This is a genomic window from Micromonospora trifolii, from assembly GCF_022229005.1.
Lineage (GTDB): Bacteria > Actinomycetota > Actinomycetes > Mycobacteriales > Micromonosporaceae > Micromonospora > Micromonospora trifolii.
The window spans coordinates 55,810-113,357 of record NZ_JAKKFD010000041.1 but is presented as its reverse complement, the minus strand read 5'-3'; the positions used below and the strand labels follow the sequence as shown (position 1 = coordinate 113,357).

The 57,548-nt window shown below is 70.1% G+C and carries 48 protein-coding genes (2 of these 48 only partly in view); 24 read left to right on the top strand and 24 right to left on the bottom strand.

The features are described from left to right. Positions 1-209: the 3' portion of a hypothetical protein gene (locus tag NIE79_RS24295; RefSeq protein ID WP_238680763.1), read on the top strand. The gene continues 76 nt to the left of window position 1, outside the view; 209 of the gene's 285 nt are visible here — the last part of the coding sequence; its start codon lies off the left edge, out of view; the stop codon is at positions 207-209. Positions 210-266: 57 nt separating this feature from the next. On the opposite strand, the gene murQ is transcribed toward NIE79_RS24295, so the two are convergent. Beyond that, complete coding sequence (murQ, locus tag NIE79_RS24290) at positions 267-1,160, bottom strand: N-acetylmuramic acid 6-phosphate etherase (protein ID WP_238680762.1); 894 nt, start codon at positions 1,158-1,160, stop codon at positions 267-269. A gap of 252 nt (positions 1,161-1,412) precedes the next feature. On the opposite strand from murQ, the gene NIE79_RS24285 reads away from it, so the two are divergent. Genes NIE79_RS24285 through NIE79_RS24275 form a run of 3 tightly spaced genes read left to right on the top strand, consistent with a single transcriptional unit; the run spans position 1,413 to position 7,084 of the window. Continuing rightward, positions 1,413-2,978 (top strand): sodium:solute symporter, encoded by a 1,566-nt coding sequence (locus NIE79_RS24285; RefSeq protein ID WP_238680761.1) that lies wholly within the window; start codon positions 1,413-1,415, stop codon positions 2,976-2,978. 11 nt (positions 2,979-2,989) lie between these two features. Continuing rightward, complete coding sequence (locus NIE79_RS24280; RefSeq protein WP_238680760.1) at positions 2,990-4,186, top strand: anhydro-N-acetylmuramic acid kinase; 1,197 nt, start codon at positions 2,990-2,992, stop codon at positions 4,184-4,186. Between the two features lie 24 nt (positions 4,187-4,210). Then, positions 4,211-7,084 (top strand): FAD-binding and (Fe-S)-binding domain-containing protein, encoded by a 2,874-nt coding sequence (locus tag NIE79_RS24275; RefSeq protein ID WP_238680759.1) that lies wholly within the window; start codon positions 4,211-4,213, stop codon positions 7,082-7,084. Between the two features lie 69 nt (positions 7,085-7,153). On the opposite strand, the gene NIE79_RS24270 is transcribed toward NIE79_RS24275, so the two are convergent. From NIE79_RS24270 to NIE79_RS24250, 5 genes are all read right to left on the bottom strand, one after another. Then, positions 7,154-8,077: a peptidase inhibitor family I36 protein gene (locus tag NIE79_RS24270; RefSeq protein WP_238680758.1), complete on the bottom strand. Its 924-nt coding sequence runs from the start codon at positions 8,075-8,077 to the stop codon at positions 7,154-7,156. A gap of 6 nt (positions 8,078-8,083) precedes the next feature. Continuing rightward, on the bottom strand, positions 8,084-8,968 hold the full coding sequence (locus NIE79_RS24265; RefSeq protein WP_238680757.1) for a peptidase inhibitor family I36 protein: 885 nt from the start codon (positions 8,966-8,968) through the stop codon (positions 8,084-8,086). A gap of 34 nt (positions 8,969-9,002) precedes the next feature. Next, positions 9,003-9,824: a peptidoglycan-binding domain-containing protein gene (locus NIE79_RS24260; RefSeq protein ID WP_238680756.1), complete on the bottom strand. Its 822-nt coding sequence runs from the start codon at positions 9,822-9,824 to the stop codon at positions 9,003-9,005. A gap of 207 nt (positions 9,825-10,031) precedes the next feature. Then, complete coding sequence (locus tag NIE79_RS24255; RefSeq protein WP_238680755.1) at positions 10,032-11,057, bottom strand: NBR1-Ig-like domain-containing protein; 1,026 nt, start codon at positions 11,055-11,057, stop codon at positions 10,032-10,034. Positions 11,058-11,233: 176 nt separating this feature from the next. Further along, positions 11,234-11,815, bottom strand: a complete 582-nt coding sequence (locus tag NIE79_RS24250) for a serine hydrolase (protein ID WP_238680794.1) — start codon at positions 11,813-11,815, stop codon at positions 11,234-11,236. Positions 11,816-11,871: 56 nt separating this feature from the next. On the opposite strand from NIE79_RS24250, the gene NIE79_RS24245 reads away from it, so the two are divergent. Further along, positions 11,872-12,111 carry a TetR-like C-terminal domain-containing protein gene (locus NIE79_RS24245; protein ID WP_372471781.1) on the top strand — a complete coding sequence of 80 codons (240 nt, stop codon included), beginning with the start codon at positions 11,872-11,874 and terminating at the stop codon, positions 12,109-12,111. A 43-nt stretch (positions 12,112-12,154) separates the two neighbouring features. On the opposite strand, the gene NIE79_RS24240 is transcribed toward NIE79_RS24245, so the two are convergent. The 8 genes from NIE79_RS24240 to NIE79_RS24205 all read right to left on the bottom strand — a co-directional run bounded on the left by NIE79_RS24240 (position 12,155) and on the right by NIE79_RS24205 (position 20,462). Then, positions 12,155-14,194 (bottom strand): hypothetical protein, encoded by a 2,040-nt coding sequence (locus NIE79_RS24240; RefSeq protein ID WP_238680754.1) that lies wholly within the window; start codon positions 14,192-14,194, stop codon positions 12,155-12,157. 151 nt (positions 14,195-14,345) lie between these two features. Next, positions 14,346-14,492 carry a hypothetical protein gene (locus NIE79_RS24235; protein ID WP_167337290.1) on the bottom strand — a complete coding sequence of 49 codons (147 nt, stop codon included), beginning with the start codon at positions 14,490-14,492 and terminating at the stop codon, positions 14,346-14,348. Between the two features lie 131 nt (positions 14,493-14,623). Continuing rightward, complete coding sequence (locus tag NIE79_RS24230; RefSeq protein WP_372471780.1) at positions 14,624-15,271, bottom strand: GNAT family N-acetyltransferase; 648 nt, start codon at positions 15,269-15,271, stop codon at positions 14,624-14,626. 88 nt (positions 15,272-15,359) lie between these two features. Next, positions 15,360-16,214 carry an ABC transporter ATP-binding protein gene (locus tag NIE79_RS24225; protein ID WP_238680752.1) on the bottom strand — a complete coding sequence of 285 codons (855 nt, stop codon included), beginning with the start codon at positions 16,212-16,214 and terminating at the stop codon, positions 15,360-15,362. Next, the gene (locus tag NIE79_RS24220; RefSeq protein ID WP_238680751.1) at positions 16,211-17,299 is read right to left on the bottom strand and encodes a FecCD family ABC transporter permease; all 1,089 of its coding nucleotides are present in this window, start codon (positions 17,297-17,299) and stop codon (positions 16,211-16,213) included. The genes NIE79_RS24225 and NIE79_RS24220 overlap by 4 nt, the downstream gene beginning before the upstream one ends. Next, positions 17,296-18,084 carry a class I SAM-dependent methyltransferase gene (locus NIE79_RS24215; RefSeq protein ID WP_238680750.1) on the bottom strand — a complete coding sequence of 263 codons (789 nt, stop codon included), beginning with the start codon at positions 18,082-18,084 and terminating at the stop codon, positions 17,296-17,298. The genes NIE79_RS24220 and NIE79_RS24215 overlap by 4 nt, the downstream gene beginning before the upstream one ends. Continuing rightward, complete coding sequence (locus tag NIE79_RS24210; protein ID WP_238680749.1) at positions 18,081-19,073, bottom strand: ABC transporter substrate-binding protein; 993 nt, start codon at positions 19,071-19,073, stop codon at positions 18,081-18,083. Before NIE79_RS24210 ends, NIE79_RS24215 begins: the two co-directional genes overlap by 4 nt. Before the next feature lie 174 nt (positions 19,074-19,247). After that, the gene (locus NIE79_RS24205) at positions 19,248-20,462 is read right to left on the bottom strand and encodes a cellulose-binding domain-containing protein (protein ID WP_238680748.1); all 1,215 of its coding nucleotides are present in this window, start codon (positions 20,460-20,462) and stop codon (positions 19,248-19,250) included. 431 nt (positions 20,463-20,893) lie between these two features. Here NIE79_RS24205 and NIE79_RS24200 point away from each other — a divergent pair, with 431 nt between their 5' ends. After that, positions 20,894-21,280 carry a YciI family protein gene (locus NIE79_RS24200; RefSeq protein ID WP_238680747.1) on the top strand — a complete coding sequence of 129 codons (387 nt, stop codon included), beginning with the start codon at positions 20,894-20,896 and terminating at the stop codon, positions 21,278-21,280. After that, positions 21,280-22,494 (top strand): RNA polymerase sigma factor, encoded by a 1,215-nt coding sequence (locus tag NIE79_RS24195; protein ID WP_238680746.1) that lies wholly within the window; start codon positions 21,280-21,282, stop codon positions 22,492-22,494. The genes NIE79_RS24200 and NIE79_RS24195 overlap by 1 nt, the downstream gene beginning before the upstream one ends. 58 nt (positions 22,495-22,552) lie before the next feature. Here NIE79_RS24195 and NIE79_RS24190 read toward each other — a convergent pair whose 3' ends face one another. Then, complete coding sequence (locus NIE79_RS24190; protein ID WP_238680745.1) at positions 22,553-23,218, bottom strand: tetratricopeptide repeat protein; 666 nt, start codon at positions 23,216-23,218, stop codon at positions 22,553-22,555. Between the two features lie 236 nt (positions 23,219-23,454). Between NIE79_RS24190 and NIE79_RS24185 the strand changes: the two genes are divergently transcribed. The 5 genes from NIE79_RS24185 to NIE79_RS24165 all read left to right on the top strand — a co-directional run bounded on the left by NIE79_RS24185 (position 23,455) and on the right by NIE79_RS24165 (position 30,755). Then, on the top strand, positions 23,455-23,946 hold the full coding sequence (locus NIE79_RS24185; protein ID WP_238680744.1) for a sigma-70 family RNA polymerase sigma factor: 492 nt from the start codon (positions 23,455-23,457) through the stop codon (positions 23,944-23,946). A 14-nt stretch (positions 23,947-23,960) separates the two neighbouring features. Next, the gene (locus NIE79_RS24180; RefSeq protein WP_238680743.1) at positions 23,961-24,776 is read left to right on the top strand and encodes a hypothetical protein; all 816 of its coding nucleotides are present in this window, start codon (positions 23,961-23,963) and stop codon (positions 24,774-24,776) included. Positions 24,777-24,823: 47 nt separating this feature from the next. Continuing rightward, complete coding sequence (locus NIE79_RS24175) at positions 24,824-25,177, top strand: VOC family protein (protein WP_238680742.1); 354 nt, start codon at positions 24,824-24,826, stop codon at positions 25,175-25,177. Between the two features lie 221 nt (positions 25,178-25,398). Then, on the top strand, positions 25,399-28,539 hold the full coding sequence (locus NIE79_RS24170; RefSeq protein WP_238680741.1) for a glycosyl hydrolase family 95 catalytic domain-containing protein: 3,141 nt from the start codon (positions 25,399-25,401) through the stop codon (positions 28,537-28,539). An 86-nt stretch (positions 28,540-28,625) separates the two neighbouring features. After that, complete coding sequence (locus NIE79_RS24165) at positions 28,626-30,755, top strand: ThuA domain-containing protein (RefSeq protein ID WP_308193219.1); 2,130 nt, start codon at positions 28,626-28,628, stop codon at positions 30,753-30,755. A gap of 137 nt (positions 30,756-30,892) precedes the next feature. Here the strand turns inward: NIE79_RS24165 and NIE79_RS24155 are convergent, their stop codons facing one another. Beyond that, complete coding sequence (locus NIE79_RS24155) at positions 30,893-33,583, bottom strand: RICIN domain-containing protein (protein WP_238680740.1); 2,691 nt, start codon at positions 33,581-33,583, stop codon at positions 30,893-30,895. 611 nt (positions 33,584-34,194) lie between these two features. Between NIE79_RS24155 and NIE79_RS24150 the strand changes: the two genes are divergently transcribed. Next, the gene (locus tag NIE79_RS24150) at positions 34,195-35,238 is read left to right on the top strand and encodes a LacI family DNA-binding transcriptional regulator (protein ID WP_238680739.1); all 1,044 of its coding nucleotides are present in this window, start codon (positions 34,195-34,197) and stop codon (positions 35,236-35,238) included. Between the two features lie 8 nt (positions 35,239-35,246). Here NIE79_RS24150 and NIE79_RS24145 read toward each other — a convergent pair whose 3' ends face one another. Next, positions 35,247-35,723 carry an RrF2 family transcriptional regulator gene (locus NIE79_RS24145; RefSeq protein WP_238680738.1) on the bottom strand — a complete coding sequence of 159 codons (477 nt, stop codon included), beginning with the start codon at positions 35,721-35,723 and terminating at the stop codon, positions 35,247-35,249. A gap of 110 nt (positions 35,724-35,833) precedes the next feature. Here NIE79_RS24145 and NIE79_RS24140 point away from each other — a divergent pair, with 110 nt between their 5' ends. Beyond that, complete coding sequence (locus NIE79_RS24140) at positions 35,834-36,301, top strand: cupin domain-containing protein (RefSeq protein WP_238680737.1); 468 nt, start codon at positions 35,834-35,836, stop codon at positions 36,299-36,301. A 79-nt stretch (positions 36,302-36,380) separates the two neighbouring features. Here the strand turns inward: NIE79_RS24140 and NIE79_RS24135 are convergent, their stop codons facing one another. Next, positions 36,381-38,861, bottom strand: coding sequence for a M14 family zinc carboxypeptidase (locus tag NIE79_RS24135; RefSeq protein WP_238680736.1), 2,481 nt, complete (start codon positions 38,859-38,861; stop codon positions 36,381-36,383). Positions 38,862-39,094: 233 nt separating this feature from the next. On the opposite strand from NIE79_RS24135, the gene NIE79_RS24130 reads away from it, so the two are divergent. The 3 genes from NIE79_RS24130 (at position 39,095) to NIE79_RS24120 (ending at position 41,682) form a co-directional block, all read left to right on the top strand. Next, on the top strand, positions 39,095-40,123 hold the full coding sequence (locus NIE79_RS24130) for a hypothetical protein (protein ID WP_238680735.1): 1,029 nt from the start codon (positions 39,095-39,097) through the stop codon (positions 40,121-40,123). Then, entirely contained in the window at positions 40,110-40,637 is a 528-nt protein-coding gene (locus NIE79_RS24125) for a hypothetical protein (RefSeq protein WP_238680734.1), read from the top strand. Before NIE79_RS24130 ends, NIE79_RS24125 begins: the two co-directional genes overlap by 14 nt. A gap of 73 nt (positions 40,638-40,710) precedes the next feature. Beyond that, on the top strand, positions 40,711-41,682 hold the full coding sequence (locus NIE79_RS24120; protein ID WP_238680733.1) for a hypothetical protein: 972 nt from the start codon (positions 40,711-40,713) through the stop codon (positions 41,680-41,682). Between the two features lie 24 nt (positions 41,683-41,706). Here the strand turns inward: NIE79_RS24120 and NIE79_RS24115 are convergent, their stop codons facing one another. From NIE79_RS24115 to NIE79_RS24105, 3 genes are all read right to left on the bottom strand, one after another. Then, on the bottom strand, positions 41,707-42,660 hold the full coding sequence (locus NIE79_RS24115; protein WP_238680732.1) for a cyclase family protein: 954 nt from the start codon (positions 42,658-42,660) through the stop codon (positions 41,707-41,709). Between the two features lie 111 nt (positions 42,661-42,771). Next, positions 42,772-43,653 carry a DUF1963 domain-containing protein gene (locus NIE79_RS24110; RefSeq protein WP_238680731.1) on the bottom strand — a complete coding sequence of 294 codons (882 nt, stop codon included), beginning with the start codon at positions 43,651-43,653 and terminating at the stop codon, positions 42,772-42,774. Positions 43,654-43,742: 89 nt separating this feature from the next. Next, entirely contained in the window at positions 43,743-44,162 is a 420-nt protein-coding gene (locus NIE79_RS24105) for a VOC family protein (protein ID WP_238680730.1), read from the bottom strand. Positions 44,163-44,396: 234 nt separating this feature from the next. On the opposite strand from NIE79_RS24105, the gene NIE79_RS24100 reads away from it, so the two are divergent. Continuing rightward, positions 44,397-45,584 (top strand): metal-dependent hydrolase family protein, encoded by a 1,188-nt coding sequence (locus NIE79_RS24100; protein ID WP_238680729.1) that lies wholly within the window; start codon positions 44,397-44,399, stop codon positions 45,582-45,584. A 13-nt stretch (positions 45,585-45,597) separates the two neighbouring features. Here the strand turns inward: NIE79_RS24100 and NIE79_RS24095 are convergent, their stop codons facing one another. Further along, entirely contained in the window at positions 45,598-46,032 is a 435-nt protein-coding gene (locus tag NIE79_RS24095) for a glutaredoxin domain-containing protein (RefSeq protein ID WP_238680728.1), read from the bottom strand. Positions 46,033-46,289: 257 nt separating this feature from the next. Between NIE79_RS24095 and NIE79_RS24090 the strand changes: the two genes are divergently transcribed. The 4 genes from NIE79_RS24090 (at position 46,290) to xynC (ending at position 52,036) form a co-directional block, all read left to right on the top strand. After that, positions 46,290-47,804, top strand: coding sequence for a family 43 glycosylhydrolase (locus NIE79_RS24090; protein WP_238680727.1), 1,515 nt, complete (start codon positions 46,290-46,292; stop codon positions 47,802-47,804). A gap of 8 nt (positions 47,805-47,812) precedes the next feature. Continuing rightward, positions 47,813-49,471, top strand: coding sequence for an RICIN domain-containing protein (locus NIE79_RS24085; RefSeq protein ID WP_238680726.1), 1,659 nt, complete (start codon positions 47,813-47,815; stop codon positions 49,469-49,471). Between the two features lie 120 nt (positions 49,472-49,591). Then, a complete protein-coding gene (locus NIE79_RS24080) occupies positions 49,592-50,116 on the top strand; it encodes a hypothetical protein (protein ID WP_238680725.1) in 525 nt (174 codons plus the stop codon). A 180-nt stretch (positions 50,117-50,296) separates the two neighbouring features. Then, on the top strand, positions 50,297-52,036 hold the full coding sequence (gene xynC, locus NIE79_RS24075; RefSeq protein WP_274524576.1) for a glucuronoarabinoxylan endo-1,4-beta-xylanase XynC: 1,740 nt from the start codon (positions 50,297-50,299) through the stop codon (positions 52,034-52,036). 71 nt (positions 52,037-52,107) lie between these two features. Here the strand turns inward: xynC and NIE79_RS24065 are convergent, their stop codons facing one another. Continuing rightward, positions 52,108-53,373, bottom strand: coding sequence for a prolyl oligopeptidase family serine peptidase (locus tag NIE79_RS24065; RefSeq protein WP_238680724.1), 1,266 nt, complete (start codon positions 53,371-53,373; stop codon positions 52,108-52,110). Positions 53,374-53,540: 167 nt separating this feature from the next. Next, the gene (locus tag NIE79_RS24060; protein ID WP_238680723.1) at positions 53,541-54,140 is read right to left on the bottom strand and encodes a hypothetical protein; all 600 of its coding nucleotides are present in this window, start codon (positions 54,138-54,140) and stop codon (positions 53,541-53,543) included. Positions 54,141-54,256: 116 nt separating this feature from the next. Here NIE79_RS24060 and NIE79_RS24055 point away from each other — a divergent pair, with 116 nt between their 5' ends. Together NIE79_RS24055 and NIE79_RS24050 are read left to right on the top strand one after the other, a co-directional pair. Further along, positions 54,257-56,572: an ATP-binding protein gene (locus NIE79_RS24055; protein ID WP_238680722.1), complete on the top strand. Its 2,316-nt coding sequence runs from the start codon at positions 54,257-54,259 to the stop codon at positions 56,570-56,572. A 74-nt stretch (positions 56,573-56,646) separates the two neighbouring features. Further along, positions 56,647-57,548, top strand: the 5' portion of a protein-coding gene (locus tag NIE79_RS24050) for a sensor histidine kinase (protein ID WP_238680721.1). Its footprint extends 247 nt past the window's final position; only the first 902 of its 1,149 coding nucleotides appear in the window; the start codon lies at positions 56,647-56,649; the stop codon falls past the right edge of the window.

Below are 57,548 nucleotides of genomic sequence, written 5' to 3'. Positions count from 1 at the left end.
TTCGCGAACACTCCTACCGATTCGCAGGAATCATGCGGGCCCCCTGGGAGACCGTCGAACAGACGATGATCGACGGTGAGGTGGATGTCGTCGTCATCGCCGACTTCGCCCACCTCCCGCCGGACCGGTCCCCCCGGATCGAGCTGGCCAGCTCCCCCGACGGCGACACGGACGAGGACCGAACGGTTCCGGACACACAGCTCGACTGACACCACGAAGCGCCCCGTCCGCCGCAATGGACGGGGCGCTTCGTCGAGCTGATGGGGTCAGGCCGCGACGGCCGCCCGGACGTCGTCGTCAGCGGCGCGCAGCCGGGCCGCGGCCTCCTCGGCGGTGCAGTTCGCCAACAGCAGCACGATGGCCGTCTTGGCATGCCCGTGCGCCGCCGCGAGCGCCCGCGCGGCCGTGTCGAGGTCGGTGTCGGCGGCCTCGGCGACGATCCGGCGCGCCCGGTCGACGAGCTTCTCGTTTGTGGCGTTCATGTCCACCATCAGGTTGCCGTAGACCTTGCCGAGCCGGGCCATCGTGGCGGTGGAGAGCATGTTGCAGACCAGCTTCTCGGCGGTGCCTGCCTTGAGCCGGGTGGAGCCGGTGAGCACCTCGGGGCCGGTGGGCACCTCGATGGCGACGTCGGCGTGGCGGCTGGTCACCGCGTCGGTGTTGCAGGCCACCGAGACTGTCGCCGCGCCGAGCGCGCGGGCGTGATCCAAGCCACCGACCACGTACGGGGTACGACCGCTGGCGGCGAGCCCGACCACCGTGTCGCGGGCGGTCAGGCCGACGCCGTCGAGGTCGGCGACGGCGCGGGTCGGGTCGTCCTCAGCGCCCTCGACGGCGACACCGAAGGCTCGTGCCCCGCCGGCGAGCAGACCGATGACCCGCTCGGGCGTCGTACCGAAGGTGGGTGGGATCTCGACGGCGTCGAGCATGCCGATCCGGCCGCTGGTGCCCGCGCCGAGGTAGATCAACCGTCCGCCCTGCCGGAGCGATGCCACTATGACGTCGACGGCGGCGGCGATGTCCGGCACGGCCCGGCGGACGGCGTCGGCGACGGTCTGGTCCTCGTCGTTCATCGCGAGAAGCAACTCGGTGGGAGACATCCGGTCGAGGTCGCCGGTCTTGTCGTTGCGGGTCTCGGTGCCGAGGGTGCTGAGGTCCACGGGGTGCTCGTTCCTCTCGCTGGTGTGCAGTCGCCGGCCGGCGGGGAGAGGTCCTCCGGTCGCCCGGCGGCTCGCCGTCGAGTGCGTCCTCGCGACCCGCCGTCGCGGCCAGGCCGAGGGCGCAGCTGCGAGCAGTCCCCGTATCAGCAGGCTGAAACCACAGCGTAACCAGCCCGGACGGGCGGTGGCAAAAAGTTTCGCGCTAGGCTCAGTCAACGTCACTTATTGACAACCGCTGGTTGGGAGCGAGCCGTGCGTCAACTCGACCTCGTCGTGATCGTGCTGTACCTCGTGGTGATCGCCTACGTCGGCCTACGTCTGTCCGGTAAACAGAAGTCCGCCAAGGACTACTTCGTGGGCGAGGGCCGCCTGCCGTGGTGGACCGTCTCGTTCTCCGTGGTCGCCACTGAGACCAGCGTCCTGACCGTGATCAGTGTTCCCGGAGGCGCCTACAGCGGTCAGGGCTTCGGCAACGTCGAGCTGGCCCTGGGCTACGTCATCGGTCGGGTCGTCGTGGCCGCTGTGCTCATCCCGCTCTACAAGCGGGGTGGGTTCGTCAGCGCCTACCAGTACCTCGGTGAGCGGTTCGGCCTGAAACTTCAGGGCCTGGCGTCGGTGACGTTCGTCTTCACCCGCCTACTCGCCGAGGGTGTACGGCTGTTCGCCTCGGCCATCCCCATCAAGCTTCTTCTCGACGAGTTCGGGCTGAATGTCGGCTACCAGGCCATCATCGTCGTCCTGACGCTCATCACAGTGGTCTACACCTACCTCGGTGGCATCAAGGCGGTCATCTGGACCGACGCCATCCAGATGGGGCTGTACCTGGGCGGGGCGATCCTGGCCATCGCGGTGCTCAGCCACGCCGTCGGCTTCGACGGCTACTCGCAGGCGCTGGACGCCGGCAAGTTCCAGCTCTTCGACACCAACTTCGCGCTCTCGCACGTGCTCACCAGCCCGTTCGCCCTGCCGACAGCGATCATCGGTGGCGCGATCTTCGCGATGGCCAGCCACGGGTCGGACCAGCTGATCGTGCAGCGCATCCTGTCCACCCGCACGCTGCGCGAGGGGCAGAAGGCGATGATCTCCTCGGGCATCTTCGTGGTGATCCAGTTCGCGGCGTTCTCCCTGGTCGGCGCGCTGCTGTGGTCGTACAACAAGGGTCAGACCTTCAAGGAACTCGGCCTGGCGAGCAGCGACAACCTCTACCCGAGCTTCATCCTGCACGCCCTGCCGGTGGGCATCTCGGGTCTGCTGGTGGCCGGCATCCTCGGCGCCGCGATGGGCTCGCTGTCCTCCGCGCTGAACTCGATGTCGAACTCCACGGTCGCCGACTTCATCCACAGCTTCTTCCGCAAGGTCCCGTCCGACGACGCGATGCTCCGCCTCGCCCGGGTGATGACCCTGGTCTGGGCGGTGCTGATGGCGATCTTCGCCTGCGCGTTCAGCTCCAGCACCGGAAACGTCTACCTGACCGGTCTGACCATCGCCGGCTACACCTACGGGGCCCTGCTCGGTGCGTTCCTGCTCGGCCGCCTCGTCAAGCGGGCCAACCAGGTCGACGCGGTGATCGCCTTCCTGGTCACCGTGGCGGTGATGACCTACATCGTCCGCTACGTCAAGATCGATGTGACGACGGCCGGGACGACCACCGCCACCGCCATCGCCGCGCAGTGGCTGGTCCCGATCGGCGTCCTGATCACCCTGGTCGTCGGCGCGGTGTCCAGCCGGTTCCACCCGGCCCCGGAGACGCCGTACGACCATGGGCGTCGCGACGAGGTCGACGACGACGCAGCGGCAGCGCCCGCCGGCCGGGCGTAAAGGAGGACGTGATGCGCGTGATCGGCCTGATGTCCGGAACCTCCTACGACGGCATCGAAGCCGCCGCGGCCGAGTTAGAGCTGAGCGGCGACACGGTGCGGATGCGGCCGCTGGGCCGGCTCAGCCACCCGTACTCCGACGAGTTGCGCACGCAGATCGCCGCCGCCCTGCCGCCCGCGGCGACCACCACCGAGGCGATCTGCGTGCTGGACACCGGCATCGGGCAGGCCTTCGCCGAGGCCGGCGTGCGGGCCCTCGCCGAGCTGTGCGACGGCGATGCCGACCTGGTCGTCTCGCACGGGCAGACCATGCACCACTGGGTGGAGGACGGCACGGTTCGGGGCACTCTCCAACTGGGCCAGCCGGCCTGGATAGCGGAGGCCACCGGTCTCCCGGTCGTGGCCGACCTGCGCAGCCGCGACGTGGCCGCCGGCGGCCAGGGCGCTCCCCTGGTCGCCCTCTTCGACGCACTGCTGCTGGGTGGTCTGCCCGGTGTTCCGGCCGCGCTGAACCTGGGTGGCATCGCCAACATCACAGTCGTCGCGCCGGGGGTGGACCCGCTCGCCTTCGACACCGGTCCGGCGAACGCGCTCCTCGACGCCGCCGCCCGCCACTTCAGCGGGGGCGCCGAGGAGTACGACCGGGACGGGCGCGGGGCGGCCGCCGGGCAGGTGAACCCGGAGCTGTTGCGGCGGCTGCTCGACGAGCCGTACTACCGGCTGCCCGGCCCGAAGAGCACCGGGAAAGAGCTGTTCCATCTGCCCTACCTGCTCGCCGCCCTCGCCGACGCGCCCACGCCGGACCCACAGGACGTGTTGGCCACGCTCACCCGGCTGACGGCGGTCACTGTGGCCGGCGCCTGCCGCGACCACGGCGTCACCCGCCTCGTCGTCTCCGGCGGCGGCGCACACAACCCGACGCTGATGCGCATGATCGCCGACGAGCTACCCGGTGTCGAGCTGTCGTCCAGCGACGACCTGGGCATCGCGTCGGACGCCAAGGAGGCGCTGGCCTTCGCGCTGCTGGGCTACCTGACAGTGCACGCGCTGCCGGGCACCCTGCGCTCGGGCACCGGCGCGCGGCACGCCTCGGTGCTCGGCAGCATCACCCCCGGCCGGCAGCCGCTGCGGCTGCCGGCCCCGGCCAGCACCGCTCCCCGCCGACTGCTGATCGCCGGCCGTCCCGCCGTGCCGCCGGTGGCCGGCTGACCACACTCCCGGGAGGATCCGCCGATGAGACCCCTCGTACCCGTGCCGCCGCCGACAGCGGCCGGCGCTCGCGCCCGCGCGGTCGCCGAGCTGCTGCGCTCGCGCCTCGATGATCCGAGCCGGGCCAGCGCCGAGCTGCCCCGGAGGCTGGCGGCGGCGCACGACGCCTCGCCGTACCTGTTCGAGCCGCAGGCAGTGGTTCGCGCCGCCTCGGCCGCCGAGGTGGGGGCGTTGATGGCCGGCGCCCGGGAGGCCGGCGTGCCGCTGACCCTGCGCGGCGGCGGCACCAGCCTCGCCGGGCAGGCCGGCGGCGCGGGCGTGCTGGTCGACGTCCGCACCGACTGGCGGCACGCCGAGGTCCTCGACGACGGCCGGCGCATCCGGCTCCAGCCGGGCCTGACGATCCGGCAGGCCAACGCCCGGCTGGCCCGCTACCGACGCCGGCTCGGCCCGGACCCGGCCAGCGAGGCCGCCTGCACCGTGGGCGGCATGGTGGCAAACAATTCCAGCGGAATGACCTGCGGCACCACCGACAACGCGTACCGCACCATGGAGTCGCTGCGCTTCGTGCTTCCGTCCGGCACCGTCGTCGACTCCGGCGCCCGCGACGCCGACGACCGGCTGCGGGCCGACGAGCCCGAACTGCACGCCGGGCTGCTGCGCCTGCGCGACCGGGTGCGCGCGACGCCGGGGTCGCGCGCCACCATCGAGCGGCTGTTCGCGATGAAGAACACCATGGGGTACGGGCTGAACTCGCTGCTCGACCACAGCACACCGGTCGAGATGCTCGCCCACCTGATGATCGGCAGCGAGGGCACGCTCGGCTTCGTGGCCGAGGCCGTCTTCCGTACCGTCGAGATCCACGACCACGCCGCCACCGGCCTGCTGATCCTGCCCGGTCTCACCGACGCCACCGACGCACTGCCGGCCCTGCTCGCCGCCGGCGCCCGCACCGCCGAACTGCTCGACGCGGCCGCGCTGCGGGTCAGCAAGCGCGACCCGGGTGCTAGCCCGGCCCTGCGCGGGTTGACGGTCACCGGCCACGCCGCGCTGCTTGTGGAGTTCGCCGAGGACAGCGCGGAGGAGTTGGCCGCGACGCTGGCCGACGCCCGGCCCGTGCTCGACCGGCTGCCAGCCGTCACCGGCACCGAGTTGACCCGCGACCCGCGCGAACGGGCCAACCTCTGGCACCTGCGCAAGGGCCTCTACACCGCCGTCGCCGGGGCCCGCCCGCCCGGCACCACGGCCCTGCTGGAGGACGTCGCGGTGCCGATGCCACGCCTGACCGGCACCTGCGACGGGCTGATCCGCCTGTTCGACAGGCACGGCTACCCGGACGCGGTGATCTTCGGACACGCCCGCGACGGCAACCTGCACTTCATGCTGACCCAGTCCTTCGACACACCAGCCGAGATCGACCGCTACGCCCGGTTCACCGACGACATGGTCGACCTGGTGCTGGCCGAGGGGGGAACTCTCAAGGCGGAGCACGGCACCGGCCGGGCCATGGCCCCCTTCGTCCGCCGGCAGTACGGCGACGAGCTGTACGACGTGATGCGCGAACTCAAGCGGTTGTGCGACCCGAGCGGCCTGCTCAACCCCGGTGTGCTGCTCAACGACGACCCGACAGTGCACCTGCGGCAGCTCAAGGCCGTCCCGACTGTCGACCCCGAGCTGGACGCCTGCGTCGAGTGTGGCTACTGCGAGCCGGTCTGCCCCACCGCCGACGTCACCACCACCCCCCGGCAGCGCATCGTCCTGCAACGGCAGATCGCCCTCGCCACCGCCGCCGGCGACGAGGAGCGCCGCCGGGAGCTGACCGCCGACTACGAGTACGCCGCTGTGGACAGCTGCGCCGCCGACAGCCTCTGCGTCACCGCCTGCCCCGTCGGCATCGACACCGGGGCGGCGATGAAACGGCTACGCGCCGAGCGGCACACCCCTCGCGCCCAGCGCACCGCCCGCACTGCGGCGCGACACTGGCAGGCCGCCGTGACCGGCGTCCGGGTCGGACTGACCGCCGCACACGCCGTACCGACGCCGGTGACCCGCGCCGCCACCACGGCGATCCGTGGGCTCGGCGCCACCGAACTCGTGCCGCTGTGGAGTGACGACATGCCGCGCGCCGGTGCGCCCCGGCCCACCCCCCGCAGCGCACCGGACGCCCAGGCGGTGTTCTTCGCGGCCTGCGTCGGCAGCCTCTTCGCACCCGAGGACGGCTCGTCCGGCGGTTCGGCGGCGGCGTTCCTACGTCTGTGCGACCTGGCGGGGGTGCCGCTCGTCGTACCGAACCGCACGGCCGGTCTGTGCTGCGGAACCCCGTGGCAGTCCAAGGGCTACCCCGCCGGTCACCGGGAGATGGCCGAACGGACCCTGGCCGCGCTCTGGGCGGCCAGCGACGAGGGCCGCCTGCCCGTCGTGTGCGACGCGTCGTCCTGCACCCACGGCCTGACGCAGCTGACCGCCGCGCTGGCCGAGGAGGACCGGGCACGGTACGGCGCGCTGCGCTTCGTCGACAGCGTGACCTTCACCGCCGAGCACCTCCTGCCGGCGCTGCCGCAGCCCCGGCGACTGGGCTCGCTGGCCCTGCACCCCACCTGCTCCACGGTGCACCTCGGCGGCATCGACGACCTGCGCGCGGTGGCCGGGGCGGTCGCCGACACCGTCACCGTGCCGGACAGCTGGGGGTGCTGCGCCTTCGCCGGTGACCGGGGGCTGCTGCACCCCGAGGTCACTGCCGGCGCCACAGCGGCGCAGGCCACCGAGATCAATGAGCGCGACCACGACGCGTACGCCTCCTGCAACCGCACCTGCGAGATGGGCATGAGTCGGGCCACCGGCCAGCCGTACCGGCATGTGCTCGAGGTGCTCGTCGAGGCGGTCGAGCCGCCGGCGTAACCGGCGCCGTACCCGTGAGCGCGCCGCCCGCCGCAGATCTGCGGCGGGCGGCGCTGTTGGTGCCCTACCTCAGGAGAGCGCGATGTCGCGGTAGTAGTAGCGCAGAATCGCCTGGTAGTTCTTGCCCTCATTGGCGAGATCACGCGAGCCGTACTGCGACAGCCAGTCCCCGTCCACCCATCCACCGCACGCGGTCGTGGTCGCGCAGTAGTGCGCCCGCAGGATGTTGCCGCTGCGGGTCATCCGGGCCGACCAGGTCCGGTCCACCGCCGCGGACGTCGACGAGACTGCCGACGACGGCCGGTAGACCTGGTCGCCGGTGTCGTCCCGGACGTCGTAGCACTGTCCGCCGGACGTCTTGCGGGTCGAGTGCAGCGCCCAGTACCAGGCGTAGCTCTTGACGGCCATCGCACCCGAGTCCAGCGAGGCGGCCGGCCAGCTCGTCACCCACTCGTTCGGGAGGACGTTCTTGACGTACGTCTTGAAGTCGACCCGATCGACCCGGCCGAGACTGACCCGGTAGACGAGGATGGTGCTCGGCAGTTTGCTGTTGGTGCCGTCGGTGCTACAGCCCGTCGGCCCACTCAGCACCTCGTGCGAGGCGTTGTTGTTCTTCAGCGTGGCGTTGAGGTTACCCTTCGCGCCGGACGCGAAGTCCTGGGTCGCACCGGCGAAGTTGCTGTTGAAGTAGACCCGCACCGTCTTGCCGGTGCGGTTCCACACCGACGCGGCGTTGTTCTTAACGCACAGGCCCTTGCCGCTGCCCGAGCCCTTGAAGTCGTAGCAGGTCGGTTGGGTCGTACCGTAGTCGTCCAGTGAGTCGGTGAAGTCGGAGACCGAGCCCGCCTGGTTGCTGTTGTAGTAGTAGCAGAACTCGCCGCTGTCGCAGGTGCCGTCCCGCGTGGCCGCCGCTGCCGGCGAGGCGACACTCAGGATCGAGGTGGACATGGCGAGGACGGCGCCGACGATGGCGAGGCCCTTGCGGATACTCATGGCGTCCTACTTCTCGTTGTAGCCCTGGGAGTTCCAGAACGCGGTCGGGTCGGCGTTGTCCAGGGTGGAGTCACCGACGCTGACGGCCGCGTGGGTCTGCCGGCCGGCCCGAACCTCGACGTGGGTGTGCGCGCCCGAGCTGGACGACACCCCGTGCCACGACTCGTCGGCGATGATCTCGCCCTTGCTGATGGCGTCACCCACGCTCACCCCGGACCTCGGCGCGGTGTGCAGGTAGATCACCGACTTGTTGAGCGAGGAGTTGTAGACGGAGATCGTGGAAAGGCCGCCGCTGCCGGTGGTGCCCCGCGCGACGTAGATGACCGTTCCGGAGACCAGGGCACGCACGTCCGAGCCGACGCTGCGGGCGATGTCGATGCCCTCGTGCCGGCCGGGCGTCGTGGTGTAACCGTCGAAGCCGCACGTGACAGTGCCGCCGCTGGCCTGGTACAGGGCGTACGACAGGTTCGTGCGCGTCGACGGCGAGAACTGGTGCGAGGCGTTGTTGTTCTTCAGCGTGGCGTTGAGGTTGCCTTTCGCGCCGGCGGCGAAGTCCTGGTAAGAGCCGGCGTAGCCGCTGTTGTAGTAGACGCGCACGGTCTTGGTGCTGCGGTTCCAGACCGAGGCGGCCTCGTTCTTGATGCACAGGCCCTTGCCAGCGCCAGTGCCCTTGAAGTCGTAGCACGAGGGCTGCTCGGTGCCGTAGTCGTCGAGCGAACCGGTGAAGTCCGAGATCGATCCCGCGTTGTCGCTGTTGTAGTAGTAGCAGAATTCGCCGCTGTCGCAGACCCCGTCCCGGGCCGCCGCCGACGCGGGCGATGCGGCGCTGAGGATCGAGGTGGTAGCGGCCAGCGCGACGCCGACGGCGGCGAGGCTCTTACGGATGTTCATGGTGTCCTTTCAGAAACGGTGAGGTGGGTGCGGGTCACTGCCCGCGCTGGTACTGCTCCCAGGTCCTGATCGGGACCCGGGGGCCGTCGTCCGGTCCCTGGTTGGCCAGGCCGTTCATGCCGAGGTGGTAGTCGCCGACCTGGTGCTGCGCCTGGCTGGACAGGTCCGTGTCGTTGATCGCGGTGGCGTGGATGTGCCACGGCCAGTCGCCCTGATTGGGGTTGCGGACCCAGGCCGCGAAGCCGACCTGGCGCAGGGCCCGGGCGACGGCGGTGCGCTTGGCAGCGGTCATGCCGGTGACCGCGATGTCCACCACACCCCCGCCGTCGTGCGTACCGGCCGAGGTGGGGTCACCCCCGGGGTTGTACGAGCCCTGGTCGAGCACCAGGGGGTGGCCGAGCAGACGTTGCGCCTCGGCCAACATCGCCTGTGTACGGGCGTTGACGACGTACCCGTCACGCGGGACCTTCGCGCCCGGGCCGATGGTGTTGCCGACGGTGTAGCGGTTCTGCCCGAGCTTCGTCAGCGACGTCGTACCGGGCAGCCCGTTCGCGGCCAGCCCGGTGTAGCCGAGTGAGCGCTGGTACGCCGCGTACGCCGAGACGGTCTGGGTGCCGAAGTAACCGTCGACCCACTGAGCGTTGAGCAGGTTCTGCGCCTGGAGCGCCTGTTCGACGGCGAGTACTGAGTTCTTCGCACCCGGCGTCAGTGTGTTGTCGGCCCGGCGGGGGTCGATCTGAGCGGCCAGGACGGTGGCCTCCATGTCCACGACTGGCCGCGCGGCCCACGCGTGGGCCGGAACACCGACGGCCACGCAGAGCGCGGCGAGCCCGACGGACAACCAGGGACGGCGCACTGTCGATCCTCCTCGCAGTTGGTGTGTCGATCGGAACGGACATCACCATGCGTGAATCGACCTGCTGTTCGGTACCCCTGCTGTCCTGTCAGATCCGTCAGGCCGTTGCCGACCTCGATGGATGTGGTGTTGTCAGCTTCGGCGGCACCCGGGACTGACATCGAGGGTTCGCACTCTGACACCGGTCGGGGTGACCGGGAAGCGCACTCAGGCGGTGACGGTGACCATGAAGTACACCGGCCGGCGGGTGGGAAAGTACTCCTGCCCGTTCTCGTCGACCATCTTCCAGCTCACCCAGCACTTTCCGGGACGACTCGGCGCGGTGACCTCGACACTGATCATCACCTGCTCGTCGGGCGGTGTGTCACCGATCGCCACCCGGTCCGGCACCTGACAGCCGTCGGCGTCGGCGGCCGGGTTGGTCCGCTGGAGGAAACGGTTGTGCCAGGCCACCTTCCCCACGTTCTTGAGGGCCCACACCTTGACGAACTGGGAGTTGACCCGCACCCGGGTGCCGTCGGGGATGGTGACGTCGGAGATGAACTTGCTGGAGTCGCCGGGGATCAGCGAGTCCGAGAACGCTGAGGCCGACGGCGACACCGAGGGTGCTGACGACGCCGCCACCGCGCCGGAGTCGTTCCGCGACGACCGGCCGCGGACGACGATGCCCAGGACGGCGACCACCGCCACCACCACTACCACCGCGGCGGCGGCGAGCCACGGCAGCCGGAGCCGCCGTGCACCAGCGACGTCCTCGTCGGTCGGCGGATAGTCCGTGCCGCGCAGCGCGTTCTGCTCCTTCGGGGGCGAGGCGGGGACGACGGACACGACAGGCCTGTGGGTCTCCGAGGCGTTGGTCCCGGTGTCGGGCTTCTCGCCCGTGGTGATCGGGGTTTCAGCGCCGGTCGGGGACTCGGTACTGACCGGCGCGGCATCGCCGTCTTCGGTGCCCTGCGCAGACGCGGGACGCTGCGCCTCCTCCCAGCGACGCCGCCACTGGACTTCGTCGGCCTCGCATGCTCTGACGAACTCCCGCACGGTCTCCCAGGAGGGGAACCTGGTCCCGGCCGCGGCCTCGTGCAGTGTGGTGTGCGAGATCCGGCCCGACAGCCCCGCCATCTTGCGAAACGACGGGTCGCCGGCGCCGGTCCGCAGGGCCCGTAGCTGTTCGGCGAACCTCTCGACGGCCTGTCTGTCCTGAATTGACTGGGCGGCGGCACGCTGGTCCTTCATCACTCCCCCATGTCAGACGACGTCGTCAGGCGTTGTCAGAGCGTGTCAGAGGGTATCGAACGGGACAAGGCCGCCATCGATGTGGTGCATCGACGACACCGGGCGCGACGGTCCCGGTGCTGGCGTTCGCCGGGACCGGGACCGCCGGGATCAACCCGCGTTGCGCCGCCGCGTTTTCAGGCGACCTTGGGCGTGGCGCGCATGCCCACGTAGCAGACCCGAGTGCCGTTGCTGAGTGTGGAGAAGACCACCGGCATGTAGTCCTCGCTGAACGACGGTCCCGCGCCGGAGGCGGCGAAGACCGTTGCGGTGACCGGTTCGAGGTCCATCTCCAGGGGCGGCGACACGCCTGCCATGTCGTCGACGAACTCGTACCGCAGGTGCGGTGTGCCGTCGTCGGTGCGGGAGACGGTCAGGACGACACCCTCACGCCGGTACGCGCCGAGCAGCGGTTCGAGGTCGATCGAGGGTGGCACGGGGGCCGGGGCGAACGGCGCGGGCATCGTGACGTCGGCGAGTTCGGAGAGCAGATCGCGGAACAGGTCGGCATAGAGCAGTCGGGCCGCGCCGCCGTTTGTCATCAGGACCACCGCGAGGTTCGCGTGCGGGACGACGCGCAGGTAGGCGAACTGGCCGATGGCCGCGCCGTCGTGGCCGTAGCCGGGGACGCCGTCCCAGTCGTAGAGCGTCCAACCCAGACCCCACCCGTCGGCGCTCACCGTCCACCTGTCGGGCACGTCGACGGCGCGGTGTCGCATGGCCTCCACTGGGCCCCCTCTACCGGGCCCTGGTCGGCGAGGCCCAGCACGATCCGATGGTCGCCGCCGCGCTCACCGAACGCTTCATCCGCCCGCAGGCCGACCGGACCGTCGCCCGGCTGCGGAGCGCACAGCAGCAGGGGCAGATCTCACCCGACTTCGACCTGGACGTGGCCATGGCGATCCTGTCCGGCCCGCTCTACTTCCAGTTCCTCATCACCCAGGAGCCGCTGACCCACGAGTACGTCGATCGCGTACTCGAGGCTCTGCTCGTGGGGTTGACGCCGCGGTCGTAGGACGCGCCGGCCCGCCGGGATGGTGGTCCCGGCGGGCCCGGCGTCACGGACAGGGTGTCCGCCCGCAGACGTCGACGACCTTGCCGGTCAGCAGGAAGACCGCCTTCTGTTTCTGGGCTGCGGCCTGGGCGCGGGGGAACTCGTGCGGGTCGTCGCCGAACTCCGGCCCGGCCGGAGCGAGGTTGGTCGGTGGTGGCGCGTACGCCGCACCGCTGTTCCAGATCACGATCGCCGAGCCGGTGTACGGGTATCGGCGGATCGGCGCGATACCCCAGTACGGCCGCACGTCCAGCGACCAGCCGTCGGCGAGCGCCGGGGTGTGCAGGCGCGCGCCGATGGTGCGCGCCTGCACCTCCGCCGCGGCCGGCGAGACCTGCTGGTCGCCGAAGGCCACGTGCATCAGCACCTGGTGCGCCGGGGTGCGCGGTAGTGGCCGGTCGGTCATGTGCTGGGCGTACCCGTTGGCCTCGGACCGGTCCCACAACATCTGCAGCAGCGCGAGCACCAGTTGTTGGTCGACAGTGTCCGGGTAGTAGCCGTCCAGCACGGTCTGGAACGGCGCGAAGTCCACGCTGCGTTGCAGCAGCGTGGAGTAGTTCATCGCCGGTACGCCGAGCACCGAGCGGGTCCAGTCCTGGGCGATGGCGGTGAGCGCACCTCCGTTGATGCCGCCCTGGCTGTTGCCGTCGTAGTGCAGCCCGCCGACACGGTTGATCAGCGGCCGGGCGGTCACGTCCCGGAACGCCGGGTCGGCGGCGAACCCAGCCGGGTGGATCATCGCGCGACCCAGGAAGAGGAAGTTCAGGAAGCTCTGCTGCAACCGGTCCGCCACCGCGGGGAAGACACTGAGGTCGGTGAAGGCGCCGGCCACATAGGGGACGTCGGCGGCGGCCATGCCGATCCAACTGGTCGCGCAGAAGGTGAAGTTGTGGGTGTTCGACATCGTCCTGACGTTGCCGGCGTTGATCTCGGTTGGCCTGCCGAGCAGTCCGTGACCGTAGAGCGAGAGGTGCGCCGGCCTCGCGGCCGAGGCACTGCGCGGGATGTTGCACACGAAGTCCGCCGCCAGCGTCACGCCGGACGGTGTGGGCAGGGCGTTCGGCGTGGGCGGCGTCCCGGCGCCGCCGGGCGGCCCGTAGTGCAGCCGGGAGCCGGGCCCGCCGTCGCCGGTCAGATAGGACGGTACGCCGATGGTGCCGGACACCTGACGGGCGATCAGCGGATCCTGCTCCGGTGAATAGTCGGTCACCTGGGTGACGGTGACCGGCGGCGCGGTCCGACCGAGGTCGGCGAACGCGTCGTCCCGGACGGCCACCATCCGCCCGGTCAGCCCGTGCCGGCTGGCCACAGTGAAGTCCCAGGCCAGGTAGAGGCTGTGCCGCGTGACGCCGGTCCGGGTCAGCTCGGTGACGATCCGCCTCACCTGCGGCCCCCGAGCGTCCCGCGGCTTGAGACCGGCACCGGTCAGGTACGCCGTGAACGCCTTCGGCGCCGGAATCACCGCCCCGTTGCCGTCGCGCAGGCCGCGCAGCCCGACGACGTAGCGGGTGCCCTCGGTCAGCGCCACCGCCGGCCGGATGATCAGCAGCTGCCGCTCGGGCTGGCCGGCGGCGTGCGCGTCCAGCTCGGCCCAGTACGGCGTGCGCTCACCGGTTCGGGTGTTGAGCAGCACGATCGGCGCGTCCGGCGCCAGCGAGCGACCGATGTCGGTGACCGGCGCGATTCCGCTCGCCGCGGCGTCGAGGCCGGGGACGCGCACCAGGATCGGTGAGCCGGGACTGAACCCGTCCTGCCGGTTCCACTCCGTCGGGTCGATCGGGGTTCCCTGCACGTTGGCGGGCATCGCGGCGGCGGTGAACCGCACCCGCTTGCCGGTGGGGCTGCTCCGGTCCGGCACTGTGAAGTAGTCGTTCGGGAACGGCAGCAGGCAGGCGGTCGGGTCGATCGGGTCGCAGGACGGGTGGCCGGCCGGTGCGGGAGCCGATGACGGTGCCGCAGGGGCCGCCGTGCCGAGCAGGACGGCGCCCGCTGTCACCAGCACGGACACGGCGAGGCGGAGCCCTCTGGAGGTGGTCACACGCATCTCCTTCGACGCTGGACGGCGGATCGATGGGTGGTGTTCTTCCTACGCGTGTGAAAGAGACTCAGCAAGCGGACAGACTCGCGGCCGGTGGCTGGCAGCCCGATCACGCTCTGGCTGCCGTCCACCGGCCGCATCGACGACCCACGGAAGATCAGTCGGTGATCACCGGCCAGGCGTAGGCGAGCAGGGCGCAGGCGGCACCCAGAAGCGCGAGCGAGACACCCCTCGTGGGCAGCGGCAGAGCAGCGAGCACGATCAGGATGACGGCGACAACGTAGAGAAATGCCTGGACCGACATGGTGCTCTCCTCGATCAGGGGTAACGAGCGGCTGACTTCATCCGCGGGATGCCCCCGGGCGTGATCTCAGAAACCTCCTGCTGATCACAGTTCGGCCCACAGTGGTACGTGCGGCGCGTTCGGTGCGGTGCCTACGTCTGGAGAAGGAGCGCTTCGGCGCCCACCGGCCGAAAACCCGCCGCCTGGAAGGCGCGCACGCTGCGTGCGTTGCCGGCGGCCTGCTGGGCCCAGACCGGCTGGCCGTCGGGCACCAGATGTCGGGCGGCCGTCGCCAGCGCCCGCCCCAGACCCCGGTGGCGACGCTCGTCGTCGACCTCGACCGCCGCCTCCCAACGGCCAGCCACCCCACGGCCGAGCAATACCACTCCGCCCTCGGCGGCCCAGACGCGGATGTCGTCACGGCGTCGACGCGACCTGACCTCGCGGGGGTGATCGGCGTCCGCAAGCTCACTCAGCTGCAACGGAGGTGGCCCGGCAAGGCAACTCGCGACGGTCAGCAGGTCGATCGTGTCCATGCGGCGCCGGGTGCGGTCGAGCAGCGCACCCAGGAAACGCGGATTCATGGTGGCCGCCAGGGAGTCGCAGTCGAGGGTGGCCAGCGTCCGACGTACCCACTGGGGGTCTTCGTCGGTGAACACCACCGAGTGTCCGGTGAAGGCGATGACTCCGGCGTCGCGGCGGCTCGGCTGCGGCACCACTGTGGTCCCGCCGTCCGGTGGCGGAAAGTGCCCGTGCGCCGCCTCGTGCAGGATGTCGGTCAATGTGCGGTCCATGGTCATCTTCTCCCCCGGTATACGGACCAAGCAGTGCTCGGACATCCTCCCGCTTGGAGTACGGCACCGTGTGCCGCGGATATCGGCCCGGCGCCTACGTCGCGTGGTCGCGGTACCAGATCCGGGGCCGGCCGTCATCGGTAACGTCGATGTCCGTGCGCACCTGGTAGACCTGCTCGATCCGGCTGGTGGTGAGAACCTCGGCGGGCGTACCCGCCGCGACCACCCGCCCGCAGTGCAGAAGGACCAACCGGTCGCAGTACTGCGCGGCCAGGTTGAGGTCGTGCAGGGTCACCACGACCGTGCTGGCCGACTCGGCGAGGGACCGCAACAGCTCCAGCTGATGCCGGATGTCCAGGTGGTTTGTCGGCTCGTCGAGCAGCAGCAGATCCGGTTCCTGCACCAGAGCGCGGGCCAGGTCCACCCGCTGCCGCTCACCACCGGAGAGGCTCGACCAGCGCCGCTGCTCGAACCCGGCCAGGCCGGCCTCGGCGAGCGCACGCCGCGCCAGGTCCAGATCCGCGGCGCCGACCCCGGCGAGACGAGGCCGGTACGGTGTCCGGCCCAGCAGGACCACCTCCAGTGCGGACATCTCCACGTCGGTGGCCACCTGCTGGGTGACCACCGCGATCCGTTGAGCCAGCGCACGCCGGGGTATCGCGCCCACCGCGACATCGTCGAGCAGCACCCGACCGGACTCCGGCCGCGCCAGCCCGGCCAGCAGTCGCAGCAGGCTCGACTTGCCGGAGCCGTTCGGCCCGAGCAGCCCGACAGTGGCGCCCGGTTCGGCGGTGAGCGCCACCCCGACCAGGATCCGTACGCCGGCCACGCCCCACCCGATCCCGTCCGCGTGCAGCCGCGCCGGCAACGCTCCCACCGGGTACGGGTCACCGCCGGTCGCCCGACCACCGCCGCCCGCTCCCCCGCCCGCGGCGCCCGGCGCGATCACGGCGCACCCGTTCGGCGTCGCATGACCAACGCGAACACCGGCACCCCGAGCAGCGCGGTGAGCACACCCACCGGCAGTTCCTGTGGCGAGAAGACGGTCCGCGCCACGGTGTCCGCCCAGATCAGGAAGATCGCGCCGATCACCGCGCAGGCGGGCAGCAACGTCCGGTGCCCGGAGCCGAACAGGAACCGTACGGCGTGCGGCACCGTCAGCCCGACGAAACCGATGGCGCCGCTCGCCGCCACCAGCGCGGCCGCCATCAGGGCGGTGACGGTGAACAGCAGCAGCCGGGTGCGCCCGGGAGAGAACCCGAGCGAGCGGGCGGTATCGGTGCCGAACGCGAAGGCGTCCAGCGCCGACGCACCGGCCCAGCAGACCAGCAGGCCGACGGCGACCACCACCGCGCTCAGCGTCACCGACGCCCAGGAGGCCGCCGTCAGCGAGCCGAGCAGCCAGAACGTCACGCTGCGGGTGTCCTGGGTGTGCGCGTCGGAGATCACGATCAGGCTGGTCACCGCGCTGAAGAGCTGCGACACAGCCACCCCGGCGAGAACGATCCGGGTCGGCTCGCCGGCCTGCCGGCCGGCGAGCAGCAGCACCGCACCGAACGCGGCCATGCTGCCGACGAACGCGCCGGTGGTCAGGTCGACCGGGCCCGCGCCGATCCGAATGCCGAGGACCAGCACCGCCACCGCTCCGGTGGAGGCGCCGGACGAGACACCCAGCAGGAACGGGTCGGCCAGCGGATTTCGCGTGAGCGCCTGGAGCACCGCCCCGCACACCGCCAGACCGGCACCGACCAACGCGGCCAACAGCACCCGGGGCAGCCGGAGATCCCACACGATGCTGTCGGGCAACGCCGGTAGTGGCTGGACCGGCAGACCCACGTGGCTGGCCACCGCGCGCAGAACGCTGTCGACCGGCAGGTCGGCCGAGCCCACGCTGACCGCCGCCGCGATGGTGACCAGCAGCAGGAGCACTGCCAGCGGCAGGACGTACCGGCCGTTCCTTGAGAAGCCGGTAGGGGGTGGCGAGTCCCGCCGGCCCCTCGCCGGGACTGGGGATCGTGCGGCAGGCAGGCTCATCGGCGGGCGAACACCACGTAGTCGTCCAGGTACTGCCAGGCGGTGCCGACCTCGGCGAACCCGGCCGTGCGAAGGGCAGCCAGATGGAACGCCAGTGAGGCTGGGGCCTGCGGCGGTCGGTCGGCGAACCGCCGTTCCCGCTGGGCAGCCAGGCCGGCCAGTTCCGGGTGTCGGGCCGCCTCGGCGTACCAGTCGGAGTAGGTGAGTGCTCCGGCGGCGAAAGTCTCCTGCTGCACCTGCGCGTCGTGCCGACAGGCGATGTCGCGCAGGGTGGGCGCCGATTCGTCGTAACGGAGGTGGTCGGCGTTGAGCAGCACGCCACCGGCGGGCAGCAGCCGCGCCGCGGTGGTGTAGCCCCGCAGCAGTTGCTCCGGCGCGAGCCAGTGCAGTGCCGTCGAGGTGAGTACGGCGTCGACCCGCCGCCCGGCCAGCGCCTCCTCCCAGCCGTCGGCCACCAGGTCGACGTCGTGGACCTCAACCCGTCCGGTGTACCGGTGCAGGGCACGCCGCGCGACCTCCAGCAGGATCGGGTCGTAGTCGACAGCGACGGCGGTGGCGCGGGGGAACTGCGCCAGCATCCGGTCGCTGATCGCGCCGGGACCGCAGGCAAGGTCGAGGATCGTGAGGTCGTCCGGGCAGTGCAGCCGCAGCACGTCGGCCATCGCGTCGAACCGCAGGTCGCGGTGGGCGACATAGGCCGACTGCTGGTCGTTCCAGAGTTCGAGCAGGCGGCGGGCGGCGGGCGGCTCCAGCGCGGCGACCTCGGCGCCGGCGGGCGGGGTCATCGGGCGGTCCCGTGCAGGTTGGCGCCGACCAGTTCCGCCGCCTGGACGCTGCGGATCGATGGATCCATCGACGAGCCGGGCACTGTGACGAACCGTCCGGCGACGACCGCGTCCAGCTTCGACGTCACCGGGTTGCGGCGCAGGAAGTCGATCTTCGATTGGGCACTGTCGCCGTCGCCTCCCCGGGTCAGATCGGCCAACACGATCACCTCCGGGTTGCGTTTGGCGATCTCCTCCCAGTTGCCGGCCGGCCATTTCTGGCTGGCATCGGTGAACGTGTTGCGGGCGCCCAGCAGCGAGCTGATCGCGTCCGGAACCCCGCCGTGCCCGGCCACGTACGGGGTGCTCGTTCCGGAGTAGTACCAGAGGAGTGACGGGCCGGCCGTTGGCGCCGCACCTCGGGCGGCGTCCAACCGGCTCTGCTGGTCGCGGATCAGCTTGTCGGCCCGCTCCGGGACACCGAAGACGCTGGCGATGTCGCGGATCTCGTCGAAGATCCCGTCGAAGGTGACCGTCTGGGTCGCGTCCGCCGGCTTCTCGCAGGCGAACTCGGAGAGGTACGCCGGTACGCCGAGCGTGGCCAGGTCAGTGCGCGAGCCTGCGGCGTCCGAGGCGTACGCGGAGGTGTAGGTCGAGTAGACGAAGTCCGGGTTCGCCGCCCGGACCGCCTCTCGTGAGGAGTAGAGCTTGGCAAGCACCGGCACCTTCTCGTAGGCCGGGCGCAGCTCGGGCAGCACCGGGTCGGTCTGGTAGCTGGTGCCGACCATCCGATCGGCGAGACCGAGGCTGAGCATGATCTCGGTGGCGTTCTGTTCCAGTGCGATAGCTCGCTGGGGTGGCGCGGTGACGCTGACAGGCAGTCCGCAGTTGGTCAGGTGGACCGGGGTGGCCAGGTGGCCCCGCGCGGCCGGTGCGGCGGCTCCCCCGTCGGAGCAGCCGGCCGCGGCAAGCACCAGGCACAGGCCCGCCTTAATGAAAACGGTTTTCATGAGCGGGAACATATCAACAGCGCCTGCGCGGCCTGGCAGCCGGGGGTGCGGTACGTCAGCCGACGGCCGACGCCGACGCAGTCGAGGGTGTGACCCGGAACCTGGGTCACACCCTCGACGCATTCATCACCATGACGGGGCACCGCTGACGGTCCCGCCCACGACCTCGACGGGTCAGCAGCCGATCCGGCTGGACCCCAGCGCGACGTCGTCGTACCAGAGGGTGTCGGCTCCGCCGCCGTAGCTCTCCCAGCCCAACTTCAGGTCGGTGAGCTGCGGCCGCCAGGTGCGGTTGTACCACTGGCCGTCGATGTCGTGCGTCGGCGAGCCGTCCGCGGTCAGCCCGGGGATGGCGGCGCCGTCCAACCAGGTACGCAGCTGACCGGCCGCACCGTCCACCATGAACTCCACGCAGGTCCACCGGTTGGTGGGTAGCGGCACGCTCTGCGCGACCCCGGCCGGGCTCTGCTCGGGCAGGGTCGCGTCGTCGGAGGCGCGGTTCCACTGAAGGGCGCCGTTCTGGCCACCCAACCGCAGGTCCTTGTTGCCGTCGGCGGCGTCGGCCATCGCCATCATCGTGGTGTGTTCGGTGGGCTGGGCGGTGGTGTGCCGGACCCAGATCCGGCCGTACCGGACGTTGCCCACGCTGCCGAGGTTCTTCGTGGATCTGATGAAGACGTGGTTGCAGTACCCGGCGGCGCCGTTGATCCGGACCGACCGGCTGCCGCTGTGCGTGGTCGCCGTGTCGATGGTGGCGGTACCCGCGCCGGAACAGTCCGGGCTCACCACGGCCCAGTCACCGGAGGGCGTCGAACCGGTCTGGCTCTCGAAGCCGTCGCAGAGCACCGCGCCGGCACACCCGGTCGGCGGCTCGGTGGTGGGCGGCGGGGTGGTGGGCGGAGGCGTCGTCGGCGGCGGGGTGGTGGGCGGAGGCGTCGTCGGCGGCGGGGTGGTCGGTGGCGGCGTGGCGCCGTTGCACGCCACGCCGTTCAGGCTGAACCCGGTCGGCGCGCCACCGCTGGTGCCGTACGTGCCCTGCAATCCGAACTCGGTGGAGCCGCCGGCCAAGATGCTGCCGTTGTACGACGCGTTGCGGGCGGTCACCGTCGATCCGGACTGGCTGACAGTGGCGTTCCAGCCGCTGGTGACCCGCTCGTCCCCGGCGTAGGTCCAGGTGACTGTCCAACTGGAGACGGCCGCGTCCCCCGGGGAGACCTTGACGGTGGCGGTGAACCCGCCGGGCCACTGGTTGGGCGTGTAATCGACCCGGCAGCCCTGGGCGGCTGCGGCCGGGCCGCTGAGCAGCGCCGCCCCGGTTGTGGTCGCGGCGGCGGCCAGCGCGGCGACGACCACAAGGGTCGCGGCGGGGCGGGCACGGAAAATCGTCATGAAGGGTCCTTCTGCCATCGAGCTGAGCGGAGGTGGCACGGCGGCGCGTCCTGGACGGACGCGGCGCGACAACGTGCCCTGGATGCGGCGCGGCGGTGCGCCACAGCGACCGGTCGTGCGTACGACCGAAATGCCCGGCTCGGGGGTGGACCTGTCAGCCGCCGACGGCCCGGTCACCCGAACCCCGGCGGCGCCCACTCTCAATCTATTGACGAACGCCTATTGAATCAAGCATCGGCGACACTCCCCCGCCACGCCGATCTTGCAGTTTCGGTTGTCGACATGGGCGGAATGCCCCTCATGTCGGGACAGCAAATGCAAGATCGCGGAGCAGGGACAGCACTTTTCGGGGCCGTGTCGATCCGTGGGTTGCCCGTTCGACGTGAGAATGCTGGGGCCGGGAGACGGCCCCGTCGGATGAGGAGAACGCGATGTCGAAGTACCTGTTGATCATGCGGGGCACCGATGAGACGAACGCGGCCATGATGGCCAACATCGACGAGATGATGGCCACGACCCGCCAGTTCATCGAGGACATGATGAAGGCCGACGTTCTCGTCGCGGCCGAAGGGCTGGACGATCCGCGCCAGGGTGTCGTTGTCGACTTCGGCGGCGATGCACCGGTGGTCACCGACGGTCCGTACGGCGAGACCCGGGAGTTGTTCGGCGGCTACTTCCTGCTCGACGTCGCCACGAAACAGGAGGCGGTCGAGTGGGCCAAGCGGGTCCCGGCGGTCCGCGGATCCAAGATCGAGGTCCGGCGGGTGGCCGAGGCCGACGAGGTCCCGCAGGGTGGCGAGAGCAACGGCCAGATCTGATGGGTACGGCCGACGTCGAGGCCGTCTGGCGGACCGAGTCGGCGCGGATCGTCGCCGCGCTGACCCGGTTCACCGGTGACTTCGGGCTGGCCGAGGACGCCGCCCAGGAGGCGGTGGCCGAGGCGCTGGCGTCCTGGCCGCGTGCCTCTCCGGCCAACCCGGCCGGGTGGTTGATGGCCACGGCCCGGCGGCGGGCGATCGACGCGATCCGCCGCCGGGCCGCCCTTCAGGAGCGATACGCCCTGTTGGCGGCCGACCCCGCGCTCGACCAGGAGATCGACCCCGACCGCATCGACGACGATGTCCTCGCGCTGATGTTCGTCAGCTGCCACCCGGTGCTCTCCCCCGAGGCGCGGGTGGCGCTGACCCTGCGGGTGGTCGGCGGGCTCTCCACCGAGGAGATCGCCCGTGCGTTCCTGGTGCCCGTGCCGACCGTGCAGGCCCGCATCACCCGGGGCAAGAAGGCGATCGCGGCGGCCGGGGTGCCGTTCGCGCTGCCGCCGGTCGGCGAGCGCCGGGAGCGGCTGGGCGGCGTGCTCAGCGTCCTCTACGTGATCTTTACGGAGGGGTCGACGGCCACCTCAGGCGAACACCTGCTGCGCCCCGACGTCGCGTACGAGGCGATCCGACTGGCTCGCACACTTGCCGCGCTCCAGCCGGACGAGCCGGAGGTGCACGGCCTGCTCGCCCTGTGCGAACTGACGGCGGCGCGTTTCCCGGCCCGGACCGCCCCGGACGGCACGCCGATCCTCCTTGCGGACCAGGACCGCCGGTTGTGGGACTTCCCGGCGATCCACCGTGGGCTGGCCGCGCTGGCCAGGGCATCGCAACACGGCCTCGGCCCCTACGGTCTACAGGCAGCGATCGCGGCCACGCACGCGGCGGCAGCCTCGGTCGAGGAGACCGACTGGACCGGGATCGTCCGGCTCTACGAGGCGCTCGGCCGGGTCGCACCCTCGCCGGTAGTCGAACTCAACAGGGCCGTCGCCGTCGCGATGGCCTCGGGTCCGGTGCGAGCCCTGGCCATCGTCGACGAGCTGATCGCCGCGAACCGGCTCCCCGGGTCGCACCTCGTCCCGACCGTACGCGGCGAGCTGCTGACCCGCCTCGGCCGGCTCCCGGAGGCGCGCGCCGAACTGGAGCTGGCCGCTCGGCTCTGCGCCAATCAGCGCGAACGCTCAGTGCTGCTCCGCAAGGCGGCCGCGCTGAGCTGACTCCTCCCGCACGGCCGGCGGGGCCGGAGCGCCGGGTCGACTGCCCGCGACCGCAGGCTCAGATCTGCGTTCTCGCCTGCTCGATGTGCCGGGCGATGGCGTGCGCGCCATGCGTGCGGGCGATGGTGTGCGCCTCGTCGAGTGTGGTGAGCGCGTCCGCGCGGCGGTCCTGCGCGGCGGCGATGTAGGCCAGCCCGATCATGTTGGAGGCCACGCCCGGCAGCGCTCCGACCTCCCGGCGCAGCCGGGTCGACTCCTCCAGCCGCTCGCGCGCCTCCTCCAGCCGGCCAGCCGCGTGTGCCGCGATGCCCAGGTGTCGCAGCGCCTCGGACCAGGTCGGCTTGTCGCCGGTCTGCGCCGCCAGTCGGCAGGACCGCTCCAGGTACGGCACCGCGGTCTCGTCGTCATGCCGGATGAACTGGTGCAGACAACCGATCCAGAACAACGCCTCGGCCTCGCCGCGCGTGTCCCCCAGTGCCTGGTACAGCTCGAGCGCGCGCTCGAACAGCGGCAGTTCGGCGGGATCCTCGGTAGGCAACGAGCCGGGGTCGGCGGGCGCCGCGCTCTGAAACCGGGCGTGCAGAATCCTCCCCCGCGCCAACGCCGCATCGGCCTCGACGGCGTCCAGGCCCTGTTCGGCGTCCCTCAGCCCGCTGGCGTCGCCGCCGAACACCGCCAGTTCATAGACCTCTCGGGCCCGTACGATCCGATCGTCGGTGCTCATCGTCGCCCCCGCTGGCATCGCCACTACCTGCTAGGCCCGGCAGCCTAGTCGGCAGACCGCCTGTCCGGCATCCGTACGGACTGACCACTGCAATGACCACGTCCAGATCTTCGGCGAGCAGAGCGGTGAAAGCCGAACCGACGGTGCAACCCCGAAGGGCGAGAGCCGCGTCGTACGGCCGTGACAGTTAGCGCAGAGAACAGACCCGTGATGGCCGCCGAAAAGGACAGACCCCGGTGAGGCGGGCCGACGAGACCGACTTCCATGACTTCGTCGCGGGCCGGATGGATCGCTGGCGACGCAGCGCGTTCCTGCTCTGCCAGGACTGGCACACCGCCGACGACGTCGTGTCGGTGACCGTCGCGAAGCTCTACCGGAACTGGCGTACGGCGGGTCGGGCGGACAACCGTGACGCGTACGCCCAGCGGGTTTTGACCCGCGCCTGGCTCGATGAGCGGCGCCGGCCCTGGAAGCGGCGGGAACAGGCGAGCGCGACGCTGCCGGACCTGGCCGCGGCGGCCCCGGAGACGGTCACCGACCGCGAAGGACTCGCCGCGCTGCTGCATTCCCTCGGCCCCAAGCAGCGAGCAGTGCTCGTGCTCCGCTTCTACCTGGACTGCTCGGTGGAGGAGACCGCGCAGATCCTCGGCATCTCCACCGGCACCGTCAAGAGTCAGTCGGCACGCGGGCTGGCGAACCTGCGCGCCGTCGTCACCGGCCAATCCTGAGAAAGAGGCAGAAGATGGGTCACCAGTTGTTCGACGAGTTGATCGGGACGCCACCGCCGCCCCGGGTGGACGTGGAGGGCATCGTCCGCCGCGAACGGCGCGCGAGCCACGCCCGGCTGGCCGGCGGCCCGCTGGCCGCTGTCCTGGCGCTGGCGGTCGGCGTCGGTGTCGCCGTACACGATCAGGAGCCTGGCCGGCCGCTGGCCGCGCCCTCTCCCACGGCCGCAGACACCGGGTTCCGCCTGGTCTTCGACACCGACGAGAGCGCCGAGGCCAGCGCGAAGCGCCTCGGCGCGGAGTTCGATGCCGCGCTACGTGCGGTGGCGCCCGGGTCGACGTGGTTCTGGATCCCCGACCACGTGGGCAAGGCCCGCCAGCCGGACGGGCGGCCGCCGGTGTTCACCCACAACGGCCGGGACGACATGGTCGGCGGCGAAAGCGGCCTGTCGTATCGGGGTCGGAAGGGTCCGCTGGGGGTGTCCATCTCCCCCGACGTCCTCGATCCGGCGCCGGCCGGCCAGCCCGCCGGTTTCCACTGGCCGTGCGAGCTGCCGGAGGGTGCGGGAGACAACCGTTACCACCGCGTCTGTGTGGCGGGGACGACCCCCGGCGGCCTCCGGATGAAGACCGAGACGCTGACCGGGAAGCGGACCGCGAGCGTGCAGCACCTCGTCTCGATCCAACTGCCCGGCAACCGGGCGCTCAGCGCGAGCGTCAGCAACATGGTGGGGGTCGACGAGCAGGCCGTCGCCGCACAGCCGGAACCTCCGCTCTCCGCTGAGCAGCTCAGGGCCGTCGCGGTACGGGTTGCCGAGCGGGTCAGGGCCTGACGGTCGCAATAATCAGGGGGTATCTATCGCCTGAGCTGGAGGTCCGCATGCGCGTCATCCGCATTCTGCCCAACCTTCCGGTGGCTGACGTCAGCGCCGCGAAGGGCTTCTACACCGACTTCCTCGGTCTGAGCACCGAGGCGTTCAGCCTGGGCTGGGTGGCCCGCTACACCTCGGCCGACCCCGACGTGGCCGTGCAGCTCGTCTCCGGGGACGCGACCGCACCCGAGGGCTCGGTCATCAGCGTGCAGGTGGACGACGTGGACGACGCCTATGCCGAGGCCCAGCGGCTCGGCTACGACATCGTCCACCCGCTGACCACCGAGCCGTGGGGCGTGCGCAGGTTCTTCGTCCGCGCCCCGGACGGCAACGTCATCAACGTCGCGGCTCACCGCTCCTGAGGTGATCTCGACAATCCCGAGGGATTGACCCTCACAGACGCCCGATGTTAACTGCACATCAACGATGTGGATCGATGTTCATCCGGATGCCGTCAACCCGGCACTGTGGCACCGCTCCGCGTCGTCTCGACATCGCCCTCGTTTCGGCGGACGTGGGCACACCGGGGCACTTCCCGGGGTGCGAGACCTGCATCCGCGACGATCCAGAGGAGATCGTGTCGATGAAGTTGACGCCGCCGCTACGAATCGCGCTCGCTGTCCTGCTCACCGGTGGTGTCATCGCCGTCGGGCCGGCTGCGCCTGCGACCGCGGCACCCACTGACGCCGCGTTCGGGACCAGCACCGGGACAGTGAACGTCAACCGGGCGGCCTACCTGTCGAAGCACGACGTCGTCTACAACCGTCCGAACACCAACCCCCTGCACGGGCTCACCGTCGGCAACGGCCGCACCGGCGCCATGGTGTGGAACGACAACGGTCTGACCGCCCAGGTCTCCGGTGTCGACCTGGCGCAGCAGTCGACCTACGCCGCCGGGCTGGTCAACCTGCACAGCAACCCGCAGCTCGACACCGGCTACACCACCTTCCAGCAACGCCTCTCGCTGTACGACGGAACGCTGACCACGAAGTACGACAACAACCGCACCGTCACCGTGCTGGGCGCGCCCAACTCCGAGGTGATGGGCATCCACGTCGAGGACACCCGACCCGGGGTGAGCAGCGTCGGGCTCGACCTGAGCCTCTGGGACATGAACACCGTCCAGAACATCGCGGACGTCCCCGACCTGAACACCTGGCGTACCGTCTCGACCTTCGCCGACGCCAGCGGCGTCGGGTTGAGCCGGGGGCAGACCGACGCGAACAACTTCGGGTACACCCTCGCGGCCACTGTCGAAGGGGCGTCGTACTCCTCCCAGGTGGTCAACGGCACCCGCGTCCGGCTGACGATCACCCCCACGTCGAGCTACACCGTGTGGTTCACCGCGGCCAGCCGGATCAACTCACCGGGCCTGAACTCGGTGACCCAGGCGAAGAACCAGTTGGCGGCGGCCAAGGCCGCCGGCTACTCCACCACGTTGAACAACTACCGCAACTGGTGGCACGACTTCTGGGCCAAGTCGTTCGTCCAGTACTCCAACGCCGGCGGCGACGCCGACTACCTGGAGAACGTCTACTACCTGGCGACCTACATGATCGCGGCGGGCGGCTACGGCACCTACCCGTTGCACTTCATCAACGGGGTCTTCCGAGCGACCCAGGACACCTCGAAGTGGAGCAACGGCTACTGGTACTGGAATCAACGCGACGTCTACAACTCGTTCCTGGCCAGCAACCACGTCGACCTGTTGGCCGGGTTCAACCGGCTCTACAGCCGCAACCTCTCCGCGCTGAAGACGTACACCACCACCCGGTACGGCAGTGACGGGCTCTGGGTGCCCGAGACGATGGGCTGGGACGGCAACGCCCGAGGCACGATCAACAGCGACTACGTCAACGACACCTACTCGACCGGCACCGAGGCCGCCTACAACATGTACCTCCAGTACCGGTACAGCAACGACGAGACGTACCTTCGCACCACCGCCTACCCGTACATGCGCGAGGCGGTGAAGTTCTACGAGGACATGCTCGACTACGACAGCGCCACCGGCCGGTGGTACATGGCCAGCTCGAACGCCCACGAGACGTACTGGGACGTCCGCAACGCCATCACCGACCTGGCGGCGGTGCGGCTGCTCTTTCCGCTCACCATCCAGGTGAGCCAGCAACTTGGCCTCGACTCCGGGTTGCGGGCCAACTGGCAGACCATCGTCAACAACCTGGCCCCCTACCAGGTGCAGAACGGGGCGTACCTGCCGCACGACCCACCGATCGCGCAGACCCGCAACAACGAGAACGTGGCGCTGGAGCTGGCCTGGCCGTACGACCAGACCGGCATCGGCTACCCCGACCAGCAGACCGCCATCACCACCTGGAACGTGCGTCCCCACCCGTACGGCAACGTCTGGTCCAACGACCACGTGCACGCCGCCCGGCTCGGCCTGGGCGACCAGGCGTACCAGGGCATGCGGACGATGCTGCAGAAGTACCAGAACTACCCGAACGGGATGACCAACAACACCAACGGCGTCTTCGAGTACCTCGGCGTGCACCTGACCGCGATGAACGAGTCGTTGCTCCAGTCGTACAACGACAAGATCCGGGTGTTCCCGGCCGCGCCGACCGACTCCAGCTTCGTCGGGAAGTTCACACTGCTCGCCAAGGACGGGTTCCTGGTCAGCTCGGAGCGCGAGGCCGGCGAGACGAAGTACGTGGGGCTGCGCAGCCAGTACGGCAAGACGGCCCGGGTGGTGAACCCGTGGGGCGGCCAGGAGGTCCGGGTCCGTCGTACCTCGGACAACGCCGTGCTGACCACCACCTCGGCCGGGGAGGTCAGCTTCGCGACCGCGGCGAACACTGTGTACGTGGTGGAGCGCACCGCCAAGCCGCTGTCGACGTACGCGAGCACCACGTTGACCGGCACCGCCAACCAGGGCGAGAAGAGCCTGTCCGGCACCGCCTCGACCCTCGGCCTCGGCGGCGCGGGCGGTGGCGGGCTGGTCAACGACACGATGCTGACCTACGACGCCAACTGGCACCACACCACCGCCCGGGGGTACGGCGACTACAACGACGACACCCACCACAGCACCACCGTCGGCGCGGCGGCCAGCTACACCTTCACCGGCACCGGGGTGGAGTACCTGTCCGAGCGGTTCAGCGACATGGGCAACGTCGACGTCTACCTGGACAACGTGTTCCAGGCCAACGTCAACCTGAACGTCGCCGGCGCCCGCCAGGCCCAGCAGGTGGTGTTCCGCAAGACCGGGCTGGCAGGCGGCTCCCACACGATCCGCATCGTCAACAAGACCACAGCCGTGGGCATTGTCGACGCGTTGCGGATCCTCACCGGCGGCACGCCGACGACCGGGGCGGTCGCGCTGCGAGCCCAGGCGAACGGCCGGTACGTCAGCGCCACGAGTGCCGGCGCGGGCAACCTCGTCGCCTCCGCCGCCAGCGTCGGCACCTCGGAGCAGTTCGAGCAGATCGACCTCGGCGGCGGCACCATCGCCCTGCGGGCCCGGGTCAACAACCAGATCGTCTGCGCCGACAACGCCGGCGCCAACCCGCTGATCGCCAACCGGGCGTCCGCCGGCTCGTGGGAGACCTTCGCCCTGGTCCGCAACACCGACGGTTCGGTCAGCCTGCGGGCGACTGTGAACAACAGGTACGTGGTCGCGGAGAACGGCGGGGCCGAGGCGCTGGTCGCGAACCGGGACGCGATCGGCCCCTGGGAGAAGTTCGACCTGGTCGCCCTCTGACGCCGGAGCCGGCGGGCCCGAGCGGACCCGCCGGCTCCGAACCTGCCGCGCCCGCCCGTCCACCCCTCTCCCACAAGGAGCCCCGCATGCGTAGACGCGCCATCAGCACGCTCGCCGCCGCCATCGTCACCGGACTCACCCTCGCCGCCGGTGCGGCGACGGTGGCCTCGACCCCGGCCGAGGCCGCACCGTTGGGCAAGGTCCTGGTCTTCTCCAAGACCGCCGGCTTCCGGCACTCCTCCATCCCCAACGGCATCGCCGCCATCCAGCAGCTCGGCGCGGCGAACGGCTTCACCGTCACCGCCACCGAGGACGCGGCGACCTTCACCACTGCCAACCTCGCCCAGTACCAGGCGGTGGTCTTCCTCAGCACCACCGGCGACGTGCTCAACGCCGGCCAGCAGGGCGCCTTCGAGGCGTACGTGGCTGGCGGCGGCGGCTTCGTCGGAGTGCACGCCGCCGCCGACACCGAGTACGACTGGCAGTGGTACGGCGGGCTGGTCGGCGGGTACTTCGCGTCGCACCCGGCCACCCAGCAGGCGACAGTACGGGTCGAGGACCGGGCCAACGCCTCGACCGCGCACCTGCCGTCGACCTGGACCCGCACCGACGAGTGGTACAACTACCGGACCAACCCCCGCTCGGCGGTCAAGGTGCTGGCTAACCTCGACGAGTCGTCGTACACCGGTGGGTCGATGGGTGGTGACCACCCGATCACCTGGTGCCACAGCTACGGCGGTGGACGCTCCTGGTACACCGGCCTCGGCCACACCGAGCAGAGCTACACCGACCCGAACTTCACACGCATGCTGCTGGGCGGCATCCAGGTGGCGGCCGGGGCGGTGGCGGCCGACTGCCGGCCGGAGCCCGGCTACACCCCGCTGTTCGACGGCACGCAGGCCAGCCTGGGTCAGTGGCGGCAGGCGGGGCCGGGCGGCTTCACTCTGGCCGACGGCACCCTCACGTCGAACGGTGGCATGGGGTTGCTCTGGTACCCGGTCCGCACCTTCGCCAACTACTCGCTCAAGGTCGACTGGATGATGCCGGGCGACGACAACGGTGGTGTCTTCATCGGGTTCCCCGATCCGCAGGGCGACCCGTGGGGCCCGGTCGCCGCCGGTCACGAGATCCAGATCGACGCCACCGACGGCGACCCGACGCGCACCACCGGCAGTGTCTACAGTTTCCAGGCACCCAACCAGGCCACCCGCGCGGCGGCGCTCAACCCACCCGGCTCCTGGAACACCTACGAGATCGGCGTACACGGCCAGCGGGTCGAGATCTGGCTCAACGGCGTCAAGATCAACGACTACGTCAGCAGCCGGGCCATCGCCAACGGGTACATCGGGTTGCAGAACGACGGCGCCGGAATGGACATCAACTACCGCAACGTGCGGATCAAGACCGACGGTCCGAGTGAGCCGCCCGCCACCGACCTGGCCCAGGGCCGGCCGGTGACGTCGTCCAGCGTGGAGCCGGGCAGCGCGCACGCGGCGGCCAACGCCGTGGACGGCAACACGACCACCCGTTGGGGCAGCGCGTACGCCGACCCGCAGTGGATCACCGTCGACCTGGGGGCCTCGTACGCGATCAACCGGGTGCGGCTGGCCTGGGAGACGGCCCACGCGCGGGCGTACCAGGTCCAGGTGTCACCGGACAACGTCACCTGGTCGCCGGTGCACACCACGACCACCGGAGACGGTGGCGTCGACGACCTCACTGTCACCGGCACCGGCCGATACCTGCGGGTCTACGGCACCCAACGCGCCACCCAGTGGGGATACTCGCTGTGGGACCTCAACGTCTACGGCACCGCCGCCGGTGGCACAGTGCTCTCCCGGGGCAAGCCGGTCACCGCGTCCAGTGTCGAGCCGGGCAGCACGCACGCGGCGGCCAACGCCGTGGACGGCAACACGGCCACCCGCTGGGGCAGCGCGTACGCCGACCCGCAGTGGATCTCGGTGGACCTCGGCGCGTCCCGCACCCTCGACCGGGTCCGGCTGACCTGGGAGGCGGCGTACGCGCGGGCATACCAGATCCAGGTGTCGCCGGACAACGTCACCTGGTCGCCGGTGCACACCACGACCACCGGCGACGGCGGCGTGGACGACATCGCCCTCTCGGCCACCGGTCGCTACCTGCGTGTCCAGGGCACCCAGCGGGCCCTGCCCGCGTACGGCTACTCACTCTGGGAGCTGGAGGTGCACGGCAGCTGAGTGCGAGCCCTAAGAGCTCGTGCTCCACAGTGATCGGATCGCGGCCGACTCGGGGGCACAAACCGTGCCCCCGAGTCGGCGCGATGATCGGCAGCCTGTTACCTGCGGCTGAACGTGACACTCACCTCAGCTACTGGTCAGGCGGGTACGAACTGCCATTGCTGGTTGGTCCCGCCGTTGGCGGTCCACTGCACGACCTGCGCCCCGTCGCTGGTCGAGGCACCGGAGACGTCGGCTGTCAGTCCGCTGCTGCGGGCGACGATGGTGTAGTAGCCGTCACCGGTGGGTCGCAGGTACCACGACTGGTTGGTGCCGCCGTTTGCCGACCACTGCTGCAGTTGCAGGCCCGTCGTGGTGCTGCCGGCGTTGACGTCGAGCATCTTTCCGGAGGCGGTGTAGCGCAGGGTGTAGGCGTCCTGGTTGGTGCTGATCGTCCAGGTGGGGGTGCCGCTCTGCTGGACGGCTTTGGCGCCGTCGGCGGCGGAGTTGCCGGCGATGGCGAGGGGCTTGCCGCTGTTGCGGTTGACGATGCGGTAGGTGCCCGCTGCGGGCCCGGTTCCGCCGCCTCCACTGAGGTTGAGGTACTCGACCGAGTCGGTGAAGACGGTGCTGCCGGACTTGGCGGTCGACAGCTGCAGGTACACGCGGCTGCCGGTGGCGGGGGCGGTGAAGGACACCGGCTGGGTCACCCGTGAGCCGAGCGGGACGGTCAGGGTGGTGCTGCCGGACGCGACGACCGCGCCGGTCGGGCTGTCGAGCCGGGCCGTCCAGGTGAAGCCCACCGAGGTGTTGGTGAGGTCGTCGTTGAACACGGTGATGTTGCGGGTCACCGTGGCGTTGCGGGCATAGCTGGGCACCGCCTGCGGCAGCGGGAAGGTGCCGTTGGAGTCCGAATTGCCGGAGGCGGACCAGTACGGGAGGTCGATCGCGGCCACCGGGTTGAACGCCGCCTGCACGCGCTGGATCTGCGGGTTGCTCCACGGGTCGGGCAGGTTGTCGACGCCGTAGATGGGGTGACCACCCTCCTCCGGGGTGAAGTCGGTGGACCGCACCCCGGGTACCACGCTGGCCCAGGCGGACAGCAGCGTGTACGGGCGCAGGTCGGTGGCGCCCTTGCCACGCTTGGCAGCGGTTGCGGTGGCGAACCACTCGAAGCCCTGCTTGTTGTTGCATGCCGGCCAGATGAACTCGCCCTCGCCGTCGGGCCGCCCGTTCACGGTGACCAGGCCCTCCCCGTACCTGCCGAAGCCGTCGACGTAGTGCGGGATCACCGCGAAGTTGGCGTACGTCATCCCGGGATACAGGCTGACATTGTTGCCGACGCCCACCTCGACAATGATCGGCCGGGTGCCGTCGGCACCGTTCATCGCCGCGTACAGGTCCTTTTCGAACTGTTCGGAATCCTGGCCGCTCTGGTTCGGCTCGTTGTTCTGACTCCAGCGGATGATCGCGGGGTGGTTGCGGTCGCGCAGGACCAGCGCACGGGCGTGGTTGATCATGTTGTCGCGCCCGACGGAGTTCTGCCACTCCTGCGAGGATTGGGAGCCGCGAATCGCGACCTCGTCGATGATCATCAGGCCCATCTCGTCGGCGACGTCCAACATGTACGGGCTGCCGGGCTCCTGGTGGATGCGCACCACGTTGTAGTTCAGCCGCTGGTAGTTGTCCACCGCCTGCGGCCAGCCGCCGTTGCCGGACGACGGGGGCAGGAAGCCGGGCAGGGTGTGGTACGCGTCGCCCTTGCCGCCGTTGTTGATCCGGTCGTAGTCGGCACCCTGGAGGTTGTCGCCGCGGAAGTTCACGCGCACGCCGTTGAGGTAGTAGTAGTCACCGTTCTGGGTGGCCTCCCGGAACCCGAACCGGTACTCGGCGTCGCTCGTCCGGCCGTCGTCGGTGACGGCATGCACCGTCAGCCCGTGCAGCTGCGCCCGGTACCCCGACCGGTACGGCACGTTGGGCCACCAGTACGAGGTGCTGTCGAGGTTCCACGCGACCGGCCCGACGGTCACGGTCGCGGTCGAGCGGGCCGCCACGGTGACCGCACGGCTGGGCAGTGCCGGGTAGCTGAAAGCCGTTCCGTTGCTGGACGACAGCGACCCGGTCAACGTCACCGACCGGGAACTGCCCGACGTGTTCCGCACCGTCACGTCGTAGGTCAGCGTCTTGTTCGCCACCGACGTACGCACGAATGTGTCGCTGACGTACACCGCCGGGTACACCCGCAGGAACGCGGACCCGAAGATCCCCTGCGGGACCGCCTCGGACCACGTGGCGGCGTCGGGCACCAGGTACCGGCCGTTGGATGCCTTCAACGCGCCGCGGCCCTTCACGTTCACTGTGATCGTGTGGGTGGTGCCGGGTGCCGCGTATGCGCTGATGTCGAAGTTCGACGGGGTGAACGCCGTCGTCTGGGTGGCGACCACGCGGCCGTCGACCGACAGTGTCGCCTGGTGGTTGACGGCGCCGAACTCGATCCAGGTCGCCTGCGGCTGCCCCGAGTCCGGCACGGTGATGCTGCGCGAGTACACCGCCTCGTTCACGGTGGTGAAGCCCTGCTTGTACCAGCCGCCACCGGGTACCGCGATCGTGGTCGCCGCCCGGCCCGCGGGCGTGAAGCCCCAGGTCCCGGCCAGGTCGACCGAGGCGACCGCGGCGTTGCCGGCCGCCACACCGTCAACACCGGCGGCCGCGACACTCTGCGTCGCGACCGGCGCGGCCAGGGCCGACCCGTGGATCGCCAGGGCCACGCTCGCGGCGACCACGGCTACGGCCAGCCCTCCAGCCGCTGCCGGCAACCAGCCGCGCCGGCGGGCGTTCGAACGATGCATGCCAACCTCCTGTGACTCATCCGCCAGCTCGCCAACACCGGTTCAGCGCACCGCCTCATGGCCGAATTTCGAACCGGTTCGACGAATCTGCCGGCGTCGCCGACCACCCGGGAAGGGTGATTGCGGCCCGATACATAGCTATGTATTAATGGGCGTACCGAGCGTGAAGTCAAGGTTTCAAGACGGTTACTTCCTGGTCACTGCGCCTCGCAAGCTTCGCGTGGCCGCCGATGAGCACAACCCTTCCGGGCTGCTGGGGCATCGCGCTCGGGCATTCCGTGTCGCCGGCTTACCGACGCGGCGCCGATCAGGTAGCGAATCGATTCGACTCTGCGGCACCCGGCCGCGTAACAGGTCGAAGGCGTGGACAGCACTGCGGCCCTCGGCGAAGTCGGCGGGCGACCCGGCCTGACCTGTTCGGTTCGAAACTGGGGTTAGGGTGTTGGCAGGGAACACGCTTCGCCAGCGTCAGGGGCGGGTTACGGGATCTTGATGGCGAGTGCCTGATCGCGTAGACATGACTGCGCAATCATACAGGACTATGACTGGGGATGGGAGGTGCCGTGACGCCACTGGCAAGGCCGGGTGGAAGCCCTGCGACGCCGCGCAGCGTGGACGTCGCGCGACTGGCCGGCGTCTCCCAGAAGACGGTGTCCAGGGTCCTCAACGACGAGCCGTATGTCTCGGCCGACGTGCGCCGGCGGGTTCTGGACGCCGCCGCGGAGCTCGGCTACCGGCGCAACCAGGCGGCCCGGGCGCTGGCCTCCGGGCGGACCCGGTCGATCGGCGTGGTGACGCTCGGCAGCGCCCTGTACGGGCCGGCGTCGTGGCTCACGGGCATCGAGCGGACGGTCCGGGAGGTGGGCTACACGCTGCGGGTGGCCACCACGATCGAGGGCGACCCGGGCGGCATCGCGAGCGCCCTGGCGTCGCTACTGGACCAGGGCGTGGACGGCGTCGTCATCTCCGAGCCGATCGACGAGGGTGTCGGCCTCATCGGCGTGGACGTGCCGGTCCTGGTCCTCGGCGCGCCGCCCACCTTCGTCGCGCCGCAGGTGGTGACCGCCAGGGTCGGCGCGGGCCGGCTCGCGCGGGCCGTGACCGAGCACCTGCTGGAGTTGGGGCACGCGACCGTCCATCACCTGGCCGGCCCGCAGCGGTGGTATTCGGCACGGGACCGCCTCGCCGGCTGGCGCGAGGCGCTGCGAGCCCACGGTGCGCACGAGCCGCCGGTCGTCGAGGGCGACTGGTCGGCCGCGTCAGGCTACGCGGCGGGCCGGGAACTGGCCGGCGACGGCACCGTGACCGCGGTGTTCGCCGCGAACGACGACATGGCGATCGGTCTCATCCGCGCGCAGTTCGAGGCCGGGCGCCGGGTGCCCGAGGACATCAGCGTCGTCGGGTTCGACGACATCCCGGTCGCCGCCTACGTCACTCCCCCGCTCACCACAGTGCGGCAGCCGTTCGACGAGGTCGCGCGGCAGGGCCTCGCGCTGCTGGTACAGGTCATCGAGAAGCCGGACGTCGAGCTTCCACCGGCGGCCGACCAACCGGTCGAGCTCGTCGTCCGCGCCTCGACGGCGCCACCACCGCCCCGGCCGATCCCTGTCGATCACCGCCACGCCGTGACCTCACCGGCCACCCACGACTTCTGAAACACGCCTCAGCGCAGTTCCACGATCCTGGCCCTGGTGTTGGCTGGCGCTTCGGGGTGTCCGCGCTCGACGTCGGCCCGGACGTCGGCGACGGTCTTGCCGGCCAGCTCCCGCCGCCAGGCCAGGTCGGCGCCCCGCATCGCCTGGGCGAACGCGCATGACTGTCGATAGTCGACGCCCGCGTGTTCGCCCGGGCCCTTGCGGAGGATCTGGTCGCACTGGAACAGCTCCTCCGGGCCGTCGATCGCGGCCACGATGTCCAGCAGAGAGATCGCCGCCGGGGTCCGGGCCAGTTGGAAGCCGCCGCGCGGCCCCGAGGTCGACGTGAGGATCCCGGCCCGGGCCAGGGCCTGGAGCTGCTTGTTCAGGTACGCCGGTGGCAACTCGTAGAAGGCGGCGAGGGTGCTGGTCGGCACCGGGGCGTCCAGCCAGCTCAGGTTGAGGCACGTGTGGAGGGCCCATTCGACGCCCTGACTCATCCGCATGATCCTGGACTCTACATGTCCAGAATCTGAGACGCCGGTCATGATCGCTGGCGTCGGATGATTCTGGACATCTAGTGTCTAGGAACCGATGAACGACCAAGGAGCCGACAATGACTTTGGTACGCGCAGCCCAGGCCGAGGTTCTCGACAGCGACCCGGCCAGCGTGATCACGCTGCTCCTCGACCCCGAGCACACCGGCGGCGCCCTGACCAGCAACCGCACAGTGCTCAAGCACGGCACCGACGGTGCGCCGCCACACCTGCACACCCGCTCCGGTGAGCTGTTCTTCGTGCTCGACGGCGCCCTCGAGATGCTCGTCGACGACGAGGTGCACACCCTGCACAAGGGAGACGCGCTCTTCGTCCCACCGAACACCCCGCACGCCTTCGCCCCCGCCGACGGCGAGGACGCCGACTTCCTCGTCGTGATCACCCCAGGCAAGCCACGGTTCGACTACTACCGGCTGCTCGACAAGGTGCACCAGGGCGAAGCCACCTGGCAGGACGTCGGCGAAACCCAGGACCGCTACGACAACCACTACGTGGACAGCCCGTTGTGGGCCGGCCGACGAGGCTGACCGGCGCGGCCTGTTCGTGCGGAAGTTGCCCCGTCGGCGCGGGTGATCCACACCGACGGGGCAACGAATGTCGCGGGCGCTACCTCTTGGCGATCCTGATCGTCGCGGTGCGGTAGTTGTTGCGCTTGTCGTTCTTCGTCGGGTCGTAGTTCTTCTCGATGTTGCCGGCGCTGTCGACCGAGAACCAGTTGAACGTCGTCGTCTCGGTCACGTGGAACACCTGCCCCGGCTCGCGGAACTCGGTCGCCGCGTAGCGGGGCGACTCGAGCGTGGGCCGGCTGCCGTCGGTCGTGTAGTAGATGGTGGCCGGCTCACTGGTCTCGAAGCGCACGTCGACAGGCCGGGAGTAGCGCCCCGCGCCCGGGACGAGCTGGGACGTCGGGTTCTTCCTGTCCCTGCCCCAGTCGGCCGCGACCCGGAACATCTCCATGATCCCGTTGGCGTACTCCATCGTCTCGGCGTGGCCACTGACGAGTTCGGGGTTCCCGTCCCACTCCGGCTGGAACGAACCGCCCTGCCAGTCACCGGTGGCCGGGTTGTAGACCGAGCCGCCGACCTCCCAGCCGAACGCGTAGATCCCGTAGGTGTGGTACAGGTCCTCGCGGACGTTGCCGGCCGAGGAGTAGAGGACGTCGGACGAGCCGCCGACGTTCTCCGGCGTGACGACGGTTTCCCGGTGCGCCTTGACCTGCGACAGGATCCGGGCGGCGGACTGCCAGTAGAACGCCTCGTCACCCAGGGGCGGGCGCGGCGTGGTGATCCGGCCGTCCGCGATGTAGGCGCCGGGCTGCCAGAAGAGCTGGCCGCCGTTGGAGTGCACCGACATCATGAACTTGATGTTCCTGTACTTCTCGACCAGCCAGATGATGTTCTTCGACTCGGGCTCGGACAGCTCCTCCGGCCCCTGGTAGGTGCCACTGACGCAGTTGGTCGACCCTCCCGCGTAGCCGTCGTGGCCCGACCCGACCCGGTAGTTCCGGTTCAGGTCGACGCCCCAGGAGTTCCGCTGCGCCGGATCGGCGCTCACGTCCGGGCAGTGGTTCGTCATGTTCTTACGCTGCGAGGCGAAGTTGTAGAAGCTGTAGTTCGCCCCGTCGGGGTTGTTGGACAGGATGAAGAAGACGTCGGTGTTCTCGACGATCTTCTTCGTCTCCCGGTCGGACCGGTAGTTGTGCACCAGACGTTCGGCCGACTCCAGGCTGGTCGTCGCCGGCACCCACTCGCGGGCGTGGTCCTGCGCCTGGATGAGGACACCAGGCTTCTTACCGTCACGGTGCTTGCCGATCCGCAGGACCGGGATCGTCGCGGGGCCTCGCGGCACCTCGCCCTCCGGTGCCCCGACGCGCTTCTGGTCGAGGAAGTCGGTCAGCGCGACCGGGCCGGCCGTCGGCGCGACGACTCCGGTGCCCTCGTTGGTGCGGTACGGGTGCGCCCGGTCGATGAGGCCCGCAGAGCGGGTCCGCAGCGCCTCGGCCACCTCGGCGGCCGTGCTCGTCGGCGCACCCGAGGCGTCAGTGGCGAGCAGGACACGGACCGCCTTGCCGGTGACCTCCACCGCCAGCGGGAGATCCGGGTCGGGCCGATCCACGAAGTCCACAGTGACGTCGTTGCCGCCCTGGTGACCCCACGCCGTCGAGGAGACGACGACCGCCGCCTGCCCCGTACCGCCGATCTGGGCCTGCGCCTTGCGTTGGTACCCGTTCGTCTGGTTCGGCAGGTAGACGATCTCGGCGATGTCCGGGTACTGACGGGCGATCTCCTTGGCACGGCTGAAGAGCTGCTGCGGGTGCCGGTAGCCGTCCACGAAGTCCGACTTGTAGGACGGGTTCGCCGTCAGTGGCGGCGGGGCGTTCTCCAGCCAGTTGGAGACGACGCCGGTCGCGACGCCACCTGTGGAACTCGTCAGCTTGATCTTGTTGGGGCGTACGTCGAGCTTGAACAGGTTCCGGTGGAACATGTACTGCCCCGAGTCGACGAACCGGCTCATCGTCCGGGCGAAGCCGAACGGTGTGCCCTTCCCCGAGTCGTTCTCCACCTGCATCCCGACGACCGGGTCCGCCTGCTGTCCCTCGGTGGTCCGCGCCTCGACGTAGAGGAAGCCCTGCCCCTTCGTGGTGAACCAGTCGGCGCGGACGACGCGTACCGTCGCGTCGTGGTTCGCCGGCTGGGCCGCCCGGGCACTGGCCGCGCCCACGCCAAGGCCGCCGTCGGCCTCGTCGCTCCAGGCGAAGCCCGCGTCGTCGCCGAGCACCTCGACGCCCATCGCCGTGAGCTCGGTGACCTGCTCGGCGGTCACCACCGCTTCGCCCTCGATGCCGTTGGGCACGCGCCGGAGGCCGTGTTCGAGGTCGAAGCCGGCCGCCGCCACCTTGTCCAGCATGTCGGCGCCGGTCAGCCTGATGTGTACGAGGCGTACCGACTCACGATCCTCAGGCTGGGATCGGCTGGCGGCGGCTGACGGCCCCGTGGGATCCGCGCCCGCGGGGCCGGTCGTCACGAGGATGCTGCCCACCAGGGTGGACAGCGCGAGCAGCGCGATGCGCCGTTGTGATCGCCGCATTCCCCCTCCTTCTGCCTACGACGGGTGATTGCCGGCGGACCGGTCCGGTGAGCGTATGTGCGTTCACAGCTCCAGTGGTTCACGTCGATCGAATTTGAGCATTCCTTGAGGCGACCGTCGCTGGTGCCCCGCGCCCCCGCGTCCGTACCCCGGGCAGTCTGTCCCCCGGTGGAGGGAGGGCTTCCCCTTCCGTCGGGGAGGACAGCTGATCCGCAGCCGGCGATCGTTGGTCCATGGCTGTCGTTGAAGCACCGACCCGCACCAGACCGTGGGTGCTGGCGTGTGCCGTGTTCGTCGTCGTCGCTGTGGCTCAGCGGCTCTACTGGATCGCGGGTGGCCGGTGGGGATACACCGCCTGCGATCGCACCGATCTGGTCGATCCGGCGGGCGGGTGCGGTGCGGACCAGGTCGTGGCGTTGCCATTCTGGTCGGGCTGGGGCGCGGTGGGAGTCGGCGTCGCTCTCGCGGTGGTGCTCGCGTGCACGGTCCGGTTCCCCGGCAGCCGGGCGACCGCCGGCAACTGGGCTGCGGCCGCGCTGCTCCTGGTGGCCGCGTTCCCGCTGCACCTGCTCTTCGAGATCCCGGCGGCGCTGGCGGGGCGGCCCTCGGACTGGCGTGACCTCGGAGCCCGGCTCGTGCTGCTGGCCGGTGGCGTCCTGTTCGCCGGGCTCGCGAACGCATCCGGGCCCCGGCGTGGACCGGCCGTCGTCGGCTACCGGCCGGTGCCGCTGTGGACGCGCCGCTGGGCGTACGTCGCCGCCGCACTGCCCGTGGCCGGCTGGGCCGTGCCCCACTCGCTGTGGGTGCTCGGCGTTCCGGTCGGCATCTCCGAGCAGGAACTGAACGACATCGAACGGAACCTCTCCACGGCGACGGGGTTGGCCATCACGCTCGTCCCGCCGCTCGCCGGCCTGCTCGTTCTCGGGCTGGTACAGCGGTGGGGGCAACAGTTTCCGCGGTGGGTGCCGGTTCTCCACGGTCGACAGGTCCCCCGACCGCTGGCGGTGATCCCAGCCGGCGTGGTGGCGCTCACGCTGGTCACCTACGGCGTGCTGAGCATCGCGGTGCTCGTCGGCCGACTGCTCACCGGTGACACGCGCTGGTCCGACGTGTGGGACGGGTGGGCCGTCACCGCCACGCTGCTGGTCTTCCTCGGCTGGGGAGTGTCGTTGGCCGTCACCACCACCGGTTACGCCCTCGCCACCTCGACCGACGCCGCCATGACCGCCTCTGAGGATCGGAGCGTCCATGAACCACGCTGACTCTGCCCGCGTCTCGACCGCCGCCCCGCCGCCCTGGGCGATCTGGGCCGCCTACGCCGTACCGCTCTGTGTCCTGCCGTCCGCGGCCTGGCGACTGTCGTTGGTGTTCACCGACGATGGCACGACGCACTGGTACATGGTCTTCCTGTCCGCGCTGTCGATGGGACTGGCCCTGCTGACACTCGGGCTGGTGCACCGGTGGGGACAGCGAGTTCCGCACTGGGTGCCCGGCATCGGTGGCCGTTCCATCCCCGCGCGTCCGGTCGTGCGCGTGGCGCTGACCGGCGGCTGGTTGCTCGTCGCCATCTGCGTGTACTTCTTCCTCAACCGCAGGTTCCATTTTGTGCAGAGCACCTGGGTAGGCATCGGAGAGGACGAACCGGTGCACCCGACTCCCGGTTGGGAGGTGCTTCGCTACTACGCCCCCATGCTCGCGTGGGGCCCGCTCGTCATCGCCGTGGCCGCCGACTACCGCCGGCGCGCAGCCAACTGCCGAAGACTGGAGAGACCATGAGAAATGGCTACGCGTTTGGCTCGTGACGTTTCCGCGCCTGCGGGAGCAGACCGTCCGGTCCTATCCTTGCGCGGTGTCGTACGCCGATCTCACATTCACGCAGTGGAGCGACCTCTCCGATGGTGCCGCGCGCCGCCTCGCCGAGGAGATCGCCGACCGGCACGGTCTGACCGTGCCGGTCGGCCTTCAGGACGCGGTGTACGCGGGGCGCTCGCATCGGGTGGCGCTGTTCGAACGGGACGGGATGCGGTTCGCTCTGGTACCCGGCGGCCGACCGACGCTGGGTCACGACGCGGCCCGCTTCCGGCCCACATCGGACCAGATGGCCAGCTACGCCGACAGCGCTGCGGAGTACGGCCTTCCACAGCTGGCCGAGTACGTCGACGCGATGACCTCGCCGGCGCGCACCGTTGAGCTGCCAGCAATGCTGGTAGCTGTGGAAGCATTCGATCCGTGCGAGGTCTCGTTGGCACCGGACGACCCCCGGGTGCTCAGACTCCTCACGTCGGAGGGGGCCGAGCTCGACGGGGTGAGCCAGTTCCGGTCCGCCGGTGGGCTGACCGTCGAGTTCGACCGGGCCGGGCAGGTGGCGAGGGCCCGAGCGATTACGGACGTGTCCTATGACGACGCGATGACCCAACTCGCGAGCGCCGGCCTGCGGACGACGACGGCTGATGAGTGGGAGTGGGCGTGCGGAGCGGGGGCGGCGACGCTGTTCCGCTGGGGCGATGACTGCCCCAACGACGGTTACCCGTACGACCACAAGACCGGCACGCACCGCGAGGCCAACCTGTGGGGGCTGACGATCGGGCAAGATCCGTACATGCACGAGGTGACCACCGAGCGCACCATCGTGTGTGGCGGCGATGGCGGCAGCACCACCTGTGGAGGCAGCGGTTTCTTCCTGGGGTGGCTCGCCCTCGCGACCGCCTACCGGGACGAGGATTTCGGCCAGTGGCTCGCCTCTGACGACGGGTACGCCGAAGAGATCCTGACCCGGCCCGTCCTGGAACTGAGTGAGCAGCGCCGCAGCACATCGCCGTAGCCTGCGCGGCGCACGCCGCCCCGGTCAGAACGTGGCGATCGGGTTGACCGGGCTGCCGGACGTGCCGGCGAAGCGGACCGGTGCGACCGCCAGGTGAAAGTCCCACTGGCCGAGCTCGGCAGCCGTCGTCGCGCAGGCCTCCAGGTCGCAGTTGTCGAGCATCCACAGACCCATCGCGACGAGGCTCACGGCGTGGACCGGCATCAACACGTCGGCGTACCCCGACGGCTGGACGTCCTGTGGTGTGTCGGCGCCGATCAGCGCCACCCCGCGTTCGTGCAGCCACGGCAGGCAGGACGCGTGCCAGCCGGCCTGCGTGAAACCGCTGGCCGCACCGTTCTCATGCCGGAAGCGCCCGTAGCCGGTCCGCAGGAGTACCGCGTCGCCGGGCCGCACCTGCACACCCTGGTGACGCTCGGCCTCCTCGAGATCGTCGGGAGACACGCCCTCCCCCGGCTCCAGCCACGGCACACCGCGGGCCGCCGCGACGTCCAGCAGGACACCACGCGTGACGATCCCGTTCGCGGCCGCCGTGACGGCCGCCCACCCCGAGCCCGTCGCGGCGTCGACCAACGAGTGCGATCGCCCGTTGTACATCATGCCGTCCCAGTAGATGTGGCACGGCGAGTCGAGGTGGGTAAGGGTGTTGCCGTGGAAGGAGATGCCGAGCCGCTCGGATGAGAAGCCCCAGCGCCGGTCGGCGTGGAAGGCGGGCGGCATGTTCTCCGCACCCGGCATGTCGGCGGTGCACGGGCACGTCGTCGTCGACCGTTCCATGTCTCCCGGTGCGGCGACCTCCCATGCGCAGGACACACTCCTGCCGTGCCGCACGGCCCGCGCCGCCGCCAACCGGACGTCGTCGGTGACGTGGTTCAGCGTGCCGAGTTCGTCGTCATCGCCCCACCGTCCCCAGTTGGACAGCGTGTCGAAGTACCCGAGCACCTCGTCCTGGGTCGGCATCTGTCGTCCTGCCGTCATGTCAGCATCGACTCCTCTGGTCACGCGGTTTCGAGACACCGCAGGTCAGGCTAGCCCGCCGCATGATCGACGGACGACCCTAGGCAGCGCAGGTGCGCCGCCGTCGCTGTTCTACTCACTGAAATCGGTCACGGAGAGCGCCTCGTCCAGCCGACCGGCGGTCAGGTCGTCGTGGCGGATGACGAAACTGCCGTAGTAGAACTCGTTGGCCAGCGGAAAACGGGCGAGCGACACCCACTCGCTCGTCAGCTGGTGCTTCTCCTGCTCAACCTGGGAATACCACTGCGCCACCGGGACGACGATCTCGCCGGCCTTCTCCCGCCCGGCGAGGGTCTGCTCCGCGATACTCCTGATGACCTCGTCGTCGGCGTAACCGCCGATATCGGCGCTGGCAAGCCCCTCATCGGGCGGCCAGAGGTCGTCGGCCAGCGCACGGAGTTCCTCCAGATGCGGCAGGTCACGCTCCAGATCAGCGGCCAACTGCTGCTGGAAGGGCGACAGATCGTCCTCGTCCTCATCGTCGTCGTGCGCCGCGAACCAAGGAGGCAGCTCCGCGCCCAGCGTGGCCCGGACGTCGTACTGCTCCCCGACAAGATTGGGGATGCTGGGTTCTTCCGCTACCTCGGTATCGGTGTCGGCCGGCACGTACGCGACTCGGGCGTACCTCCGGTCTCCGGTGCCACCGGCGAGGTGGTCCTCCTCGTGGGCCAGGAAGAAGAGCAGCGAGCCGTCCGCCGGCAGGCCGAAGTCGTCGACTCTCGGCAGCGCCGCACAGTCGACGGAGAAGACGAACGGCAACGGACTGGCTCCGGCGGTCGGCCAGTCGGTGCCCACCGGCAGTCGGGGCAACCCACCGAACTGCCCGACCGGGACACCGCCGGAACCCCCGCCCAACCGGATCGACAGCCGAAGATGCGTGGTGAACCTGACGATCTCGCCGTCCGGAATGCCCAACTCACGCGCTGCACGGCGAAACTGCCCCTGATGATCCACGGTCCAGCATGATTCCAGGCGGGTACGACGAGAGGATGCCAGACGACGGGGTGGCTCGCCCTGTCGTCACCACCGCCGGCGCCCGACGATCAGAGGCCCTGCCCCACCTCGACCAGGTAGCCGTCCGGGTCGCGCAGGTAGCAGCGGATCTCCGTTCCGTGGTCCTTCGGCTCGGTGAGGAAGTCCGCGCCCCGGGACTTCCACTCCTCGTAGAGCTTCCGAATGTCCCGGACCCGGATGTTCATGGCGCAGCTCAGGGTGTTGGAGTCGGCTGGCGCCTTGGCCTGCACCGTCGGCTTGTCGTCCGTCGGACCGCCCTCGACGTTGATGATGATGTAACTGTTGAAGAACTTCATGATCAGCGGGCTGCTCTCGTGGACGCAGGTCGCACCGAACACCCGCTCGTAGTACTCCCGTGATCGCGCCAGATCGCGAACGATCAGCAATGTTGCGAGGAACATGCCGTCCTCGGGCTCGAAGTAGTCGGGTGCCGGGTTGGCCAATGCCATGACCGTCCTCCTGTCGTCGCCCGTCCAGCGCGAGTAGTCGGGCGGCGTCGGTATCCCCAGCAGGTGCTGGCGAAAACGCCACACCGACAGGTGACGTCCCGACTGACACGACAGGTGCCGACCCGGCAGGGGGATGGATATCGCTCTGGCGAGGGAGGCCGGGTGCCTGTGGCGATGCGATGGTCAGGCCATGACCGGTGGCCGCTGTGGCCGAGCGGGGCGGGGTGGGTGACGATGACGAAGCATGCCGTCCGGGTGGCCCGGGTGTTCGACGGCGAACGGCTCGTGGACGGCGGGGTGCTGGTCCTGCTCGACGAGGGGCGCGTCGCCGAGGTGCACCTGGGTAACGCCGAGGCGCCGCAAGGCTGGCCGGTGCGCGAGGAGCCGAACGGCACGCTGCTGCCCGGACTGGTCGACGCGCACGTGCACCTGTGCGCCGATGCCGGGGCCGACGCGCTCGGTCGGCTCGCCGAGCGTCCCGAGTCGGACCTCGACGCGGTCGTCGAGGTGTCACTACGTAGGCACCTGGCGGCCGGCGTCACGACGGTCCGGGACCTGGGCGACCGGCGTGACGCGGTGCTGCGGTGGCGGGATCGGCGGGGGCGGGACGACCTTCCGACGGTGGCGGGGTCGGGCGCACCGCTCACCAGCGTCGGCGGGCACTGCTGGTCGTTGGGAGGTGAGGCGAGCGGTGTCGACGGGGTCCGCGAGGCCGTACGTCTGCGGGCGGCGGCCGGTGCCGATCTGGTGAAGATCATGGCCAGCGGCGGGGTGTTCACCCCGGGCACCGACACCACGAGGCCGCAGTTCACCGACGATGAGCTGACCGCCGCACTGACGCAGGCCCACGATCTGGGTCTGCCGGTGACCGCGCACGCGCACGCGCTCAGCGCTGTCGAGCAGGCGCTGCGCGTCGGTGTGGACGGCATCGAGCACTGCACCTGCGTGACAGCGGCCGGTGCCCACGTCCCCGGGGAGCTCGCGGACCGGCTGGCCGCGTCGGGGGTGGCGGTCTGTGCCACGCTCGGCACCGACCCGGCAGTGGTCACGCCACCGGAGGTGGTGGAGATGGCGGCGCGGGCCGGGCTCAGCGAGGCCGCGCTGCGCGACGGCGTTGCCACCCTGTACCGGGCCGGGGTCCGCCTGGTGGCCGGTTCGGACGCGGGTCTCGGCCCCGCGAAGCCGCACGGGATCCTGCCCGAGACGCTCGTCGAGTACGTGGCCTGCGGCCTTCCCGCCACCGTCGCCCTCGCTGCGGCCACCTCGGTCGGCGCCGAGGTGTGCGGCCTGGGGCGCCGCAAGGGCCGGATCCGCCCCGGCTTCGAGGCCGATCTGCTGATCGTGGACGGCGACCCGACGAGTGACATCACTGTGCTGCGCCGCCCGCTCGCCGTGTACCTCGCCGGCGACCTCGTGAGATGAGGGTGTCGCCGGCTCAGGACGAGCGGAGCTGCTGGCGGAACCAGGCCCGGTCGGGGTTCACCACGGCCTGACCGCCGAGCACGACGGTGGGCACTGTCTCGTTGCCGCCGGCCACCGCCCGGACGGCTGCGGCAGCGGCCGGGTCGCGCCAGATGTCCACCCAGTGCGCTCGCCGGGCGAGCCGGCCGAGGGAGAACCGGAGCCGCAGGCAGTAGTGACAGCCGGGACGCCAGTACACGATCGGCCGGCCGTCCACCGCGCTGGCCCGCTGCGCGTCGGCGGCGCCCACCGAGCGGGGGAAGGCCCACGGCGACAGCAGCAGCGCCAACGCCAGGAAGACCAACAACTCGACGCCGCCGACGACGGGCAGACCGTCGGCCAGTTGCGCCGCCGCCACCAGCACGCCGCACGCCGCCATCAGGATCGCCAGAACCCACCGTCGCAGCACGCCGAGGACCCTACCTCCGGGAACGTGAGGCCGCTGTTCCGGCCAGGTCGACGGCCATCACGCCTTGACATGTATCGATGTTAACGCCAACATGAACTCCGCCACCTGGTAGCAACGCCACCGTCACATTCCCAGCTTTCGCGCCTCTCCCCGGGTCCTGCCCGACGTCGCCGCGCGGCGTCGACCGGACCGGCTGCGGCATCGCCGCGGTGCTACGGGTGCTGGTCAATGGCCGTTCCCAATCTCGCGGAGGACACATGCCGCTGCCATTCCCTCGAACCGACCCGAACACCCGTCGGGCCGTCCGCCGAGGGCCTGCCGGCAACGGTGTCCCTCGGCGTCTGCGGTCGACGCTGGCCGCGGTGCTGGTGGTCCTGGCGGTGTCGGCCGGTCTGCCCGTGGCCGCGCCGGCGCACGCCGCGCCGGCCGTCAACTACACCAACCCGTTGGTGAACCAGCGGGCCGACCCGCACATCTTCCGGCACACCGACGGCTACTACTACCTGACCGCGACGGTGCCCCAGTACGACCGGATCGTGCTGCGCCGGGCGACCACCCTGCAAGGGTTGGCGACGGCCGCGGAGACGACGATCTGGAGCCGCCACACCAGCGGAGAGATGGGCGCCCACATCTGGGCGCCAGAGATCCACTTCATCAACAACAGGTGGTACGTCTACGTCGCCGCGGGCCGGACCGACGACGTGTGGCGGATCCGGATGTACGTGTTGGAGAACGCCAACGCCAACCCGCTGACCGGTTCGTGGACCGAACGCGGCCGGATCACCACCCCCTGGGACACCTTCAGCCTGGACGCCTCGACCTTCGTGGCCAACGGGGTGCGCTATCTGACCTGGGCCCAGCAGGAACCGGGGATCTCCAACAACTCCAACGTCTACCTCGCCCGGATGGGTGCCAACCCGTGGCAGATCACCGGCACCGTGACCCGGCTCGTCGTGCCGACGTACGACTGGGAGACCCGCGGCTACCGGGTTGCCGAGGGACCGGCGGTGATCCAACGGAACGGCCGGATCTTCCTGACCTACTCGGCCAGCGCCACGGACGCCAACTACTGCCTCGGGATGCTGAGCGCCTCCGCCAGCGCGAACCTGCTCGACGCCGCCTCCTGGAGCAAGAGTCCCAGCCCGGTGTTCGCCAGCAACGCGACCACCAGCCAGTACGGCCCCGGCCACAACTCGTTCACCGTCTCCGAGGACGGACAGAGCGACATCCTCGTCTACCACGACCGCAGCTACCGCGACATCACCGGCGATCCGCTCAACGACCCGAACCGACGCACCCGGCTACAGAAGGTGTACTGGAACGCCGACGGCACCCCGAACTTCGGCATCCCGGTGCCCGACGGTGCCACACCGGTACGGCTGCGGTCACATGACCAGGCCAACAGCTACGTCCGGCACTACGACTACCGGGCCCGGATCGAGCCGAACGTGACCAACCTGGCCGACTCCCAGTTCCGCATCGTCACCGGCCTCGCCGGCGGTGGTTCGGTGTCGCTGGAGTCGACCAACTTCCCCGGTTACTACCTACGTCATCGGGGCTACGCCCTGTACGTGGAGAAGAACGACGGCTCGGCGCTGTTCGGCGGCGACGCGAGCTTCCGTCGTCAAGCCGGCCTCGCCGACAGCGCCGGGATCTCCCTGGAGTCGCAGAACTTCCCGGGCCGCCACGTGCGCCACCGCGACGGACTGCTCTACATCGAGGCGGTCAGTTCGAGCGCCGAACGCGCCTCGGCCACCTTCCACCTGGAGTAGGAGAGGCGATGCCCTTCACCAGCACGAGACGACCGCCCCGCGGCCTGTCGATCCGTCGCGGTCGGCGTACGGGCCTGGTGCTCGCCATGATCACCACGCTGGTCGGCGCTGCCGGTGCCGCTCTGGTCGGCGCACCGCCGGCAGCCGCGGCCAGCATCGACACCAACGCCTACTACGTCCTGGTCAACCGGAACAGCGGCAAGGTCCTCGACGTTCGGGACACCTCGACGGCAGACGGTGCGGTGATCCAACAGTGGTCCCGTAACGACGGCGCGTGGCAACAGTTCCAGTTCGTCTCCTCCGGCAGCGGCTACTACCGCCTCAAGGCCCGGCACAGCGGCAAGGTCGTCGACCTCTGGGAGTGGAACACCGCCGACGGCGCCGAGTACCGCCAGTGGTCCGATGCCAACGGCACCAACCAGCAGTTCCAGGTCCTCGACTCCGACGGCGGCTACGTCCGGCTGATCAACCGCCACTCGGCCAAGGCACTTGAGGTCTGGGAGCGGTCCACGGCCGACGGAGGCCGGATCAGTCAGTACGCCGACCTCAACGGCCCGAACCAGCAGTGGCAGCTGGTCGCGGTAGGCGGTGGCAGCACGCCACCGACCACCGGCTGTGGCAGCGGATCGAGCAACGCCGAGGCCGTACTGAGCGGGAGCACCTGGACGGCCCGCAATGGCTCGTCGACTGTCTACTCGGGTTCGGACATGCTGTCGGCGATGCAGGCGGCGGTCAACTCGCTCTCCGCGGGTCGTACGTCGAAGCAGCGGGTGGTGGTTCGCGGTTCCGGCTCGATGAGCGCGGGTTCGCGGTTGTCGCTGCCGTCGTACACGACCCTGGCGGTGTGCGGCACGATCAACGTGACCGGTTCGGGCTCGGGCGACCAGGCGCCGGTGTACTCGCGCGGAACCACCGATGTCGAGGTGCAGAACCTCACGCTGACCGGCTCGCCGTTGTACGGGATCTTCATGCGCAACGTGAACAACCTGACTCTCGGGCAGATCGACATGCGGCTCTCCACCGGTCTGGGCATCCGCATCGACAACCACGGTGGAGATCGAGCGGTCAAGGTGCGCAACATCCGCATCGACAACGTGTACGTGTCGGGGACCGGCACCCACGGGGTGGAGACGTACGGCGTGGACGGTCTGACGATCGGCACGGTCACGGCACGGAACACCCGGGACTCCGGCCTGCTGCTCAACGACACGATCAACGCCACGGTGGGCACTGTCGACGCGCAGGGCGCCGGGGCCGGAACCGGGTACGCCGCGTTCCGGATGGCCAACCGCAACGGCCGGGTGGGCAACGCGTACCCGACCAACATCCGGGTCGGAACCGTTCTCGCGTCCGGCGGTGGCCGGGGGATCTTCTGTGTGTCCGAGTCCGGTGGCGCGGTCATCGACCGGGTGACGATCTCGAACACGGGGAACAACGCGATCCTGGTGGAGAACTGCTACAACGTCGTGATCGCCGGGGTGTCGGGGACGGTGACGGGCGGTGGCGAGGTGCGGATCGCGGCCCGGAGCGAGTTCCCGATCTCCTCTGGCATCCGGTTCCAGAATCTGACCGTCAGCGGCACCAACATCACCCAGAGCCCCTGCGGTGGGGCGAACAACACGATCAGCAACGTCACTCGGGTCAACTCGACGCTGACGTGGTGCTGACCCGGTGAGGAGCGGCCGCCCGGGGTTGGGGCGGCCGCTCCTCACCGGATCGTGGTTGGTGCGCCGGCCGGGACCGGTCGCGGGGTTTCGCCGGCTGGCGCCTGCGGGTAGCGATGGCCCATGAATCGCAATCTCGTCAAGGCTCTGCAGGTCGCGTGGGAGCTGCCGGAGTTCCGCTCCGGGGTACGTCACGTCGTCGATCTCGAGGAGATTGCGGGGCTGCTGGCCACGCTGTCCGTTCCGGACCACGACCACGAGGTGGAGCGCAGTCTGCTGAGCCTGCTGCGGTCCGCCCTGGACACCGTCGAGATCAGGGAAGCGGTGTTGCTGCTGCTGGAGCAGGACGAGGTACGCAGGCCGCTCGTCGCGGCGGCGGTGGAGCCGCTGGCGGACCGGCCGGGTCAGGCTGCCGCCATCGCGTCGGCGGCCGAGGATCCTGTGGTGCGGCGTGAGGTGCGGGCGGTGCTGGCCAGCGCCAAGGTGCGCGAGCTGATCTGGCAGGCGATCGAGAACCAGCTGAGCGACGACCGGTTCGGCCTGATCCGCCGGGCGGCGGTGCTGTTCGTGTGGCATCCGCGCGTCCGGCGTCTCGCGTGGGCGGTGCGCCGGCACGGCGTGTTGCGGGAGCTACGCCGCAAGCAGTGATCCACGCCGACCGATGCCAGAGGTGTAACAAGTCTGTTAGCGTTAACAGTTATGACGATCAATCAGGGCCGGAGTGGTCGTCGGGATCACGGTCAACCCCGTGACAGCGCAGCAGACCGGTGCCGACCGGGCCGACGGGACCGAGAGGGCGCGTACCACCACCACCCAGGAGGACAAGACATGACGCACGATCAGAATGAGCAGGTGACCGGCGAACGGAAGCTGCTGACCCGGCGAACCGTCCTGACGACGATGGGGGCCGTACCGGTAGCAGCGGTCGCGACGGTCGTGGGAGCCACCGAAGCCGTCGCCGCACCGGCGAGCATCAACCCGTCCGCGACGCGACAGACGATCCGAGGCTTCGGCGCCATGGCCCACGCGGCCTGGATCGGCGACCTGACAGCCGCTCAGCGGGACACGGCGTTCGGCACCGGCGAGGGCCGGCTCGGGTTCTCCCTGCTGAGGATCCCCGTCAACGAGAACCAGGCGGACTGGAGCCGTGATCTGGCGACGGCGCAGCGCGCTGTCGCGCTCGGCGCCACCGTCTTCGCGTCGCCGTGGAACCCGCCGGCCAGCATGATCGAGACTTTCACCCGTGGCAACCAGACCAACGCGAGGCGGCTCCGGTACAGCTCATACGGCGCCTACGCCACGCACCTGAACGACTTCACCGCCCACATGCGCAACAACGGGGTGAACCTGTACGGCATCTCGGTGCAGAACGAGCCGGACTACGCGGCCGAGTGGACGTGGTGGACGTCCTCGGAGATGCTCCGGTTCCTGCGGGAGAACGCCGGCTCGATCAGCACCAGGGTCATCGCACCGGAGTCATTCCAGTACGTGAAGTCCGTGTCGGACCCGATCCTCAACGACTCGGCGGCGCTCGCCAACGTGGACATCATCGGCGCCCACCTCTACGGCACGTCGTACGCGAACTTCGCCTACCCCCTCTTCAAGCAGAAGGGCGCGGGCAAGGAACTCTGGATGACCGAGGTCTACTACCCCAACAGCAACACCAGTTCGGGTGACGCCTGGCCCGAGGCGCTCGACGTGGGGGAACACGTCCACCGCGCCATGGTGGACGCCGAGTTCCAGGCGTACGTCTGGTGGTATCTCCGACGCAGCTACGGTCCCATGCGCGAGGACGGCCAGATCAGCAAGCGCGGCGCCATGATGGCGCACTTCGCCAGGTTCGTCCGCCCCGGGTACGTACGGATCGACGCGACGGCGAACCCCGCGTCCAACGTCTACGTCTCGGCGTACCGGGGTGGCGACACCGTCGTCATCGTCGCCATCAACAAGAACACCTCGTCGGTGAGCCAGCAGTTCACGCTGTCCAACGCCACCGCGTCCGGCAGTGTCTCGAACTGGCTGACCGACGGGAGCAGGACCGTAGCGCCCCAGGGCGCGCTCAGCATGTCGAACGGCTCGCTCACTGTCACGCTTCCCGCCCGAAGCGTGATGACCTTCGTGACCAGCGTGAGCGCCACCAGCCCCGGGGACACCTACAAGCTGGTCAACGTCGACACCGGCCTGGTTCTCGGCGTCCAGAACATGTCCACCGCCGATGGCGGTCTGGCCGTGGTGTGGGGTGACAGCGGCACCGCCGACCACAACTGGGTAAGGGTCACCGACGGCAACGCGTTCCGGTTCCGCAACGTCAACAGCGGCAAGGTCCTCGGCGTCGAGAACATGTCGACCGCCGACAACGCCCGCGTCATGCAGTGGAGCGACAACGGCACCGCGGACCATCGCTGGACGCTGGTGGCCAACAGCGACGGGTCCTACCGGATCCGTAACGTCAACAGCGGCAAGGTGCTCGCCGTCCTCAACGGATCCAGCACCTGGGGCACCCAGGCCGTCCAGTACGCCGACAACGGCAGCACCAGGAACAACTGGCGCCTGACCCAGGTCAGCTGAACGTCAGCGGCTCCGGGTCGGCCTCGCACTGTCGACCCGGAGCCGAACTCCCCCCTCGCCCGCTCAGCAGATCACCGACGACGGCGGGCCATCCACTGCCAGATGTGGGTGCCGTTGAGGCTCGGGTCGTTGCGGGCCACGTAGATCCAGGACCAGTGGCCGGGGAACTGGTAGCCGTTCCAGACGACGTGGTCGTACAGGCTGATCAGTGATCCCGGGATGAGGTCGTGGGCGTGGATGGTGTTGGTCTCGGGTGGCACCGTGTCGTCGTCGCGGGAGGTGACCAGCCAGGTCGGGGTCCGGATCTTCGCCAACTCCGCGTCGGTGATCAGTGGCGGGCCCTCACCGCTGAGCGGCTCGACGACGCCACAGATCGGCACCGACGCGGCGAACAGGTCGGGATAGGTCGAGGTCATCTCGAGGGACATGTAGCCGCCGTTGCTGCAACCGACCACGTAGATCCGGTCCGGGTCGACACGCTTGCGGCGTACGAGGTCCTGAATGATCTCGCGGATCAGCGGGGCGAACCGGGGGCCGTCCTCCATCCAGTACGAGGTGCTCTGCGGAGCGACGACGTACGCGCCGGAGAAGATCCGCTGAGCCTGCGGGGTGGCGAAGCCGAGCGCTCCCCTGTTGGCCCGCAGCGTGGTCTCGTTGTCGTAGTAGTCGTCCGGCAGCGAGGCGCCCTCACCGCCGCCGTGCAGCCAGACGATCAGCGGTCGCCGGCCGTGCCGGGGCGAGTGGTCGGGCGAGTACAGCCGGTACTTCATACCCGAGCCCGAGACGTGGTAGCTGAAGGCGTCCACCTCGGGGTTCGACAGCCCTGCCTGCACGAAGCGGCTGATGGTGACCGGCGAGCCGTGCCGCCGGACGAGCGGGGTGTTCTGGGTGATGGTGTAGACGAGGTCCAGCCGCACGTTGCGGCCCCTGCTCAGGATGTAGCCGAGGGTGCCGCCGCCGGGCTGACCCTCGGCGTGGCTCAACTCCAGCACGATGTTGCCGTGCCGATCGAGTCGGGCAGCGGTCACCGTGCGGTCCAGGTCGTACTCGCTGAAGATCTGATCGCCGGGAGCGATCGGGATCGGGCTGCTGGCCTTCGCGTGCACTGTGAACGTGCCGGGGGTCAGCCCGGCCGGGTCGATCGAACCGAGCCGGCGGGTGTCGAGGGTGACCGAGGTGACCTGCTCACCGCCATCGAGCGTTCTCGCGTCGAGGGTGAAGCTCACGCTGGTGCGATCATGCCCACCGGCGTGGGCGGCGAGGCCGGGCAGGGCCAGGCCGATGGCGGCACCGGCCCCACCGGCCAGGACCGTGCGGCGAGTGACAGACGTGGACATGCGGCCCCCGTACCTTGCGACGTAGAAGCTCATCGATGGCATCTCAACGTAACGCCGCGGAGATCCGCTGGCAACCGGCACCGGCACGAGCGATCAGGGCGCCCCACGCCGCCGCAGCCACGTGGAAGGCGCCCTGACCAGTCACGGGACGAAGACCGCCCGCACAGTCAGCTCAGGCGCTGGAACACGGAGAACGGGTAGACCCAGGCGGGGTTGAAGATGAGGCCCAGCCGGTGCAGGTACCGCTGGCAGGCGCTCGGCTGCGCCGGGTCGGGGCAGAACGTCACCCACAGCTCGGAGTACCCGTCCTTCTCGGTCGGGCTGTAGTTGACGATCTGGTCCCGCACGACGAACTGCATCGAGGTCAGTCGGGGGTCCTGCACGTCGTTGGGGAAGGCGAGGGACGTGTCCAGGCCGTACAGCACGATCTCGTTGGAGAACAGGCAGACGCTCGCCTGGAAGTACAACTCGTAGATGGTGGTGTAGGTCGCCGTCTCGTAGACCTCCTCGGAGACCTCCTCCCGGTAGCAGGGGGTGCCCGGCGGGAACGCGGGCGGCGTGGGCACCGGGATCGCGTTGGTCGTGATGTCACCGGTGGTGCGGGCCGAGCTTCCCGACGACGTCGCGCGCAGGCCGCCGTCGGCGCAGGCCGCCTTCGTCTTGCAGATGGCCGGCTCGGGTGCCGCCGACGCGGCCGCCGCCGGGACGGTGAGCGTCGCCGCGAACACGGTCAGGGCCAGGACCAGAGGCTTGAGATGTACGGACACGTGACCTCCATTGGTTCGATCAGTGCTTCTGCACCCGAGCAGGGTCGCCGATCGGGCCGGGCCTCTGGCCGGGATTCCGTACACCGCCGTACACTGACGGACGTCTATTGCCGACGGTGGGGGGCAGGGCGCTGGATGCTGCGACGGCGCATACGTCCGACGACCTTGCCGGGTTGTTGCGGGCGTTGCGACGCAGGCACGCACGCCAACAGGGCGACAGCGAGCTGACGTATCGCGAGCTGGCCGCCCGCACCGGCTGGTCGCACACCGCGATCGCCGAATACCTCACCGGAAAGACGCTGCCGCCCACCGACCGGCTCGACGCCCTGGTCCGGCTCCTCGGTGCCACGCCGGCCGAGCAGGGCGCGTTGGCCACCGCCCGGGACCGGATCGAGGAGAGCCGCCGCCGTGCACCGCGCGCACCCGCCCGGATGGTGCCCCGGCAGTTGCCCGCCGACGTGGCCAGCCTCACCGGGCGTGACGACGAGTTGGCCCTTCTCGACAAGCTCGTCGCCGCGCCCACCGCCGTCGTGGTCGCCGCCATCTCGGGCACCGCCGGGGTGGGCAAGACCGCCCTGGCCGTGCACTGGGCGCATCGCGTCGCCGATCGGTTCGACGACGGTCAGCTCTACGTGAATCTGCGCGGCTTCGACCCGCGCGGGCAGGCGCTGAGCGCGGCGAAGGCGCTTCACGGCTTTCTTGACGCGCTCGGAGTGCCGGCCGCCCGGGTGCCCGCCGATCTCGACGCCCAGGCCGCCCTGTACCGCAGCGCGCTGGCCGGCAAACGGGTCCTGATCGTGCTCGACAACGCCCGGGACGCCGAACAGGTCCGTCCGTTGCTGCCCGGCACACCCACCACAGTGGTGCTGGTGACGAGCCGTAACCAGCTCACCTCTCTGGTGAGCCTCGACAGCGCGCATCCGCTACCGCTCGGCCTGCTCAGCCGCGCCGCGGCCAGTCATCTGCTCACCAACCGGCTCGGCGCCGAACGGGTGGCCGCCGAGCCGGAGGCCGCCGAGGCGATCATCGCCGCCTGCGCCCGGCTACCGCTGGCGTTGAGCATCGCCGCCGCGAGAGCCCAGCAGTCCGGCTTCCCGCTGGCCATCCTGGCGACCGAGCTGGGGACGGCCGGTCGGCGGTTCGGCGTACTGGACGCAGGCGACGCGGTCGGTGAGGTACGGGCGGTGTTCTCCTGGTCGTACACCGCGCTCACCCCGCCGGCGGCCAACCTGTTCCGGCTGCTGGGCCTGCACCCCGGCCCGGACATCACGGTGGCCGCGGCGGCGAGCCTGGCTGGTCTTCCGGCGGATGGAACCCGCTGGTCGCTGACCGAACTGACCCGCGCGAACCTGCTCGCCGAGTACCGGCCCGGCCGGTTCACGGCGCACGACCTGTTGCGGGCGTACGCCGCCGAACTCAGCGGCGGCACCGATCCAGAGCCGGACCGCCGGGCCGCCACCACTCGGCTTCTCGACCACTACACACACACCGCCCACACCGCCGACGCCCTGCTGCGCCCGCACAGCGACCCGGTCGACCACCTCGTGACACCGCCCGCGGTCGGGGTGCAGCCTGAGCGGCCCACCACCCACGCGGAGGCGATGGCCTGGTTGACCGCGGAGCACCCGGTCCTGCTCGCCGCGCTCCGGCAGGCCGCCGGTGCCGGATTCGACGCGCACACCTGGCGGCTGGGGCGGGCCCTCGACACGTTCCTGGACCGCCAGGGGCACTGGCACGACCGTGTCGAGACCTGCCGGGCGGCCCTGCTCGCCGCCGAGCGCCTCGGCGACCCGGTCGCACAGGCGGTCGCGCACCGCTTCCTCGCCGGCGCCCACACCGTGGTCAACGGGTACGCCGACGCGCTGGGCCACCTCGAACAGGCCCTCGACCTGTACGTCCGCGCTGGAGACAGCGAGGGCGAGGCGCGTACGCACCAGAACCTCGCTTCGTTGTGGGACCGGCGGGGTGAGCCGCGGAAGGCCCTTGAGCACTCGGAGCGGACCCTCGTGCTGGCCCGGGCAGCCGGCCACCGCAGGGCCCAGGCCGACGCGCTCAACGCGGTCGGCTGGTGCCTTGCCCAGCTCGGCGAGCACCTCGGGGCGTTGGCGTACTGCGAGCAGGCACTCGACCTCCTCCAGCAGCTCGACGACCGCGCCGGTGAGGCCGCCACCTGGGACAGCCTCGGCTTCGCACATCATCACCTCGGCCAGTACGGCCGGGCCGTGGAGTGCTACGAGCGCACCCTTGAGCTGACCCGCGACCTCGGGGACCGCTGGGGCGAGGCGGACACTCTCAGCCGGCTCGGTGACACCCGCCACGCCCTCGGCGACCCCGTTTCCGGCCGGGCCGACTGGCAGCGCGCACTGGACATCTTCACGGCCCTCGAGCATTCGGATGCCACCGCCGTCCGCGCGAAACTCCAGCTCCGGTAGCCGAGACCATTGCCCGGCACCGGCCACCCGGGTCGTACTTTGGGACGATCTGGAGTCGCACCACCGTTCGTACGATGAGTCCCATGCATCCTCGCCTGCACGCGGTGTTGACCGAGCCGCGGGTCTCCCCCGCCCCGTCGCGGGTGTGGCGCGACTGGGCGATGATCGCCGTCCTCGCGCCGGCGATCGCTGTGGAAGGAATCCTCCGACCCGATCTGCCGTGGCGGGTGGGCTGCGTCGTCGTCGCGCTCGCGCTGCTGCCCACGCTCCTGTGGAGGCGTACCGCGCCGCTCGCGATGGTGGTGATCGCGTTCGGCTGCACGACGGTCGCCCCGTTCGTGCTGCCCGGCGATCCCTGCCAGCTGTTCACGGCGAGCTTCCTGGTCGTCCTGGTCTACGCGCTGTTCCGCTGGGGTTCCGGACGGGATGCCGTGCTCGGTTCGTTCTTCGTGGTGGCCAAGGTGACCGCCGCCGGTCTGGTCGATCCGGTCGACGGCGGTGAACTGGTCGCCGGTTTCGCGGTGATGTTCGCCGCCGCCACGCTGGGTGTCGCCATCCGCTTCCGCGCCGCCGCCCGGCTGCGCCAGCTCGACCAGGTGAAGCTGTTGGAGCGTGAACGCCTCGCCCGCGACCTGCACGACACTGTGGCCCACCACGTGTCGGCGATGGCGATCCGCGCCCAGGCCGGCATCGCCGCGTCGGCGAGCCAGCCGGGTGCCGCCGTCGAGGCGCTGCACACCATCGAGGCCGAGGCGTCCCGTGCGCTTGCCGAGATGCGCGCGATGGTTCGCGTCCTGCGCCGCAACGAGCCCGCCGACCTGCTGCCCAACCCGCAGGTCGCCGACATCGGGCGGCTCGCCGGCCAGTTCCGCACCGGGCCGACCGTCGACGTAAAGCTGCGCGGCGACCTCGGCGACCTTCCGCCCACTGTCGGCTCCGCGCTCTACCGCCTGGCTCAGGAGTCGGTCACCAACGC

What these genes read in the sequence shown, in the direction of transcription:
- NIE79_RS24215 (WP_238680750.1), bottom strand. Translation starts at nt 18,084, where the DNA reads ATGACCCCGCCCGCCGGCGCCGAGGTCGCCGCGCTGGAGCCGCCCGCC.
- NIE79_RS24175 (WP_238680742.1), top strand. Translation starts at nt 24,824, where the DNA reads ATGCGCGTCATCCGCATTCTGCCCAACCTTCCGGTGGCTGACGTCAGC.
- NIE79_RS24090 (WP_238680727.1), top strand. Translation starts at nt 46,290, where the DNA reads ATGCCGCTGCCATTCCCTCGAACCGACCCGAACACCCGTCGGGCCGTC.
- NIE79_RS24250 (WP_238680794.1), bottom strand. Translation starts at nt 11,815, where the DNA reads ATGCGACACCGCGCCGTCGACGTGCCCGACAGGTGGACGGTGAGCGCC.
- NIE79_RS24275 (WP_238680759.1), top strand. Translation starts at nt 4,211, where the DNA reads ATGAGACCCCTCGTACCCGTGCCGCCGCCGACAGCGGCCGGCGCTCGC.
- NIE79_RS24240 (WP_238680754.1), bottom strand. Translation starts at nt 14,194, where the DNA reads ATGCGTGTGACCACCTCCAGAGGGCTCCGCCTCGCCGTGTCCGTGCTG.
- NIE79_RS24195 (WP_238680746.1), top strand. Translation starts at nt 21,280, where the DNA reads ATGGGTACGGCCGACGTCGAGGCCGTCTGGCGGACCGAGTCGGCGCGG.
- NIE79_RS24230 (WP_372471780.1), bottom strand. Translation starts at nt 15,271, where the DNA reads ATGACCATGGACCGCACATTGACCGACATCCTGCACGAGGCGGCGCAC.
- NIE79_RS24170 (WP_238680741.1), top strand. Translation starts at nt 25,399, where the DNA reads ATGAAGTTGACGCCGCCGCTACGAATCGCGCTCGCTGTCCTGCTCACC.
- NIE79_RS24125 (WP_238680734.1), top strand. Translation starts at nt 40,110, where the DNA reads ATGAACCACGCTGACTCTGCCCGCGTCTCGACCGCCGCCCCGCCGCCC.
- NIE79_RS24165 (WP_308193219.1), top strand. Translation starts at nt 28,626, where the DNA reads ATGCGTAGACGCGCCATCAGCACGCTCGCCGCCGCCATCGTCACCGGA.
- NIE79_RS24100 (WP_238680729.1), top strand. Translation starts at nt 44,397, where the DNA reads ATGACGAAGCATGCCGTCCGGGTGGCCCGGGTGTTCGACGGCGAACGG.
- NIE79_RS24245 (WP_372471781.1), top strand. Translation starts at nt 11,872, where the DNA reads ATGGTCGCCGCCGCGCTCACCGAACGCTTCATCCGCCCGCAGGCCGAC.
- NIE79_RS24140 (WP_238680737.1), top strand. Translation starts at nt 35,834, where the DNA reads ATGACTTTGGTACGCGCAGCCCAGGCCGAGGTTCTCGACAGCGACCCG.
- NIE79_RS24065 (WP_238680724.1), bottom strand. Translation starts at nt 53,373, where the DNA reads ATGTCCACGTCTGTCACTCGCCGCACGGTCCTGGCCGGTGGGGCCGGT.
- NIE79_RS24130 (WP_238680735.1), top strand. Translation starts at nt 39,095, where the DNA reads ATGGCTGTCGTTGAAGCACCGACCCGCACCAGACCGTGGGTGCTGGCG.
- NIE79_RS24200 (WP_238680747.1), top strand. Translation starts at nt 20,894, where the DNA reads ATGTCGAAGTACCTGTTGATCATGCGGGGCACCGATGAGACGAACGCG.
- NIE79_RS24280 (WP_238680760.1), top strand. Translation starts at nt 2,990, where the DNA reads ATGCGCGTGATCGGCCTGATGTCCGGAACCTCCTACGACGGCATCGAA.
- NIE79_RS24085 (WP_238680726.1), top strand. Translation starts at nt 47,813, where the DNA reads ATGCCCTTCACCAGCACGAGACGACCGCCCCGCGGCCTGTCGATCCGT.
- NIE79_RS24145 (WP_238680738.1), bottom strand. Translation starts at nt 35,723, where the DNA reads ATGCGGATGAGTCAGGGCGTCGAATGGGCCCTCCACACGTGCCTCAAC.
- NIE79_RS24105 (WP_238680730.1), bottom strand. Translation starts at nt 44,162, where the DNA reads ATGGCATTGGCCAACCCGGCACCCGACTACTTCGAGCCCGAGGACGGC.
- NIE79_RS24205 (WP_238680748.1), bottom strand. Translation starts at nt 20,462, where the DNA reads ATGACGATTTTCCGTGCCCGCCCCGCCGCGACCCTTGTGGTCGTCGCC.
- NIE79_RS24210 (WP_238680749.1), bottom strand. Translation starts at nt 19,073, where the DNA reads ATGAAAACCGTTTTCATTAAGGCGGGCCTGTGCCTGGTGCTTGCCGCG.
- NIE79_RS24155 (WP_238680740.1), bottom strand. Translation starts at nt 33,583, where the DNA reads ATGCATCGTTCGAACGCCCGCCGGCGCGGCTGGTTGCCGGCAGCGGCT.
- NIE79_RS24190 (WP_238680745.1), bottom strand. Translation starts at nt 23,218, where the DNA reads ATGAGCACCGACGATCGGATCGTACGGGCCCGAGAGGTCTATGAACTG.
- NIE79_RS24265 (WP_238680757.1), bottom strand. Translation starts at nt 8,968, where the DNA reads ATGAACATCCGTAAGAGCCTCGCCGCCGTCGGCGTCGCGCTGGCCGCT.
- NIE79_RS24255 (WP_238680755.1), bottom strand. Translation starts at nt 11,057, where the DNA reads ATGAAGGACCAGCGTGCCGCCGCCCAGTCAATTCAGGACAGACAGGCC.
- NIE79_RS24135 (WP_238680736.1), bottom strand. Translation starts at nt 38,861, where the DNA reads ATGCGGCGATCACAACGGCGCATCGCGCTGCTCGCGCTGTCCACCCTG.
- xynC (WP_274524576.1), top strand. Translation starts at nt 50,297, where the DNA reads ATGACGCACGATCAGAATGAGCAGGTGACCGGCGAACGGAAGCTGCTG.
- NIE79_RS24180 (WP_238680743.1), top strand. Translation starts at nt 23,961, where the DNA reads ATGGGTCACCAGTTGTTCGACGAGTTGATCGGGACGCCACCGCCGCCC.
- NIE79_RS24270 (WP_238680758.1), bottom strand. Translation starts at nt 8,077, where the DNA reads ATGAGTATCCGCAAGGGCCTCGCCATCGTCGGCGCCGTCCTCGCCATG.
- NIE79_RS24220 (WP_238680751.1), bottom strand. Translation starts at nt 17,299, where the DNA reads ATGAGCCTGCCTGCCGCACGATCCCCAGTCCCGGCGAGGGGCCGGCGG.
- NIE79_RS24080 (WP_238680725.1), top strand. Translation starts at nt 49,592, where the DNA reads ATGAATCGCAATCTCGTCAAGGCTCTGCAGGTCGCGTGGGAGCTGCCG.
- NIE79_RS24235 (WP_167337290.1), bottom strand. Translation starts at nt 14,492, where the DNA reads ATGTCGGTCCAGGCATTTCTCTACGTTGTCGCCGTCATCCTGATCGTG.
- NIE79_RS24115 (WP_238680732.1), bottom strand. Translation starts at nt 42,660, where the DNA reads ATGACGGCAGGACGACAGATGCCGACCCAGGACGAGGTGCTCGGGTAC.